The organism is Virgibacillus chiguensis, assembly GCF_900129865.1.
Lineage (GTDB): Bacteria > Bacillota > Bacilli > Bacillales > Amphibacillaceae > Virgibacillus > Virgibacillus chiguensis.
Genome location: NZ_FQXD01000007.1, coordinates 4221 through 61891 on the forward strand (window position 1 = coordinate 4221; position 57671 = coordinate 61891).

59 protein-coding genes and 2 pseudogenes (1 of these 61 only partly in view) are annotated in these 57671 nt (G+C 37.4%); 31 read left to right on the top strand and 30 right to left on the bottom strand.

The window, feature by feature from the left end; genetic code table 11:
* Positions 1–264: 264 nt before the first annotated feature.
* The 8 genes from BUB45_RS09420 to BUB45_RS09455 all read right to left on the bottom strand — a co-directional run bounded on the left by BUB45_RS09420 (position 265) and on the right by BUB45_RS09455 (position 8524).
* Complete coding sequence (locus tag BUB45_RS09420; RefSeq protein ID WP_073007895.1) at positions 265–1122, bottom strand: Cof-type HAD-IIB family hydrolase; 858 nt, start codon at positions 1120–1122, stop codon at positions 265–267.
* A 147-nt stretch (positions 1123–1269) separates the two neighbouring features.
* On the bottom strand, positions 1270–2142 hold the full coding sequence (locus BUB45_RS09425; RefSeq protein WP_073007896.1) for a class II fructose-bisphosphate aldolase: 873 nt from the start codon (positions 2140–2142) through the stop codon (positions 1270–1272).
* 1 nt (position 2143) lies between these two features.
* Complete coding sequence (locus BUB45_RS09430; protein WP_244527705.1) at positions 2144–2608, bottom strand: PTS sugar transporter subunit IIA; 465 nt, start codon at positions 2606–2608, stop codon at positions 2144–2146.
* A gap of 20 nt (positions 2609–2628) precedes the next feature.
* Complete coding sequence (locus tag BUB45_RS09435) at positions 2629–4032, bottom strand: PTS fructose transporter subunit IIC (protein ID WP_073007899.1); 1404 nt, start codon at positions 4030–4032, stop codon at positions 2629–2631.
* Positions 4033–4039: 7 nt separating this feature from the next.
* Positions 4040–4957 carry a 1-phosphofructokinase gene (pfkB, locus tag BUB45_RS09440; protein ID WP_073007901.1) on the bottom strand — a complete coding sequence of 306 codons (918 nt, stop codon included), beginning with the start codon at positions 4955–4957 and terminating at the stop codon, positions 4040–4042.
* Between the two features lie 234 nt (positions 4958–5191).
* Complete coding sequence (locus BUB45_RS09445) at positions 5192–5971, bottom strand: MurR/RpiR family transcriptional regulator (protein ID WP_073007904.1); 780 nt, start codon at positions 5969–5971, stop codon at positions 5192–5194.
* A 373-nt stretch (positions 5972–6344) separates the two neighbouring features.
* Positions 6345–7313 carry a ring-cleaving dioxygenase gene (locus BUB45_RS09450; protein WP_073007907.1) on the bottom strand — a complete coding sequence of 323 codons (969 nt, stop codon included), beginning with the start codon at positions 7311–7313 and terminating at the stop codon, positions 6345–6347.
* A gap of 512 nt (positions 7314–7825) precedes the next feature.
* The gene (locus tag BUB45_RS09455; RefSeq protein WP_073007909.1) at positions 7826–8524 is read right to left on the bottom strand and encodes an HAD family hydrolase; all 699 of its coding nucleotides are present in this window, start codon (positions 8522–8524) and stop codon (positions 7826–7828) included.
* Between the two features lie 249 nt (positions 8525–8773).
* Between BUB45_RS09455 and BUB45_RS09460 the strand changes: the two genes are divergently transcribed.
* Positions 8774–9841, top strand: a complete 1068-nt coding sequence (locus BUB45_RS09460) for an ABC transporter permease (RefSeq protein WP_073007912.1) — start codon at positions 8774–8776, stop codon at positions 9839–9841.
* A 3-nt stretch (positions 9842–9844) separates the two neighbouring features.
* A complete protein-coding gene (locus BUB45_RS09465; RefSeq protein ID WP_073007915.1) occupies positions 9845–10531 on the top strand; it encodes an ABC transporter ATP-binding protein in 687 nt (228 codons plus the stop codon).
* A gap of 302 nt (positions 10532–10833) precedes the next feature.
* Here the strand turns inward: BUB45_RS09465 and BUB45_RS09470 are convergent, their stop codons facing one another.
* Positions 10834–11259 (bottom strand): pyridoxamine 5'-phosphate oxidase family protein, encoded by a 426-nt coding sequence (locus BUB45_RS09470; RefSeq protein WP_073007918.1) that lies wholly within the window; start codon positions 11257–11259, stop codon positions 10834–10836.
* Between the two features lie 73 nt (positions 11260–11332).
* Entirely contained in the window at positions 11333–12709 is a 1377-nt protein-coding gene (locus BUB45_RS09475; RefSeq protein WP_073007920.1) for a DUF2254 domain-containing protein, read from the bottom strand.
* A 341-nt stretch (positions 12710–13050) separates the two neighbouring features.
* Between BUB45_RS09475 and BUB45_RS09480 the strand changes: the two genes are divergently transcribed.
* Positions 13051–13815, top strand: a complete 765-nt coding sequence (locus BUB45_RS09480; RefSeq protein ID WP_073007922.1) for a helix-turn-helix transcriptional regulator — start codon at positions 13051–13053, stop codon at positions 13813–13815.
* An 89-nt stretch (positions 13816–13904) separates the two neighbouring features.
* Positions 13905–14603, top strand: a complete 699-nt coding sequence (locus BUB45_RS09485) for a transglutaminase-like domain-containing protein (protein WP_073007925.1) — start codon at positions 13905–13907, stop codon at positions 14601–14603.
* Positions 14604–14670: 67 nt separating this feature from the next.
* Here the strand turns inward: BUB45_RS09485 and BUB45_RS20710 are convergent, their stop codons facing one another.
* The 6 genes from BUB45_RS20710 to BUB45_RS09510 form a co-directional block, all read right to left on the bottom strand.
* Complete coding sequence (locus BUB45_RS20710) at positions 14671–14994, bottom strand: carbohydrate kinase family protein (RefSeq protein WP_342068352.1); 324 nt, start codon at positions 14992–14994, stop codon at positions 14671–14673.
* Positions 14970–15620, bottom strand: coding sequence for a sugar kinase (locus BUB45_RS09490; protein ID WP_342068351.1), 651 nt, complete (start codon positions 15618–15620; stop codon positions 14970–14972). Before BUB45_RS09490 ends, BUB45_RS20710 begins: the two co-directional genes overlap by 25 nt.
* Positions 15621–15793: 173 nt before the next feature.
* Positions 15794–16471 (bottom strand): ribose-5-phosphate isomerase RpiA, encoded by a 678-nt coding sequence (rpiA, locus tag BUB45_RS09495; RefSeq protein ID WP_073007928.1) that lies wholly within the window; start codon positions 16469–16471, stop codon positions 15794–15796.
* A gap of 61 nt (positions 16472–16532) precedes the next feature.
* Positions 16533–17159, bottom strand: a complete 627-nt coding sequence (locus BUB45_RS09500; protein ID WP_073007931.1) for a bifunctional 4-hydroxy-2-oxoglutarate aldolase/2-dehydro-3-deoxy-phosphogluconate aldolase — start codon at positions 17157–17159, stop codon at positions 16533–16535.
* 18 nt (positions 17160–17177) lie between these two features.
* Entirely contained in the window at positions 17178–17735 is a 558-nt protein-coding gene (gene hxlB / locus BUB45_RS09505) for a 6-phospho-3-hexuloisomerase (protein ID WP_073007933.1), read from the bottom strand.
* A 2-nt stretch (positions 17736–17737) separates the two neighbouring features.
* The gene (locus BUB45_RS09510) at positions 17738–18757 is read right to left on the bottom strand and encodes a LacI family DNA-binding transcriptional regulator (RefSeq protein ID WP_073007936.1); all 1020 of its coding nucleotides are present in this window, start codon (positions 18755–18757) and stop codon (positions 17738–17740) included.
* A gap of 238 nt (positions 18758–18995) precedes the next feature.
* Between BUB45_RS09510 and BUB45_RS09515 the strand changes: the two genes are divergently transcribed.
* From BUB45_RS09515 to BUB45_RS09550, 8 genes are all read left to right on the top strand, one after another.
* Positions 18996–19388, top strand: a complete 393-nt coding sequence (locus BUB45_RS09515) for a hypothetical protein (RefSeq protein WP_073007939.1) — start codon at positions 18996–18998, stop codon at positions 19386–19388.
* Positions 19389–19770: 382 nt separating this feature from the next.
* A complete protein-coding gene (locus BUB45_RS09520; protein ID WP_073007941.1) occupies positions 19771–20424 on the top strand; it encodes a lysoplasmalogenase in 654 nt (217 codons plus the stop codon).
* Positions 20425–21232: 808 nt separating this feature from the next.
* Positions 21233–22147, top strand: coding sequence for an ABC transporter ATP-binding protein (locus BUB45_RS09525; RefSeq protein ID WP_073007943.1), 915 nt, complete (start codon positions 21233–21235; stop codon positions 22145–22147).
* A 1-nt stretch (position 22148) separates the two neighbouring features.
* Entirely contained in the window at positions 22149–23093 is a 945-nt protein-coding gene (locus BUB45_RS09530) for an ABC transporter permease (RefSeq protein ID WP_342068353.1), read from the top strand.
* Positions 23094–23628: 535 nt separating this feature from the next.
* Positions 23629–24543 carry an ABC transporter ATP-binding protein gene (locus tag BUB45_RS09535; protein WP_073007948.1) on the top strand — a complete coding sequence of 305 codons (915 nt, stop codon included), beginning with the start codon at positions 23629–23631 and terminating at the stop codon, positions 24541–24543.
* Positions 24536–25489 (top strand): ABC transporter permease, encoded by a 954-nt coding sequence (locus BUB45_RS09540; protein ID WP_073007951.1) that lies wholly within the window; start codon positions 24536–24538, stop codon positions 25487–25489. Before BUB45_RS09535 ends, BUB45_RS09540 begins: the two co-directional genes overlap by 8 nt.
* 391 nt (positions 25490–25880) lie before the next feature.
* Positions 25881–26369, top strand: coding sequence for a PTS sugar transporter subunit IIA (locus BUB45_RS09545; RefSeq protein WP_073007954.1), 489 nt, complete (start codon positions 25881–25883; stop codon positions 26367–26369).
* A gap of 120 nt (positions 26370–26489) precedes the next feature.
* Positions 26490–27302 carry a PRD domain-containing protein gene (locus BUB45_RS09550; RefSeq protein ID WP_073008450.1) on the top strand — a complete coding sequence of 271 codons (813 nt, stop codon included), beginning with the start codon at positions 26490–26492 and terminating at the stop codon, positions 27300–27302.
* An 83-nt stretch (positions 27303–27385) separates the two neighbouring features.
* Here BUB45_RS09550 and BUB45_RS09555 read toward each other — a convergent pair whose 3' ends face one another.
* A complete protein-coding gene (locus BUB45_RS09555) occupies positions 27386–28666 on the bottom strand; it encodes a glycosyltransferase (RefSeq protein WP_073007958.1) in 1281 nt (426 codons plus the stop codon).
* A 260-nt stretch (positions 28667–28926) separates the two neighbouring features.
* On the opposite strand from BUB45_RS09555, the gene BUB45_RS09560 reads away from it, so the two are divergent.
* The 5 genes from BUB45_RS09560 (at position 28927) to BUB45_RS09580 (ending at position 34944) form a co-directional block, all read left to right on the top strand.
* Entirely contained in the window at positions 28927–29697 is a 771-nt protein-coding gene (locus tag BUB45_RS09560) for a sporulation protein (protein WP_073007960.1), read from the top strand.
* 330 nt (positions 29698–30027) lie between these two features.
* On the top strand, positions 30028–30768 hold the full coding sequence (locus tag BUB45_RS09565) for an SIS domain-containing protein (RefSeq protein ID WP_073007963.1): 741 nt from the start codon (positions 30028–30030) through the stop codon (positions 30766–30768).
* 71 nt (positions 30769–30839) lie between these two features.
* Positions 30840–31550 carry a GntR family transcriptional regulator gene (locus tag BUB45_RS09570; RefSeq protein ID WP_073007966.1) on the top strand — a complete coding sequence of 237 codons (711 nt, stop codon included), beginning with the start codon at positions 30840–30842 and terminating at the stop codon, positions 31548–31550.
* Between the two features lie 324 nt (positions 31551–31874).
* Entirely contained in the window at positions 31875–33227 is a 1353-nt protein-coding gene (locus BUB45_RS09575) for a glycosyltransferase (protein ID WP_073007969.1), read from the top strand.
* A 361-nt stretch (positions 33228–33588) separates the two neighbouring features.
* The gene (locus tag BUB45_RS09580) at positions 33589–34944 is read left to right on the top strand and encodes a sodium/glutamate symporter (protein WP_084723595.1); all 1356 of its coding nucleotides are present in this window, start codon (positions 33589–33591) and stop codon (positions 34942–34944) included.
* A gap of 17 nt (positions 34945–34961) precedes the next feature.
* On the opposite strand, the gene BUB45_RS09585 is transcribed toward BUB45_RS09580, so the two are convergent.
* The 4 genes from BUB45_RS09585 to BUB45_RS09600 all read right to left on the bottom strand — a co-directional run bounded on the left by BUB45_RS09585 (position 34962) and on the right by BUB45_RS09600 (position 37853).
* Positions 34962–35330 (bottom strand): hypothetical protein, encoded by a 369-nt coding sequence (locus tag BUB45_RS09585; protein ID WP_073007971.1) that lies wholly within the window; start codon positions 35328–35330, stop codon positions 34962–34964.
* Between the two features lie 24 nt (positions 35331–35354).
* Entirely contained in the window at positions 35355–35873 is a 519-nt protein-coding gene (locus BUB45_RS09590; protein WP_073007974.1) for an acyl-CoA thioesterase, read from the bottom strand.
* Positions 35874–36189: 316 nt separating this feature from the next.
* A complete protein-coding gene (locus tag BUB45_RS09595; RefSeq protein WP_073007977.1) occupies positions 36190–37071 on the bottom strand; it encodes a LysR family transcriptional regulator in 882 nt (293 codons plus the stop codon).
* Between the two features lie 500 nt (positions 37072–37571).
* Complete coding sequence (locus BUB45_RS09600) at positions 37572–37853, bottom strand: hypothetical protein (protein ID WP_073007980.1); 282 nt, start codon at positions 37851–37853, stop codon at positions 37572–37574.
* A gap of 240 nt (positions 37854–38093) precedes the next feature.
* Here BUB45_RS09600 and BUB45_RS09605 point away from each other — a divergent pair, with 240 nt between their 5' ends.
* The 5 genes from BUB45_RS09605 (at position 38094) to BUB45_RS09625 (ending at position 42030) form a co-directional block, all read left to right on the top strand.
* Complete coding sequence (locus tag BUB45_RS09605) at positions 38094–38741, top strand: hypothetical protein (protein ID WP_073007983.1); 648 nt, start codon at positions 38094–38096, stop codon at positions 38739–38741.
* Complete coding sequence (locus BUB45_RS09610; protein ID WP_073007986.1) at positions 38738–39481, top strand: cytochrome c biogenesis CcdA family protein; 744 nt, start codon at positions 38738–38740, stop codon at positions 39479–39481. Before BUB45_RS09605 ends, BUB45_RS09610 begins: the two co-directional genes overlap by 4 nt.
* A 12-nt stretch (positions 39482–39493) precedes the next feature.
* The gene (locus BUB45_RS09615) at positions 39494–40099 is read left to right on the top strand and encodes a redoxin domain-containing protein (RefSeq protein WP_073007989.1); all 606 of its coding nucleotides are present in this window, start codon (positions 39494–39496) and stop codon (positions 40097–40099) included.
* A gap of 169 nt (positions 40100–40268) precedes the next feature.
* On the top strand, positions 40269–40958 hold the full coding sequence (locus BUB45_RS09620; RefSeq protein WP_073007991.1) for a response regulator transcription factor: 690 nt from the start codon (positions 40269–40271) through the stop codon (positions 40956–40958).
* Positions 40939–42030 (top strand): sensor histidine kinase, encoded by a 1092-nt coding sequence (locus BUB45_RS09625; RefSeq protein ID WP_073007994.1) that lies wholly within the window; start codon positions 40939–40941, stop codon positions 42028–42030. Before BUB45_RS09620 ends, BUB45_RS09625 begins: the two co-directional genes overlap by 20 nt.
* Positions 42031–42263: 233 nt before the next feature.
* On the opposite strand, the gene arsC is transcribed toward BUB45_RS09625, so the two are convergent.
* The 5 genes from arsC to BUB45_RS09650 all read right to left on the bottom strand — a co-directional run bounded on the left by arsC (position 42264) and on the right by BUB45_RS09650 (position 46070).
* Positions 42264–42692 carry an arsenate reductase (thioredoxin) gene (gene arsC, locus BUB45_RS09630; RefSeq protein ID WP_073007996.1) on the bottom strand — a complete coding sequence of 143 codons (429 nt, stop codon included), beginning with the start codon at positions 42690–42692 and terminating at the stop codon, positions 42264–42266.
* 13 nt (positions 42693–42705) lie between these two features.
* Positions 42706–44004, bottom strand: a complete 1299-nt coding sequence (locus tag BUB45_RS09635; RefSeq protein ID WP_073007999.1) for an arsenic transporter — start codon at positions 44002–44004, stop codon at positions 42706–42708.
* Positions 44005–44017: 13 nt separating this feature from the next.
* Entirely contained in the window at positions 44018–44362 is a 345-nt protein-coding gene (locus BUB45_RS09640) for an ArsR/SmtB family transcription factor (protein ID WP_073008456.1), read from the bottom strand.
* A gap of 113 nt (positions 44363–44475) precedes the next feature.
* On the bottom strand, positions 44476–44736 hold the full coding sequence (locus BUB45_RS09645) for a metal-sensitive transcriptional regulator (protein ID WP_073008002.1): 261 nt from the start codon (positions 44734–44736) through the stop codon (positions 44476–44478).
* A gap of 83 nt (positions 44737–44819) precedes the next feature.
* Positions 44820–46070, bottom strand: coding sequence for a hemolysin family protein (locus tag BUB45_RS09650; RefSeq protein WP_073008005.1), 1251 nt, complete (start codon positions 46068–46070; stop codon positions 44820–44822).
* Between the two features lie 889 nt (positions 46071–46959).
* Here BUB45_RS09650 and BUB45_RS09655 point away from each other — a divergent pair.
* Together BUB45_RS09655 and BUB45_RS09660 are read left to right on the top strand one after the other, a co-directional pair.
* Positions 46960–48015 carry a YkvI family membrane protein gene (locus BUB45_RS09655; RefSeq protein ID WP_073008008.1) on the top strand — a complete coding sequence of 352 codons (1056 nt, stop codon included), beginning with the start codon at positions 46960–46962 and terminating at the stop codon, positions 48013–48015.
* Positions 48016–48130: 115 nt separating this feature from the next.
* Positions 48131–48835, top strand: a complete 705-nt coding sequence (locus BUB45_RS09660; RefSeq protein ID WP_073008459.1) for an NAD-dependent protein deacylase — start codon at positions 48131–48133, stop codon at positions 48833–48835.
* A 223-nt stretch (positions 48836–49058) separates the two neighbouring features.
* Here BUB45_RS09660 and BUB45_RS09665 read toward each other — a convergent pair whose 3' ends face one another.
* Both BUB45_RS09665 and BUB45_RS09670 read right to left on the bottom strand, forming a co-directional pair.
* Positions 49059–49634, bottom strand: coding sequence for a YpjP family protein (locus BUB45_RS09665; protein ID WP_073008010.1), 576 nt, complete (start codon positions 49632–49634; stop codon positions 49059–49061).
* 274 nt (positions 49635–49908) lie between these two features.
* Positions 49909–51315: a SpoVR family protein gene (locus tag BUB45_RS09670; protein WP_084723597.1), complete on the bottom strand. Its 1407-nt coding sequence runs from the start codon at positions 51313–51315 to the stop codon at positions 49909–49911.
* A 490-nt stretch (positions 51316–51805) separates the two neighbouring features.
* On the opposite strand from BUB45_RS09670, the gene BUB45_RS09675 reads away from it, so the two are divergent.
* From BUB45_RS09675 to BUB45_RS20785, 5 genes and pseudogenes are all read left to right on the top strand, one after another.
* Positions 51806–52741 carry a metal ABC transporter solute-binding protein, Zn/Mn family gene (locus BUB45_RS09675; RefSeq protein ID WP_073008016.1) on the top strand — a complete coding sequence of 312 codons (936 nt, stop codon included), beginning with the start codon at positions 51806–51808 and terminating at the stop codon, positions 52739–52741.
* A 120-nt stretch (positions 52742–52861) separates the two neighbouring features.
* Positions 52862–53614, top strand: coding sequence for a metal ABC transporter ATP-binding protein (locus tag BUB45_RS09680; RefSeq protein WP_073008019.1), 753 nt, complete (start codon positions 52862–52864; stop codon positions 53612–53614).
* A 3-nt stretch (positions 53615–53617) separates the two neighbouring features.
* Positions 53618–54487 carry a metal ABC transporter permease gene (locus BUB45_RS09685; RefSeq protein WP_073008022.1) on the top strand — a complete coding sequence of 290 codons (870 nt, stop codon included), beginning with the start codon at positions 53618–53620 and terminating at the stop codon, positions 54485–54487.
* Positions 54484–55377, top strand: coding sequence for a metal ABC transporter permease (locus BUB45_RS09690; RefSeq protein WP_073008024.1), 894 nt, complete (start codon positions 54484–54486; stop codon positions 55375–55377). The genes BUB45_RS09685 and BUB45_RS09690 overlap by 4 nt, the downstream gene beginning before the upstream one ends.
* A 208-nt stretch (positions 55378–55585) precedes the next feature.
* Positions 55586–55712: pseudogene (locus BUB45_RS20785) on the top strand (IS256 family transposase); the annotation flags it as partial.
* A gap of 466 nt (positions 55713–56178) precedes the next feature.
* On the opposite strand, the gene BUB45_RS09695 reads toward BUB45_RS20785, so the two are convergent.
* Entirely contained in the window at positions 56179–56472 is a 294-nt protein-coding gene (locus BUB45_RS09695) for a hypothetical protein (protein WP_073008027.1), read from the bottom strand.
* A gap of 248 nt (positions 56473–56720) precedes the next feature.
* Positions 56721–57027, bottom strand: a pseudogene (locus BUB45_RS09700) (transposase); the annotation flags it as partial.
* 62 nt (positions 57028–57089) lie between these two features.
* Here BUB45_RS09700 and BUB45_RS20170 point away from each other — a divergent pair.
* Both BUB45_RS20170 and ymzB read left to right on the top strand, forming a co-directional pair.
* Positions 57090–57341 (top strand): hypothetical protein, encoded by a 252-nt coding sequence (locus tag BUB45_RS20170; protein WP_212590759.1) that lies wholly within the window; start codon positions 57090–57092, stop codon positions 57339–57341.
* 177 nt (positions 57342–57518) lie between these two features.
* Positions 57519–57671, top strand: the beginning of a protein-coding gene (gene ymzB, locus BUB45_RS09705; protein ID WP_073008030.1) for a protein YmzB. The gene runs 198 nt beyond the window's last position; the window shows 153 of its 351 coding nt (coding positions 1–153); it begins with the start codon at positions 57519–57521; its stop codon lies off the right edge, out of view.

Here is a 57671-nt window from a genome sequence, read left to right on the forward strand (position 1 = left end):
GAGTTGCCTAGTTGCTGGGTGCTGGATCCGGACGTGGCTAAATAACTTAGTAATTTTATCCTTAGCTGCTAAATTTTTTAATTTCCATATTTTCCTAAACCATATTAAAAACCGCTTGACGTGATGCGCCAAACGGTTAGTACAACTATCTTTCAAGGGTGCAGCTCGCATAAGGATATAAAAGTAATCACCTACTGCTTTAAGAACTTCGAGCAGTTACTTTTTTCCAACAAAAGAGGGATGATCAGAAAAACGAAATAACTTTTATAGACTAAGTACATAGCGTTGAATAGCTTTGGCTACGCCTTCCTCATTATAATTGGACGTTGTATAGGTTGATACTTGCTTCACTTCTTCTTCTGCGTTTCCCATGCTAATGCTTATCCCTGCTTTTTCAAACATGGATATATCATTAAAATTATCTCCAATAGCCACTGTGTTTTCCATCGGTATACCGAAACGATTTGCCATTCGTTCTAATGCATAACCTTTACTTGCTCGATGATGAGCAATTTCAAGTTTTTCCCTCCCTGACGAGGTTATCGATACATCCCCTTCTAATTCCAACATCTTTTTTAACTGGTCACGCTTCTCTTTAAGAAAAGATAAGACAAAGATTTTGTAAATCCCGACATAGTCTGGTGCTATGGTTTCATATTTATCAATGAATTGTAGCCCATGCTGGCTATGTTGAATAGCTATCGTACGTTGCAATGATTCGGAAGTAGGTGACTCATTGCTAAGACCTGCTTGTTCCATCTCTAACCATAATACTTCTTCCATTCCTGTCTCAACTAAAACTCCTTCATCTACATATACTTCATAGTAGACATGTAAATCTCTTAAAGTCGGTATGATACGTTTAGCTACTTCCTTATCCAAATATAACTTATGCACATGTTCTCCACAATGAAATGATGTCGCACCGTTACCTGCAATAATTGGACAGTCTAATTTAGCAAGACGCAAAATTTCCTTTGTATCTGGAAGTGAACGACCAGAAGCGATACATACAATATGGCCTTTTTGTTGGGCGTCTAAAATAGCGGAACGATTCGCCGTACTAATTGTTCCCTCGTCAGACAGTAACGTCCCGTCCAAATCAATGGCAATTAATTTCATGGAGTTCCCCCCTCTATATAATTAATAGTAGATTCATTTTCGAACCTTACTACTATTATTATTGTACCAAAAGGCCTTTCTCCATGCTTGAGAAAGACCATTTAAATTTTAGTTTCGTTCAAAAAATAGCTATTATTTAGTAAACACTTACTTGATTGTGAGTGGAGAAATCCTTCCTTCACTACCTACTATTTTAATTTTAGAGATGACCATTTCCTTTGCAGCTTCTTTTGCTGTTTGCAAATAAGCACGTGGATCTAAGCTATTAGGCTGGGCAGCAAAATGCTCTCGAATAGCTACAGAATAAGCATTTTTTAACTCTGTAGAAACATTTACCTTAGACATGCCTAAAGCGACACACTTACGAACATCCTCCTCTGGTACAGCTGACCCTCCGTGTAGTACAAGTGGGATATCTACAAGCTTACTTATTTCTTCAATGCGATCAAAGTCAATATTTGGTTCCCCTTTATAAATTCCATGAGCTGTTCCAATAGCTGGGGCAAGCGTTGGTACACCAGTCAAAGCAACAAATTCTTCACATTCCTCAGGAACCGCTTTTTGAGCGTCTTTCTCTGAAACAACGACCTCTTCTTCCACCCCTCCTACTTTTCCTAACTCCGCTTCTACATTGACACCTAAGCTAGCTGCTAAATCCATCACTTGCTTCGTTTGTTGTACATTTTCTGCGAAGGGGTGTTTGGAAGCATCGATCATAACAGATGTGTACCCCGCCCGAATTGCTTTTTTAATCACTTCATAATCCGTACAATGATCTAAATGCAAACCTGTTGGTACTTGATAAAAATCGGCAGCTGCTGTTGCGACTTTCACAATATTTTCTGCTCCTAATGATTTCACCGTTCCTACCGTTGTTTGTAAAATCACGGGGGATTTCATTTCTGCAGCCGCTTCTAGAACCCAATAAATACTATCTAGTGAATGAACATTAAAAGCGACAATTCCATATTTTTCACGTTTTGCTTGTTCTAACATCGGTGTCGTTGATATAAGTGGCATATTAATCGTCCTCTCCTGAAATAGCTTGACTAATAATCGTAGCGAGTTCTGTTGACGTTGTCGCACGCAGCATAGCTTGTCTAATATCTTCATTTATTAATGCTCTAGATAAGGCGGATAATGCTTGTAAATGTGTTGTACCTGCTTCCGATTTAGGAATAAGCAGTGAAAGAAAGAAGAAGGTAGGCTTGCCATCAAAGGATTCCCAATCAACCCCTGTCTCTGTCCGCACAATAATAATTGCAGGTTGACTGACTTCCTCAGCTTGCGTATGCGGAATCGCAAACCCTTCTTGAAAACCAGTTGTACTTTCCTTTTCACGCGCCTTCAAGCCTTCTACAATCGCTTCCTGCGAACTTGCAATACCATTGGCAACTGCTATATCAGCAATCGTTTGAAATACACCTTGCTGTGAAGTCGCTGTTGCTTGTAGCTGAATATATGCTGGTTGAATCATTTTTTTCATCTAGCTTCTTCCTCCTTCTTTTATTTCTGGGCTGCTTTTTTACGTGAAAAACCGTAAATAAATGCACCAACTAAAGAGCCGATAAGAATGGCTAAAACCCACTGAAAGGCTCCTGTTACAACAGGTAAAACGAGAAATCCGCCATGTGGCGCAGGAACTTGCACTTTAAATAAATACGTTAGAATGGCAGCAATACTAGAACCTAGCATAATAATTGGTAGAACAACAATCGGGTTCTTAGCTGCAAACGGGATCGCTCCTTCTGTAATATGGGTAGATCCTAAAATAAAGTTAACCGCCCCAGCATTTCGTTCTTCTTTCGTAAAGTATTTTGGAAAGATAACCGTAGCAAACGCGATAATTAATGGTGGTGCAATACAAGCTGCTGAAACACCAGCCATGAAATATAAGTTACCTTCTGCAAGTAGCATCGTTCCTGTTACATATGCGGCCTTGTTAAATGGCCCGCCCATATCAAATCCACACATAGCCCCTACAATTAAACCTAGTAATAATGGATTTGTTGATTGAACAGATGCTAGAAAGTCCATTAATCCTTCATTTAAACCTGTAACTGGAATAATAATTGGTTTCATAATAATACCGATTAAAAAGATTCCAAGTACTGGATACAAAAAGATTGATTTTAGTCCATCTAAAGAGCGCGGTAGACCTTTTAATAGTTTTTGTAAAAGGATAATAATATAACCTGCAATAAATCCTGCTAAAATTCCTCCTAAAAACCCAGCTCCACCTTGACTTGCTAATAAACCACCGATAAACCCAACTACCATACCAGGACGCTTGGCAATCGATTCTGCAATAAAAGCTGCCAAGATTGGCACCATTAGACTAAAACCTAAGCCACCAACTTCTTTCAGCAATGCTGCAAATTCGTTATATTGTTCATGATCTGGATCGGCAGAATAGATTCCGAATAAAAACGATATTGCAATCAGCACCCCGCCCCCGACAACAAATGGAAGCATGTGAGAAACACCATTCATTAAATGTTTATAAACCGTGTGGACCCATTTACTATTATTTCCTTTCGTTGTGCTTTCTTGATCTGTTTCTTGTTTTGCTCCATCATAATCGGCAGCATAATAAACAGGCGCTTTTCCTTGCAAAATTTGTTCAATTAGATGCTCAGGCTCTTTAATACCTTTGGCAACAGAGACATCGATCAACGGCTTGCCATGAAATCGGTCTGCTTGTACATCCTTATCCGCTGCGATAATGACACCATCAGCTTCTTTAATTTCTTGTGCTGTCAATGCATTTTCAATTCCTACTTGGCCATGTGTTTCCACTTTTATTTCTACACCTAGTTTTTCAGCAGCTTTTTGCAAAGCTTCTGCAGCCATAAACGTATGGGCAATTCCAGTTGGACAACCTGTGGCAGCAACAATTTTCTTTTTCATGCTGTTTTTACCTCCTTAAATTTGTAATATGGACGTGATGCTTTAACTCAAGAATATCTGATAAATCACTTAACCCCTTGGAAAATGCGGTCGATGCTCCTGTTGCTATTGCATATATCAGTGCTTCTGCAATCGATTCTTTTTCAATCGTTTTGGCAATATACGAAGCGAGTAAAGCATCCCCAGCACATGCTGTATTAACAACCTTTCCTTTTGGAGAGCTTGCCTTAAGAGCTTGTTGCCCATCTACATAGACTGCACCTTCTTCTCCCCTTGATATAATGACATGCCTTGCACCTCGTTCAATTAATTCCTTACCATATGCAATGATCTGTTCTTCTGACAAAGATTGTTCGCCAAACAGATAGGCTAACTCTTCTTCATTAGGCTTCAATAAATAGGGCTCATAGGCAAGTGTCTCTAACACAACCGTCGAGCTAGAATCAAGAACTAATTTCACATGATTTCGATCGCATATTTGCGCAATTGTAATTAATACTTGGTCATCAACACCTTTTGGAAGACTACCCGATACAATGAGCGTACTTCCAGTTGGGATGTTCGCTATTTTATCCAATAGCTGGTGCATTGCTTCTTGCGGAATACTTGGACCTTGATTAACAATTTTGTACTCCTCATCCGCATTAATAAAAACGTTAATGCGCGTATTACCTGCGACTTCAATAAAATCTGTTGCAATACCAAGTTTTTCGAGCTCTTCTTTAATAAAATGTCCCGTAAAACCACCAATAAACCCTAATGCGGTATTAGGTATCCCCATTTTATTCAACATCACAGAAACATTAACGCCTTTGCCATTCGGCTGGTAATCTTCATCGTATGTTCGATTAACAGCATTTGGATTTAGCGCTTCCATTGCAACGTATAAATCAATTGCTGTATTCATTGTGCATGTATAGATCACAGCCTCACCTTCTTTCTTTGTTGTTAATTTAAGTATTACACAGTTTTCTATGTAAATGTTTTCAGTTTATGTAAACACCCACATTGCGGCTTCTAGTAGTCTCATCTCTTTTAGAAAAAGCAAACCTTTATGGCATGGAACATCGTCCTTTTACTGATACAATAAACGCCTATCGTGCAAACAAAAAAAGCTTCCTTTTTTGGTAAGGAGCTTTTCTTAATGGCTATTTATCTTTTATTTTCTTGTTCGAATAACATAGGAATCGAGTAATATGCGGGCAATTACATTGAGGGACAGGCGAGAACGAACTTCATATTCAGGAAACAGCGAATGTTCCGTCTTGTACCCTAATAATGTCATATCTGATAGATGACTTAACGAGGAATCGATTTTTGTCGTTAGAGTAATTGTTGTTACTTGTCGAATATTTAAGTTTTGACAAGCTTCAACAAGTTCAACGGTTTCTCCATTTAACGACACAAAAATGGCAATATCATCCTTCGTCACTTTACGTGATTTTACGCGAATAATATTCGGATCTTCATGGGTTTCACAAATTTTGTCTAAAGCCTGTAGTTTAATCATCATTTCTTTAGCAATCATTTCAGAAAATCCACGACTAAAAATATAAATGCGCTTCGCATTGTATATTTTTTGGACGACGTCTTCCATTTGACCAATGCTTTGTAATTGTATGGTTCGCAACACTTCTTCTTCATTTTTCTTAATGACCTGCTTAATATCATCGTCAATATCACCGAGAGAATCATTGGTATCTAACATTTGCTTATCTTGCTTTAAACGATATTTAAATGAAGTATAGCCATTATAGCCCATTTTTTTCATTAATCTTACAATCGTAGCGGTGGAAACATTAGCTTGTTCACTAAGCGTAACAATGGACATGTCAGCTATTTCATCCATATGCTCATGAATAAACTCCAATAAATAGCGTTCACTTTGACTAAGCATGGAATACGTCTGATGGGGAATATTAAATAAAGGTTTATCCATAATAACCTCCACACCTTAACTTAAATAGTAGTTTATCTATTTTTCAGTTAAAAAAACTTGCATTTCCTCCGTATCTGCATAACGAAAAGCTTTATATAGTTTACACCATAAACTAACCCTTCATAACATAAAAGAATCTATAGTGAAAACGTCGAGCTTTGTTTATATGCTATACAAAAATGAAGTAACTAGCTATATCGTATTCCCTTAGGAGGCGATCGTCAAGGTGAGCTAGTTAAGGGGGCATTCTATACATGCAATTCTAATTAGCGGGGGTTCTTTCCCCCACTAATTTTTAGGGAGGGAGCACATCGATAATGTAAACCTGGTCAAATTCTTTGTTATAGGTTTAAAATAGGCTTTCACCATAAGACTAAAATTGAATCGTACTTCTCACCGTATCTATTGGTCGAACCATTTTTTCAATTTGTTCCCGCTTCTCCTCTAGAAATGGTGGTAAAGCTAATTTTTCACCTAACGTTTCATAAGGTTCATCAACCATAAATCCTGGTTCCTCCGTTGCTAGTTCAAATAAGATTTGATTCGTAATTCTAAAATATAACGATTCGAAGTAATACCTATTTACATTACCTGACGTAGCAAACCCAAAGCTTTCCATTCGGTTTGTCCATGCATCTAATACCGATCGGTCCTCTACTCGGAATGCAACATGATGAATCGTTCCGTAGCCTTGACGCGCATTTGGCATCGTTTTGTTATGCTCTACAATAACCTGCGCGCCATTTCCTCCTTGACCTACTTCAAACAAATGAAGCTCATTTTCTTCCTGTATATATGTGAATTGCAATACCTTCTCCAACATTTCTTTAAAATACGTAAAGTCAGCAACTCGAATAATAATCGGGCCCAAACCAGTAATTGCATAATCTAACGGAATTGGACCTTTTTGCCAAGGTGTCCCAGCTTCAACTCCTACATTATTTTCATCAGAAATTAATTGGTATTGCTGATCATCAAAGTCTACGAAAGGTACTATCTTTTTGCCAAATTGCTCTTGAATTCCAGCATGCTTCACGTCCAAACGATCGAATCGATCAACCCAATACGTAAGTGCTTCATCGGAAGGAACGCGAAAAGATGTCTGATAAATTTCGTTTGTACCATGTGAACCTTTTGGAATACCAGGAAAATCAAAAAAGGTCATATCTGTCCCTGGACTTCCCTTATCATCAGCAAAAAACAAATGGTATGTTTGAATATCATCTTGATTTACAGTCTTTTTAACTAACCGCATGCCGAGGACATACGTAAAAAATTCATAGTTTTTCTCAGCACTGCTCGTAATTGCCGTAACATGATGAATCCCCTTTAGACCTTCCATGTAACAACCCCTCCATTTATTTTTAATTAAAGTATTTTTAATTCATAATAAATGTACCATATGTTCTATCCTCTGTCTATTCATGTGCGTACCGCTGCAATAAAAACCATATCCTTCCCTTCCATTATAGATATTCATTTTTCACAATGGAAATCCCTTTTCATCAATAAAGGTTGCTCTATTTAAAAAAAACGTTGCATAGCCCCTCAAACAGGAACAAAGGCTCGGGCGCTCGGTTAGCAACGTAGCGACTGGAACAGGAGTATGCCGGCGCCCTCCGGCAAGCCCGTCTTTAGTCGGCCTTCCTATTTAGACTTATCGTAGGGCAATGGAGTGAAGTCGCCTAGTTGCTGGGCGCTGGAGCCGGACGTGGCTAAATAACTTAGTAAGTTTATTCACATCTGCTAAATTTTATAATTTCCCTAAACAGCAAAAAGGAACAGCCTATGACTGCCCCCCCATAAAATTATATCTTCGCATGATGTCCCTCGTGCTACATAAGTTTCATCTGCTCAAACATGTCGTAACAAATAGTCTTTCAACTCCTCCGTAGAATGCACAGTCTTTTCGGCTAGGTTTGGGTTGCATTGTGGTTTCTGATGATTTGGCTTAAGCCAGATTGCTTTCCAGCCTACTTGGCTAGCGCCGATAATATCAATTAAAAAATTATCGCCAATATACCACGTTTCATTTTTAGTCAAACTGAATCTTTCTTCTGCAATTTGAAAGATTTTTGGGTCCGGTTTTGCGACCGCTTCTTCTTCAGAAACAATAATGTCCTCCGCAGAAAAGTAAGCTTCCAACCCTAATTGGCGTACTTTTTTACGTTGATTCGTCGATGGTCCATTGGTAATAATAATTGTTTGTATTTCCTTGTTTTGCAAATACTGTATAATCTCTTCTATATGAGGTCTTAACTGAATACGGTCTTGATTTTTTGTATACATTGCTTGAAAAGCGAGTGCATCTTGCTCACTAATGCCGATATTTTGTTCTTGAAGCGTCTTGCGTATACGATAAACATAGGACTCTTCCAATGTCCATTGCTGGTTCGTGACCTTTTCAAAAGCGATATCACTATATTTATGATAGATAGGTAAAATTTCGTTGAAGCGCAGCTCCTTTGTAGGCCTAAAGCTGGAAAAGGTCTGCTTTAATGGCTCGGTTCGATCGTATAATGTATCGTCTAAATCAAAAGCAATTGTTCTCAATGTTTTCTCTCCCTAACCATTTATTGTGTTATATTTCACTAATTGAGATTGATCTAAGGCTTCCGAATAACAACCATGGTGTTCTATGAAGTATAGCATGTTATTATTTTACGCTTTATTTCACCAATCATGATAATGAATTGGCTCTCTTAGCAAATTAAGCCTAAGCTAACTGTTTTGTTTTGTCAAAACATTCCTATACAATAATGGAGTATACAATTTTTTAGCATGTGATTGGGAGGGAGAGCCATGTTTTTAGCCTGGAATGAGATGAAGAACAACAAATTACGCTTCACTTTAATTGTTGGTGTATTATTGCTCGTTTCCTACCTTGTTTTCTTATTATCAGGGCTGGCAAACGGGTTGGAAGACATGAACAAAGCAGCGGTTGATAAATGGGAAGCACAAGGCGTCATTTTGACAGAAGAATCCGATGTTAACCTGCCTCAATCTAGCTTATCACTGGAGGATTATGATGGGGAAGGTGCAGATGAATTTGCTAGTTTAGCCCAAATTAGCTCCATCGCTACTTCAGGGGATAATAAATCGAATGTAGCTCTCTTCGGCATTCATGCAGATGAGTTCATTATGCCTGACATAACAGAGGGCGAGACGTTTCAAAATGATAATGAAGTGGTTGCTGATGCGTCTTTAAAAGAAGAAGGATTTGAACTCGGTGATGAGTTGCAATTGGCTTCCACTGAGGAAAAGTTAACCATTGTCGGTTTTACCGATAATGCAAAATTCATTGCTGCACCGGTACTTTACACTGACTTACAAACCGTACACAAAGTGCGCTACGGAGAAGCGGCAGAAATGTACAAAGAACAAATAAATGCCTTTGTCATTCGAACAGATGATTTATCCAATGTAGATGTTAAAGAAGCATTAGAAGTTGTAGATACGACAACATTTATCGAAAATCTCCCTGGTTATTCAGAACAAAAATTAACCTTAAACTTTATGATTTACTTCTTATTTGTTATCTCTGCAGTCGTATTAGCTATTTTCCTCTATGTACTTACCATTCAGAAGATAAGTATATTCGGGGTTATGAAAGCACAAGGAATATCGAGTAAATACTTAGCAAACTCGGTTATTGCCCAAACTTTTTTATTGGCAGCTGCAGGTGTGGTTCTCGGATTTCTGTTAACGATGGTTACAGGGTTCTTTTTACCAGATATCGTTCCTATCGCCTTTAATTATTTGGATTTACTCCTCTATGGTATTGTACTTGTTTTTGTATCTGTATTAGGAGCGCTGTTCTCTATTCAAACGATTGTAAAGATCGATCCACTAAAAGCGATTGGAGGTTAAACCATGGCAGTTCTTGAAATGAAACAAGTGCGTAAAATTTTCGGTTCGGGACATACAGAAGTAGAAGCTCTAAAGCCAACTGATTTCTCCTCTCAACAGGGGGAATTAATTGCTGTCATTGGACCATCTGGATCGGGAAAAAGTACCTTTTTGACAATAGCCGGTGGTCTACAAACTCCTACCAGTGGTCAAGTATTTATGAATGGTACAGATATTACTAAATTAAAAGAGAAACAGCGATCAGCCATTCGCTTGAAAGAAATTGGGTTCGTCCTGCAATCATCTAATTTAGTTCCATTTTTGAATGTGAAGCAACAAATGCGTTTATTAGATAAAGTAAAGAAGCATAACTTGCCTTCTGAAAAATTGCAGGAACTATATCAAACATTAGGTATTCATAAGTTATTAAATAGCTTTCCGTCCGACTTGTCAGGAGGAGAAAAACAACGTGTCGCTATTGCCAAGGCACTCTACACAGACCCTAGTATCATTTTAGCCGATGAGCCAACCGCCTCCCTCGACTCCGATCGAGCGTTTGAAGTGATGGAAATGCTACAAGAAATAACGACGAAGAGCAACAAAACTACCATCGTTGTTACGCATGATACACGATTAATTGATTATTGTGATAAAGTGTATCAAATTACAGATGGAAGGCTTGCTTTACAAACCGAGCAAGCACAATCATAGGACTTCATTATTAGAAAAACTTGGCTTGTCGCCAAGTCTTATGGCGAATGGCATCGTTTTTCTTATACTATAAACCTTTAAACTTTTATAATTTCCTATAGTAGAACAAAGGCGCTGGAGCCGGACGTGGCTAAATAACTTAGTAAGTTTATCAACAGCTGCAAAATTTTATAATATCCTAGACCATAGAAAAGCTACAGCCTATGCCAGAAAAACGTGGCCTAAGCTGTAGCTTTTCCTTGTACCAACTCTAATTGATAAAAAGCCAGCTGCTTATTCCCATACAGCTGGCTTGATTACTCCTATATCTCTAATTCCTGTGGCGTTTCTTGCCCTTTTTTATTCATGAGACGGATATGCAATGGCTTTATTTCCAGCACCGTTAAATTTGGGTCATCTGGTCCATCAAAATATATATTTGCATGGTCACTCCATAATTTCTTCTTTAGTTCAGGAGAATCGTTGACATTTACCTTGCCTTCATACTCCACATAAGCGTCACCAAACCCTTCTCCTTCATAACCAAGAATAATATGGGTATACGGGTTTTGTTCAATATCATCTACTTTGTCCGTTTGCTTGCTAGTTAGTGTATACAATGTTAAGTTATCATGATAAAACGTCATATACCTAGAGTGCGGCATTTTCCCTTTTACTGTAGCCATCGGACCAACAAGATCACTTTCCAAAATTTGTTCAACTTGTACTCGTACATGTTCTTGCTTCACGTAAACATGCTCCTTTCTTATAACATGATTTATACGTATTATTCCTTTATATTGCCTTCTTAAACATCGCAAATCATTGCTTATCGCCTTTTAAGTGACGTTCGATGTAGTTATAGTTAGACGCATGGCCCGTAATACGTGCAAGCTCTTGAAGATTGCGTAGCAATAATTTACGATCTAGATCAAAAATAAACTCTGTATAAATATGATCAATCGTATTCGTAGCAAAATTCCAAATCACCTTATGATATTTTTGATCCACCGCGCCAGCCAATCTCGTTAACGCTTCAATGATGTTTGTAATAATCGGATAGTTCTTTTGTGCATAATGTCTAATTAATCCCAACCCCTGATAGAGGTGGTATTCGAAATCATCCACACCTAATATGAAGCGCACTTGACCTTCTTCATCGACTAAATAAGGGGAAAAGGTAGCTTTATTCTCCAAAGCTAACAGCAAGTCGGCCACTTGATAAATCGTATTCGCAGCTGTTTTAGGATCATCATTTCCCATTGCTTTAATCGCAATTTCTGCTAGCTTATTTAGACCGTATTTTAAGTCTTGAATTTCTGTTTCCTTATGGCCTAAACGAATAAAATCTAAGTATTCTTGCTCGTTCACTTGATGAGCGCCTGGCCCCCAATAAGTAAAAAGCTGATTTCCTTGTAAAGCATAGTTTCCAATACCTACTTCCATTTTCACAATAATATTGTCTTGTTTCGCTTTTTGTAGTAAGTCTTTAAAGAGAATCAGCTGTATATAGCCAGATATAGGCGCTAATACACTACATTTTTCTTTTTGCCACCCTTGCAATAAGTCACCAGGATTTTCCGTTCGCATTTGCTGTAAGTCTTTCGTAAAATCTCCTTCTAACATTTCTACTGTAACTTGCTTCATCGTGTCGGTAATATTATGCACTTGCATCCATGTAGTAGCATGATTTATAAAATATATAAATGTTACTGCTGCAAAAAAAGCAATTGCTACAGTAGCAAACGGTACAGTTACATAATAGTCAACGGGATTACTACTAATTGCTAGAAACATGATTAACACGTAAACAAAACTGCCATTAAAGATTCCTAGAATATGCTGCGTCTGCTTATCTTTGACAAAATTTTGCAACATCCTTGGAGAAAACTGACCACTAAATGTGGTGAGTACAACAAGTAACGAGTTTAGCGTAAACGCACTAAGTGTTAGAACGCCACCAATTAATGCGCTTATTAATGCCCTCGTCGTTTCAAAAGTAGCTTGAAAACCGTCAAAAGTATATTTAGCTATGCCTATCCCTACATCCATATAAACTGTGATAGCAACTAGAAAAAACGTCCATAAAATATACAACAACGGTGTTCGCCATAAAGTTAGGCGAAGTTCATATTTTCTTTCTTGTTTCGACATTTTTAAATACTTACTTAATGATGGTGGTAGCCATTTCACTAACATACAACTTCTCCCCTATGAATTAAATTTCAAAGTGTATATTCGTTTTACTACCCCATTTTTTTATCAATTACACTTATATCTGTTTCCTATTTTTAGAGGGCATTCTCAACTTGAGATCATTCGCAAATATAAATACCTAGCACCTTGTACTTCGAAATTGGATAATGGATAGGTTAACTTGACTAGACAAAAAAATTAAGGTGAAGTAGACTAAACAAAACATAAAATGGTTCCTATTATAAAAATAGTCATTGTATCCACTACCAGTTCTAGCCCTCTTCCTTTTTTGATACATTTTCTATACAATGTTTCCAATATAAAAAATAGCAGGCGGTGAACTAATGAACTATATTCTCTTTGGAAAAGATAGTATCGCAAGCTTTTCCAATACCACTAAAGCAGAATCCCATAAGCATTGGATGTTACAACTATTTTTAAGTTTAGATGGGGAAATGATAATTGAAGTAAGTGGAAAACCTATTTCTTTTGAATGCATAATAATTAATTCTAATCGAGTCCACAAAATAGATTCGGCTCAAACGTCGCATTTTACCATGTTGTTAGATAACACATCAACTATTGGAAAGCAATTGAAGAAAGTTTATTTGCAAAATAAAGACTACCATCTTTTTCATGCATCTGCTAATATGGTTGCGCTTAAAAATTCGTTTAAAAAATTAGACACCATGAAAATTCTCTATTATGAAATATTTATACAGCGTTTATTTCAAACATTAAATATAAATACATGTGTTAAACCAAATTATGACTCACGAATTCATACTGCACTTAAAGCAATTTCCACATCCCAAAAAGGTGAGATTTCTTTACAATCTTTAGCTCATTTAGTAGCTTTATCAAAAAGCAGATTATCCCACCTCTTTAAAGCAGAAACAGGAACTCCATTGAAAAGTTATTTATTGTTACACCGACTTAGAGATGCTTACTCTTATTTGTTAGAGTATAGATATGATATAACTACTTCAGCTATGAAAGCAGGGTTTGACAGCCCTTCCCATTTCGCTGCAACAAGTAAAAAAATAACTGGGATGTCCGCTTCAAATATTAGCAAAGATAGCGTTTTTTTGAAAGTATCTTTCCATTGAGTCTTCTATATTAAAAGGAGCAACATACATCTAGATCACGTTTGTTCATATCGTGTTCTAGATGTATAGAAGAATTGGAGAAGGATAAAATGGAAAAATATTTATCACCTACGTCCCTGCTCGATTTCGAAAAAAAAACAATACAACGCCTCATCCAAGACAAAGAGTGGAAACAGTTAGATGACTACAACAAAATTAAGAGTTGCTATGAATTTGTACAAAATGATATTCTTTTCGGTTATAACAAAAAGGATCAAATCCCTGCAAGCAAAATTTTAAAAAACGGTTACGGACAATGCAACACGAAAAGCATTTTGTTTATGGCGTTATTAAGAGCTGTAAGTATTCCTTGCCGAATACGTGGGTTTTGGATAGACAAGGAAGTACAGAAAGGACTTATTCCAAACTGGATTTATGAGATCTCACCTGCACTTATTCTCCATAGTTGGGTCGAGGTGTTTTATGAAGATGTATGGTATGCGCTAGAAGGGTTGATTATCGACGAAAAATATTTAAGACAAATGCAGCTTATGTATCCTAATAATATTGGCTTTTGCGGTTTTGGAATCAGTACAACTAATCTACAAAACCCGTGCGTTGAATGGAACCAAGCAAATACGTATATTCAACAACAAGCAATTATAGAAGATTTGGGTGTATTCGCTACACCAGACGAGTTATTTTATCAGTTTGAACAATCGATCTCTCCAGTGAAACAAGTAGCGTTTTCCATCTTTATTCGTCATATTATGAATAGAAAGGCCAAGAAAATTCGTAATAAAGTTTAACAAATAAATCGATTAAGAGGGAGCGTTTACTTGCTCCCGACTCTCACAACACAAGTCTCCCTTCCTTTTACCTTTCAATTCGTTCTATTTCACCAAGACATTGCTGCACTTGTTCATAATATGGCAGCCCTTCATTGTCACCTACAACACGAACTACCATGGAGCCGACCGTATTCGCCACTTGCATCATTTTGTTTAAATCCCAATTCTGCGAAAGTCCGTAAAGTACACCGGCATTAAAACCATCACCGGCGCCAACTGTATCTACAACCTTGGAAGCTTTTACAGGTGCTGCTTCGACGGTTTTACCTTGATAATAACCAACAGATCCTTTTTCGCCTAGCTTTACCGCGACAAATGAAATTCCTAACTCTCTTGCTTGATATATAATTTTTGTGGATTTTTTTCTCCCATAATGATTTCCATTTCTTCATCACCAGTTAGTAAAATATCTACTTTTGGCAAGATTTTCTCAAGAACAACGCGTGCCTTTTCCTTTGTCCACATACGAAGCCGAATGTTGGGATCAAACGATACTTTTACATCATGCTTTTTTGCCAGTTCAATTGCTTTTTCCATTACTGGAATATTACTGTCCTCAATAGCTGGGTAAATACCTGTTAAGTGAAGCACTTTCGCATGTTTAAAATAGTTCTCATCTAAATCAGCCACCGTTAATGTTTTCATTGGTGATTGATTACGATAGTAAAATGTACGTACATTGCCGTCTTCCATTCTCTCGTTAAAATTTAAGGACGTAGGGTAACCATCAACAAGCTTCAATTGGGATGTATCTATCCCCTCTCCACGAATAAAGTGATGTATGTAACGCCCGAATTCATCGTTACCTAGCCTGCTTATATACCCAGTCTTCATCCCCAATCGCGAGCAGCCAATAGCAAGGTTCAACTCTGCACCGCCAACTCTCTTTTCAAATGTACGAACAAATTGTAATGGCCCTGTACTTCCCGGGTTAAAAACAATCATTGCTTCTCCTAATGTAATAATATCGAGCACATCTTTTCCCTCCATGTCTAGTTGTCCTATTTTTTCAACATGTTTCCCACATCTTTCGTTCGTTTTAGAAGTTGTACAAAAAGTGCGTTACATGGAAATGACATTAGAAAAACTAGATGGCGGAAGCTGTAGTTTTTCATATACTAGTGTAAAAAAAGTTTGTACAACAACTATCACTTTATCTGTCTTTCAACGACGCCGTTATTAGCCGTTAAAACTATATCGGTCATATCAATAAATAAACCCGTCTCCACCACCCCAACCAACTGTTTTAATTGTCCATGTAATGTCTTAGGGTGCTCTATGGAGCCGAAAGCACAATCTAGAATATAATTTCCATTATCAGATACAAATGGCTGTTGGTTCACTTTTCGTAATACAGGCGTACAACCAAAACGCTCTAAATAAGACGCTGTTTTTTGCCAACCAAATGGCACCACTTCAACAGGTAGAGGGAATCTGCCTAATTTGTCCACACTTTTTGTATTGTCAACAATGATTATTCGTTTATCCGCTGCTTCAGCGACAATTTTTTCTCGAACTAAAGAACCTCCGCCACCTTTCATTAATTGAAAGTCAGGATCGACTTCATCCGCACCATCAATAGCTACATCTATTTTTGTCACCTTTGAAAAATCAGTTAATGGAATTCCATATGCTTCGGCTAGCTTTTCTGTCTGTTTGGATGTCGGAATACCCTGAATATGCAACCCTTCACGCACACATCTTTTTAGTTCTTCTAAAAAGTAATGAACCGTTGAACCCGTTCCAAGGCCTAACGTCATACCAGATTGCACATATGAAAGAGCTGCATGTGCCACTATCTGTTTACCACTATTATGATGAGTCATGTGCAGACACTCCTTTAAAGTATTGTTTTTATTGCATACCTTTATCCCATTAAACAAAACTTTAAACTATGGCTCGAATATACGATCTCGCTTCTTCCTCTAATTTCTCATAATCAGCTTCTGTTTTTAACTTGGTAACATTCACTAAATTACTGCCAATACCTACAGCTTTTGCACCTTGTTGTAAATAATCATTCATATTCTCTAACGTTATCCCTCCTGTAATCATTGCCTCCACATGTGGAAGTGGTCCTAACATATTTTTCATATAGGAAGGGCCAACTGTTGACGCTGGGAAAATTTTCACCATACTTGCTCCATGCTCATAAGCAGTTACGATTTCAGTAGGCGTTAACACTCCTGGGATATATAGCATACCGTAACGGTTGGTGAGCTTAAGCGTTTCTATACTCAACGATGGAGAGACGATAAAATCTGCTCCTGCTAGCATAACTGCTCTAGCTGTATCCGAATCTAGAACCGTACCAGCACCAATACAACTTTCCTCACCCATTGCTTCCTTTGCTACCGCAATAATGTTTGCAACATTTGGTGTTTCCGCTGTAATTTCAACAGCCTTCACACCCCCTGCAGATAGCGCTTTTAATATAGGAACAATATTTTCTCCATCCGCTTTTCTGATTACGGCTACTACTTTTGTCGCTTTAATAATATCTATCGGCTTCATGAAAGAACACTCCTATTCTCATTCTAAATTTGCGTGTTTCTGGGATAACACTTGGTTTGACTTATTCCATTGCTCTTGTTGAAGCACATGAGCAATAACAGCATCTAACACTACATGTGCTGATTGATCAAATTGGCTTCCTAATGGTTGGATTGTAGCAGGCTCATTCTGTAATCGCTTTTTGGTGGCAGCAGGAATTTCTACGACACAATTACTGTATTGGGCAATGACAGATTGCTTATTTGTTGTTACTAATGCTATAGTAGCGCCAATGGCAGTAGCTTTTTCTGCAAAGTATGCTAATGTTCCTGTGTTTCCTGAGCCAGAAATGATTAACAACACATCATCCGCTTCCATGTTTGGTGTAATTGTTTCTCCAACGACATAAACAGAATATCCACTGTGCATCATACGAATGGCAAAGGCTTTGCCAATCAACCCTGATCGACCCGTACCGGCTACAAAAATGGAATTTGCTCGTTTCAATTGTTCTACTAACGCAACTACCTCATCTGAATCAACTGCTTGTATTACTTTACTTACCTCCATGACAATCGTATCTAGTGTTTTTCTCATTGCTATATTTCATTCCCCTTCCTCTCACAAGATTCTCTGATTATGATTTCAGGAGCAAAGCGATACACCTGTTTTTTGCTTGCTCCATTATCAAATTGTTTAAATAGTAACTCCGCAGCCTTCTTACCCATATCAAATGCTGGCTGTGCAACCGTAGTTAATGAGGGCGTGTAGAGCGAAGCAAATGTGACATCATCAATGCCAATAATGGCTAATTGCTGGGGCACTTGAATTTGCTGATCTTTTACATATTGCAACAATTGATAAAGCAGGCGATCGTTTAAAGCAAGTATTGCTTCAGGAGGATCGGACAACAAGAGCAGTTTTTTCATTTGTTCTTCCACTTTTTCCAATGCACTGTTAATTGCATATAAAGGATTTGGACGAATATGGTTCTTTTCAAGGCTCTGTTGATACCCTTCTATTCGCTCTAATCGAGGCGTTATCGGATCAAACAGTGGTGGTGCCAGAACAGCTATTTTTTGATAACCATTAGCAACAAATTGATCCACAGCTAATTGAGCAGCCTGATGATTGTTTAGTAAAACCGCATCTGCTTCAACACCTGGAACGAGACGATCTATAAATACGAACGGGTACTCATCTTTCATTAAATCTTGGTAGAACGTTTTATTTTTACTAGTCGGAAATAAAATAATGCCGTCCACTTGTTTAGCTCGAAGCATGTCAATATACCGCTTTTCTTTTTCTGAGTTATCATCCGCATTACAAACAATGACGTGGTAATCTTCTGTATGACAGTAATCTTCAATCGCTCTAATAACACGCGTAGAAAAATCATGTAATATATTTGCAACAATTACACCAATTGTTTTCGTAGATCTCTGCTTTAAACTCCGAGCAATAATATTAGGTTGATATCCTAATTCTTTAATGGCAGCGTCTACACGCTCTTTCGTTTCTACACTCATATAATCAAAACGTTGATTCAAGAATTGCGACACAGTGCTTTTTGAAACACCTGCATAAGTAGCTACATCGGTAATAGTTACTTTTTTCATAAAGCACCTCTCCTTTTAAACTAAATCGATTTACTAAACCGATTTAGTTGCATTATATATGAATTTTAAATCGTTTACAAGTGGCGTTATGATGAACCTACAAAAATACATATTCGCACGAGCAAGCTCATAGATATAAGTAATAAACTCCTACTGTGAGGGAACAGGCTCAACTTATTCGTTTTAGCATAAACCGTATGTCCATTTTAAATTACTCTTTAATAAGGGAGCTGTTGGTATGCAAGATTCAATGGGAATTACAGAAGAGGAAATCAGACGTTATTATGTGCTTCAACAGGAAAAAAAGGAAATAGAGTATGAGATGAAAGAGTTGAAAAAGTATTTCCATCAAGCTCTTGATGCTTCTGTTGGAGAAAATCAAAAGGGAGAAATGAAGCGAGGGGACTATTTAGCGCAACGGCAAATTCGTACTTCAACCCAATACGAACGAGTTTGTACCGTAAGTAAATTAGAGGATATGCAGTTAGCAGATTTTATTATTATAGAAAAACGACCAGATACCGATAAGCTAGAAGCTGCTATCAAACTAGGATTAGTAGATGGCGAAGCATTTGCAGATTGTAAACATACAAAGGTAAACCAAGCTATCACTGTTAAAAAGCTTCGTTAAAAGAGAGCTTCAATAACATGAACAGTGAAACCAAACGGAAAAATGCCCGTGGTTTCACTGTTTTATCATTAGAAAAGCTTGGTTTATACGTTAACTCTTTAGGTGGTTATTTCCCTCTTTTATTCCTACGCTCAAAAGGAAAGCTTTTTAATAGAATTTTGATCGCATAGCAACCTTACACCAGTCTATACGCAAGATATATGACATATCCTTTCATTTCGTTTGCTCCACTAAATTTCTGTTGTATGATAGAATCATAAGCAAGTTTAGATGCTTCCCATACAACTATGCTGCATAGACAATAAGCTAATCAGCCTGCATATGAAACGAATCATACTCGATCTACATTGAATGCTATCTTAATTTGAAAGAAGGTGATTTTTTGCAAATAAATCGTTTACCTATCCTTATTCTAGTAATGGGTGTTTTATATATTTTTATCATCCCGGAGGAACCTCTTGTTTTCAAACTGTTTTTCAAGTTAATCCCAATGGCACTCATTATTTTTTATGCTTTTTACTCCCTGCCTAAGCAGAAAACCAAATCACATTGGCTCATTCTTATTGGTCTATTTTTTTGCTCTATTGGGGACGGAACCATACACTGGTTCATCGTTGGTCTCACATCCTTTTTGATTGGACACTTATTCTATCTATCTGGCTTTATCTATCAATGGAAATTTTCCATTTGGCGCGCCGCCTCTATTATTCCTATAGGGGTTTATGCTTGGATTATTGGTAGTGACTTCGTTCAGGCCGTGGCTCGCTCAGAAGACACCTACCTCGTAATACCTGTAATCATTTACATGACGGCGATCGCTAGCATGGCATGGTTTGCCATTATGTCAGGAAATGTTTTTGCTAGTATTGGCAGTATTCTATTCGTTATTTCTGACTCTATTTTGGCATGGAACATGTTTGTTTCGCCAATTAACAATGAACATATATTCGTTATGATTACGTATTACACCGCCCAATTTTTCATTGCTCACAGTCTGAGGAACTTTGGTAAAAAGCATTCACGAACTGTCTGGTAAACAAAGGATTGCCTTATACATCACAATCATTTAACCCCCCCTTTGAAGCTGACCCTTAGATATGTACTACCTATTAGTGGGAAATGAAAAAAAATCCACTGATTGACGATTCGCTTTATAAACAAGCGTAATTTGTTCAAGCTTGCAGAAAACACGATTTGTTTTCCTGCAAGCTTTTTCAATAGTAGAAGAAAAACAAAGGCTTTCGCCATAAAACTTGGTTTGTCGCCAAGTTTTTTAATTCCTTATTTTAGACAAACAACAAATTGTTTAGGCATAAATACGCCTGAAGTCGTACTCCATATTATTTCTTTAGCCTGTTACTTCCTATGTGTAACAAGTATACAATCATAACTATAGCTCCTAGTCGTGAATGATGAAGGAACAAAGGCTCGGGGCCCCCGTTCAGCAACGTAGCGACTGGAACGAACCAACGAAAGTTTTAGGATCATGCTCCTGCAACAGGAGTATGCTGGCGCCCTCCGGCAAGCCCGTCTTTAGTCGGCATTCCTATTTAGTACGAACCAATGATGACTTCGCGTAGGTCAATGGAGTGAAGTCGCCTAGTTGCTGGGCGCTGGAGCCGAACGTGGCTAAATAACTTAGTAAATTTATCCACCGCTGTAGACAGTCAAAAAGTCTTACGCGAGAAATATGTAAGCCAAGGAGGTGAAACCATGAAAAAAGCGCTTATTACATCTGGTATCGTTGCAGCATGCTTATCGGCGATAGTGCTCACTATTTCCAAAACAAAAACGGCAACATAAGAATCTTATTTGCACAACCTAACAACTATGGAGGTAACATAATGACAAGCGCAGCATTAGAATTAGTTCATTTGAAAAAAACAATCGGCAAAAAGGAAATTATTAAAGATCTTTCCTTATCGATTGAACCTGGAGAAGTGTTTGGTTTCATTGGACCAAATGGCGCTGGGAAAACGACAACAATACGTATGATTGTCGGTTTAATTAGCATCACAGAAGGTGACGTACTCATTCAAGGGAAAAGCTCCAAAACAAGTTTCAAAGAAGCGATTCAAGAAGTTGGAGCTATTGTGGAAAATCCAGAAATGTACCCATTCATGAGTGGATGGCAAAACGTAAAGCATTATGCCCGTATGATGTCAGGAGTAACAAAAGAACGTATGCAAGAAGTCGTCGAATTAATGGGGCTTGAAAAAGCGATTCACGAAAAAGTAGGGAAGTATTCATTAGGAATGCGCCAACGTTTAGGGATCGCTCAAGCTCTCTTACATAAACCATCTGTTTTAATACTGGATGAACCTACGAACGGTTTAGACCCTGCTGGAATCCGCGAAATGCGTGACCATATTCGCCATTTAGCTAAAGAACAAAACGTCGCAATTATTATTTCCAGTCATTTACTTTCCGAAATTGAACAAATGTGTGATCGCATTGGAATTATTAAAAATGGAGAGCTTATAACGCTTCAACAAGTTGGAGAAACAGAAAATGATAATCTGCTCCATCATTTGCAAGTAACTCCTATGAACCGAGCAAAACAAATATTACATGAACATCTTCAATTAGAGGCGACAGCATTGGATGGGCGACTATCATTTCATTGCCAAAAAGAATTCGTTCCAAACATCATTAGCAAGCTGGTTGAAAACCATTGCGCTATCTATGAACTTACAACAGCACATGATTCATTAGAGGATCAATTCTTTGAACTGATTGGAGAGAATACCATTGAGTAGCATGTTAAAACTTATCCATAATGAACAACTAAAAATATATACAAAAAAATCAACCTGGCTTATGTATCTTATCTTAGCGGGGTTAATTTTCACTTTCGCATTTAGTGTAAATTATTATGGTGTTCCAAACGAAGAATACCAAGTTGACAACTGGCAACAAGTCTTGCAAGAAGAAAATCAAAACTTAGAACAGGAAATGAAAAAAGATAAGTTTAAAACAGCGTATCATTCTTACATCATTGAAAAAAACAATTATTATTTAGAACATGATATTCAGCCAGCTGCTTACGATGCTTGGAACTTTACAGGAGAAACATCAGAGATAATCATAGTTGTCGGATTATTATCCATCATTGTCGCTGGAGGCATCGTTGCCAACGAATTCCGCTGGGGAACGATTAAACTACTACTTATTCGCCCCATTGAAAGAAGTAAGATTTTGTTTTCTAAATATGTAGCAGTCCTGTTATTTGCATTATATACACTTCTATTTCTCTTTATTACGGCCTGGATCACTGGAGCAATCTTTTTTGGAATTAGTGAAGTGGACGCTACTATCGTTAAAGATGCGACGGATGGGTTTAGGTCAGTCCCATTATTCAAGGATATTTTGACGAATTATAGCTTTCCACTAGTTGATTTGCTTATGATGACTACGTTAGCATTTATGATTTCAACTGTATTTCGTAATAGTTCATTAGCTATTGGGGTTTCATTGTTTTTATTGATGGGCGGTTCTTCATTTGTACAGATGTTTGCAGATAAAGATTGGGTAAAATACATTTTATTTGCCAACACAAATCTAAGACAATACACCGCTGGAAACACCCCTTTTGCAGAAGGTATGACACTGGGCTTTTCCCTTACCGTTTTAATCGTCTATTATGTTATTTTCATAGTAACTTCATGGATCGTATTTAAGAAACGCGATGTTGCAGGTCAATAATTTTTTATTGGCTTGTCGCCAGTCTTATAGCAAAGGTTGTAGTTTTTTTATCTTATAAACCTGACAACTTTATGCTTTCCTATAGTACATGTAAAACGAAGGGGATGCCCCATGGGCTTCCCCTTCCTTATTTTTTGAAAGTAGATATTGTGTACACTATCCGTTCTATCCCTCTTTTTTTGGGAACAAATCTACGGGTTACAAACAAATGAACCGTTTACATGACAATAATGAAAGGTAGATGTAAGAAAAAACATGTAAAAATTCCCTGGTACTTATGGTACTATTAGCTTACTCACTAGTTGATACGACATTCTTCTGAAAGGATGATAAGCAGATGAAGAAATTGATGATGACCCCTTTTGTATTTTTCGCAGGTTTAGCAATTATGATGATTGTTTTTATCGCTAAAAAATGGACAAACGTAACAAATAACAAGCAATAACTTTTTATAAAAAAACGATTCCTTTTGCCATAAAGACTAGGTAACAGGTGAAGTTTTTCTATTATACATGAATTAATGGAGGTTAAAGAAATGACTGTAGCAGCAATGGAGTTAGTCAATCTGAAAAAATCGATTGGCAACAAAGACATCATTAAGGGCCTATCCTTTTCAATTAATCGGGGTGAAGTGTTTGGGTTTATTGGACCGAACGGAGCAGGTAAAACAACGACCATTCGTATGATGGTCGGATTAATTAATATATCTGAAGGCGATGTACTCATTCAAGGACATAGTATAAAAAAAGATTTTAAACAAGCTGTACGTGAAGTTGGTGCTATCGTTGAAAACCCAGAAATGTATCCATTTATGACAGGGTGGCAAAATTTAAAACACTATGCACGTATGATGCCAGGTGTAACGGAAGAACGTATGCTTAAAGTAGTTAAGTTAATGGGCATGGAAAAAGCAATCAAAGAAAAGGTTGGTAAGTATTCTTTGGGAATGCGCCAACGTCTTGGAATTGCGCAAGCTCTCTTACACAAGCCGTCTATTTTAATTTTAGATGAACCGACAAATGGCTTAGACCCTGCTGGAATTAGAGAAATGCGTGCGCATATTCGCCATCTTGCCCGAGAAGAAAATGTAGCTGTTATTGTATCTAGTCACTTACTTTCCGAAATTGAACAAATGTGTGACCGCATTGGCGTAATTAAAAATGGCGAAATGGTTACTTTACAACAAGTAGGCGCTCAAGATAATGATAATCTCGTTCACCAATTAACGGTTACACCAATTACGAAAGCAAAACAATTCATCCAAGAAGAATTCGCTTTGCAAGTAGTAGAACAAGATGGAATACTATCTTTTCATTGTAAAAAAGAGCAAATGCCAGCAGTTATTAAAAGCTTAGTAGAAAACAACTGCTCCATTTATGAGGCGAATGTTGTAAATGGAACCTTAGAGGACCAATTCTTTGAACTGATTGGAGAGAACACCATTGAGTAGACTATTTAAATTAATCCAAAATGAACAAGCAAAAATATATATTCGAAAATCGACTTGGATTATGTATATTATATTATTTGCAATTATCATTGCTGGTGCTTTTTTAACCGATAAATTCTCTGATTTAAATGAGGATTACCAAGGTGACGACTGGCGTGAAGTGCTTCAAGAAGAAAACAAAGATCTGCAAAAAGAAATGGAAAAAGATGAATATGCAGCATCTATAAACCCAGAAACAATTGCCAAAAACAATTATTATTTAGAAAACGATATACAGCCCGCTCCTTATGGTACATGGAATTTTGTGACGGAAAATGCAGTATTAATGATGTTAGTTAGTTTATTAACTATTATTGTAGCAGGTGGCATTATCGCCAATGAATTCCGCTGGGGTTCAATTAAATTACTACTCATTCGCCCTATTAGTAGAAGCGGAATATTATTATCCAAGTATTTAGCAACACTCTTATTTGGCTTATATACAACCATCTTTTTATTTATTACATCTTGGATTGTTGGGGCTATCTTCTTTGGTGTTGGAGATATGAACCCTGAAATTGTTAAACAAACAGCAAATGGATTTACTTCTGTGTCACTATTACAAGAGACTTTCACGCAATATGGGTATCAATTAGTGCCACTTATTATGATGACAACTCTAGCGTTTATGATTTCAGCTGTATTTCGTAACAGCTCTCTAGCAATCGGTATTTCCATTTTCTTAATGATGGGTGGAAACACATTTATTGGTTTCCTAGCAGAGAAAGAATGGGCCAAATACATTCTGTTTGCTAATCTCGATTTAAGTCAATTTGCGGACGGTAGGACACCTATGGTTAACGGACTGACCTTAGAATTTTCCATTACGATGTTAGCTATTTATTACGTCGTCTTCTTAGCAATGTCCTGGATTATATTTACAAAACGCGATGTAGCTGGACAATAATAGCTCACAATAACCTAACCTTACATTCGTAGGAAGATTTGTTCTTTCGAATGTAAGGTTTTATAAGAAGTTGAAAGTATATCTAAAGAAAGTTGATATTTATCGCATTTAGTGATATGATTGCGTTATCAAATAAACATTCGGATCACATGTTACTAACACGATTAGGCATGGTGGTATGATAGAGTAACCTACCATTCAGGGCTCTTTATACTGCCATGTCTTTTTTACGAATAATATAACGTATCGTGCATTCGAAAATGACTTGCTTTTTGTGATTCAGTTAACATAATACGTGAACCCTGTTTCCAATTTTTTGCGAAACGTTTTATACTTTTTACTATAGATGCAACCTTCCACCATAACAACTTATAGAAGAGGAGTTAAGCTTATGTTAAAAAAACTGTTTAAAAAATCTAAAGAACAAATTATTTATGCCCCATTAAATGGTGATATTCTTCCACTCGAAGAAGTTCCCGACCCTGTCTTTAGTCAAAAAATGATGGGGGAAGGTATCGCTATCATGCCAAGCGATGGCAAACTTGTCTCTCCAATAAATGGAAAAGTGGTACAAATTCCAGATACAAAGCACGCCATTGGCCTTGTTGCCGACGATGGTACTGAAATTTTAATCCATGTCGGTTTAGAAACTGTAGCACTGAAAGGAAAAGGATTTGATGTTAAAGTTCAAGCAGATGATACAGTAAAACTAGGCGATCTGCTAATGGATATTGATTTAGCTTATATTAAAGAACATGCATCCAGCACAGTGACACCTATTATCATTACAAATAATACGGATGGAAGTAAACAGCTTAGCTATACAGATGAAACGAAAAGTATAGCACAAGAAACCACTCTAATAACAATTACTTCTTAACATACAAAACATAGCGCTTAGATTCTACAGTTTATTTTCGCTCTCTATGTTCCTGTATGGGGAAAATTAGTGTAAGAAAAATGACTTGTTTTTTAAAGGAGATGTCTTCCGGTGAAAATCATGAAAATACTTAATAATAATGCTGTAATAGTAACAGATGGCAATCAAGAGAAAATAGCAATTGGCGCTGGGGTCGCTTTTAATAAACAAAAGAAAGATATTGTTAATCCAGCCAAGATTGAAAAACTGTTTGTTGTTAAAGAAAATGAAAAATTACAAGAATTAATTATGCGTATACCGGAAGAACATCTACTTATCTCTGAAGAAATTATCGCTTATGCTGAACAGCAATTAGGAACAAGTCTAAATGAGCATATTTTGTTAGCTTTAACAGATCATCTTTCTTTTGCCATTGAACGTACAAGAGAGGGAATATACTTACAAAATAAACTATTGCAAGAAATCAAGATGATGTATCGGGAAGAATTTAATATTGGAATTTGGGCCATTAACCATGTAAAAGAGAAGTTGCAAATTGAGCTACCAATGGATGAAGCCGCATTTATAGCACTCCATGTCCACACAATGAAGATTCAAGGAGGTGATTTACATGAAACAGTAAAACAAACGGCAATTGTCAAAGATATGGTTGATAGCATTCAACACAACTTAAATATCACCTTTAACGAAAACAGCCTCGCATTTGAACGGTTAATGACGCATTTACGTTTTGCTTTAAATCGAGTCCATCATTATGAAGCCCACTCATTAGATGAAGAGATGCTCGCGATGATTAAAAAGAAATTCAAACGCTCTTATCGTAGTGCGATGAACGTAGCGAAAAAAGTAGCCGCAAACTATGGAATTGAATTACCCGAGGAAGAACTTGGCTACATTACATTACACATCGAGCGGTTGAAAAAATTCCAATAAGAAAACTTTGCTTTTAGGGAACCTTCTATGATTTTGCGTTCTGACCTATGTGAATTTTCCATCAAACTTTTATACTTTATTTATTAATTGATCAGTTCTTGCTTCGTAGTAAATCTTTGTTCAATTAATTGGAATGAACTTAGCAGTGATTCCACAAAATTTTCATTTGAAAATATCTTTTTCAGATAATCAGCTTGTAAATGACGGACATATCGTTTTTCCTTATAGATTCTTCTTAAAATACTTTCTAATTGGCTTGGCGTGTAATTAAATTTATCCTCATCAGAAAAATACATCGAGGCTTCTACTAAGCTAGAATTAGGAGTAATTGTATAAACACCCATCATAGCAGCTTCTAATGGCGTTATTCCTAGAGTTTCATATCTAGAAGTACACAAAAAAGTTGCTTTATTACGGACTAATTTAAACAAACTGTACAATTCATTTTGTGGCAAAGTTTGAATGATAAGAAAATGTTGTTTTAAGTGTTCAGGTAGTGAATTTATTAATGCTACTCTTCTCTCTCCCTTATCTTTTGGATCACCAGCTATCAAAACCTTAAGAGGTATACCACTATCTAGAGATTTTACCAAAGACGTAATTAAAAACTCCAAATTCTTAAAGTAATCAATTCTTGCAACAGTCGATATGATTAGCATCTCATTTTTCTTGACGGAAATAAATTTAAAAATTTTATCCATTAAAGTTATCTCTTTAACGTTTGGTAAAACAATAGGGGGAACTATCTTAAAGATGTTTTTCTCGTCAATCCCTTTTTTCATAATAAAGTTTTTTTGAAGTTCTGAATGCTGCAAAACAAATACATTTTCTTTTCTGTTAAGAGCTAACAAGCCTTCTTTTTGTTGCCTACCTAGATGACAAGCCTTTTCTTTGGACTCAAACGCTATATATGATTCTGAGGCTGAATAATGATTGATAAAATCTTCTACAAAAGGCCCGTGATGTGTGACGCAGCATGGTACATGTTGAGGATGATATTTTAATAGTGTATCCGTTTGGTAGTATACGATAGGAAGGGAAAATGGTGATGAAATCAACATTATTCTAGAAATTGCCGCTTCTAAAACATTTTTTATTAAAAACGTTTCTATATTAAAATTAAACTTCATTGTAATTACAATGTGGTTTTTAATGTATTTTTCCTCAAGTACAGGGTAGGTTAAAGACTCATCTCTTTTATATAAAATCAATCCAGCATACTTATTATTTTTGTATAAGCAATCTATCACATTCATTGTAAACGAGGTAGCCCCTACTTTTGCAGTAAAATTCCAAGTAGATGGAAAGTATTTTTCGTTTAAAACAATGATACCTTGAAAAGCACTTTTTTTATACTTATTCATACTTGCACTCCCTTATATTGAGCAAACTTCATATAACCAAATATTACCAACCATAAATTAATTTGTCAATATTCTACCAAATCAAACAAAATTTAAAACGCAAATTTGTAAACTTTCCTATAAATATACCGTTTTTTCATTTATACTGTAGGAAAGGATAAAAAATCCAGTGTTTTTAATATAATATTGACTTATCGCCAAGTCTTGATGGCGACAAGCCATATGTCTTATTCTACAAAAGAACAGAGAGGAGCATACATATGTTTAAAAAATTGTTTCATTCTATTGGCATCGGCTCTGCACAAGTTGACGCTAAAGTAGACACAGAAGACTTCAAACCCGGGGGGACAGTGGAAGGTGTTTTAGACATAGAAGGAGGCAATTCGGAACAGCGAATTGACCAAGTTTATGTAACCGTTGCAACAAATTATACGTCAGAAATAGGGGATAATGAAGATGATAATGTGCGGCATGTATTAGGACGCTTTAAGCTTACAGACGAATTTGTTATTCAAGAAGGCGAAAAGAAGTCGATCCCTTTTAGCTTCCAACTACCTGTACGTACACCAGCAACTTTAGGAAAAACAAGGGTTTGGTTGGAAACAGGCATGGATATTAAAAAAGCGCTTGATCCAAGAGATAAAGACCACATCCACGTTGATCCGCATCCATTAGTTGACGCTTTTCTTGATGCCGCAGACAGCTTAGGATTGGAATTAAAAGAAGTAGAATGTGAGTTCACCCCCCTTTTCTTTGGATTAAGAAAGGAGTTTCCGATAGTTCAAGAATTTGAATTTAAGCCAGAGGAAGGGAAATATAAACGGAAACTTGATGAATTAGAAGCTTTATTTTTTGTCTACGAATCAGAGGTTGTAGCCGTTATCGAAGTTGATCGGAAAATGAGAAACGATGATCATCCGCTCGCAGAAAATTTTGATTTAGATGAAAGCAACGTTGTACTACGCTATGGATTTGATGATGTGGATGATTTGCCAGAGAAACTAGAGACTCTCATTGAGGAAAACCTCTAGTAATGCTAGTTCTACAGTAACTTATATCGAAATAAACAATGGACACCTTAAATAAAGGTATTAGAGAGCTTTAAATCCTCTTAGACAAAGGATTTGAAGCTCTTTTTATATTTGTTTCTTCGCTGCTATAACCGGTTGTAGCTTCTTTGAATAAGCCTCATGTCAAATCATACAAACAATGGCAATTCTTACAGTACAGCATGTGCGGAATAAACACAATACTGCTTTCTTAAAGCTAGACACGGTGATATTAAGAAAATAACATATTAACTTGACATGTATTAACAACATGTTATAACATGTACACATAATATTAAAGGAGGAATAGGCATGCAGACAAAAGAAGAAATCGTTCGCTATCTAAATTATTTAACAGACACTTGGAAAACTGTAGTGGAAAATGAGGTTGAGCCTATCGAGAAAGCAGCCGACCTGATCTTTCAAAGCTGTCAACAAGGTGGTCGATTTTATGTATTTGGTTCAGGTCATTCCCATATGGTAGCTGAAGAAATATATATTCGAGCTGGTGGATTAGCATATGTAAAGGGTATGTTACCCCCAGAACTTATGTTACATGAGATGCCAAATAAAAGTACGTATTTAGAAAGACTAGATGGATATGCAAAAAGTATGTTGAACTTATACAAGGTGGATGACAAAGATACGTTAATGGTCGTCTCAAATTCTGGCAGAAATAATGTTCCTGTAGAAATGTGTTTGGAAGCAAAAAAACTAGGTGCCAGTGTAGTTGCGCTAACATCCATGGATCATTCCACCAATGTATCCTCCAGACATGCTTCCAATAAAAAAATGTACGACATTGCAGATGTAACCATCGATAATCACGCTCCTAAAGGGGATGCAGCGTACATGATGGAAGGTGTTCATACGGGATTAGGACCAACATCTGATTTTACAAGTATCGGGATAGCCCAAGCAATCATTATAGGCGTTATTCACAAGTTAAAAGAAGCTGGTTTAGAAGTACCTGTCTTTAAAAGCTCCAACGTAGATGGCGCTGATAAATACAATGACAAAATCTTTGATACCTACTATGGATATTGGAAATAGTACATTTTATAATCCATTTCTTACGCATGATACAATGAAGCTATTAGATTATAGAAAAGGAATGCAATGATATGAAATCGAATGTAGCGAAATACCAAATCGTGAAACAGTATATTTTAGATCAAATTGAAAAAAGAATTTATCAGCCACATCAATTAATTGAATCGGAATTAGAATTAACAGAAAAGCTAGGCGTTTCTAGAATAACGGTAAGAAAAGCATTGGAAGAATTGGTGAGTGAAAAAGTGTTGTCGAAGAAAAAAGGAGTTGGAACATTTGTAAACCCTCTTCCTAAATATTTAGGTTTTAAGCCAGGAATAGGCTTTACTTCTGAAGCAAAAAACAGAGGGCTAACTCCTTCAACTAACTTGTTGCGGCTTGCTAAAGTAGCGGCAGAGGAAAATCAAGCTACAGATATGCAAATCCATGTAGGTGATCCATTGTGGCTTGTCGAACGGATTCGCTATGCGAATAACGTAGCAGTGTCTTACGAGTTAGAGTATTTTGATTACCACTTAGTCGGAGAATTGACCGAAGACATTTGTAAACAATCCATTTATGAACATTTAAAAGAAAAAGGGATCGAATACGAATATGTCGACCAAAGGATTTCAGCTCTATTAGCTGATGAAGCCTCTGCGCACCATTTAAACGTTCCGATTGGCTCACCGCTTATTAACATAAAAAACATTGCGTATTTAAAAAATGGAAAGCCTTTTAATCTTGGCTTCGCATTGTACCAAACAAATTCATTCCATCTCATGCATACCGTGTATCGCTAGTAAAAGCAAAAGCTTAGAGCGCGCGCTTAGTAACATAGCGAGTGGAAGTATCAACGAAAGATTTAGGAATTATGCCACTAAGGCAGGGGTACGCGTACGTCAGGCGGCAAGCCCGTTTTTAGTCAGCCTTCCTCTTAGTCATGAGCCTTATGTTAACTTCGCTTAGAGTTATTCATGAAATCGCCTAGTTGCTGAGCGCTAGAAGCCGGACGTGGCTATTCCGTTATGTTGTTATACATAAGCATCTTATTTTATATTTTCCTAGTGAGTGAAAGCGAATCACACATTTTGAGTATCAAGCCTAATTCCAAAGGAGAGTTCTATATGAAAGTGATACTGTTATGTAGCGATTATGAGGAAAAACTATTCCCTTACGATAAAGAATGGCAACCCGCTTGTTTAGAGGTTTTAAATGTTTCTAATATTATTCATCAGGTTGATTTTTTTATAAAAAATGGCATAAACCCTAAGGATATACATGTTTTTTTAGGGCATCAACCAAAGCAAGTCACCCATCTATTGTGGAAATATTCGGGTATTCAACTGCATGGTAATTTTAACGATTTCCGAAGCTTTTTAGCTGGAATTTATCCAAGCTTAGATGAAAAAACGGTCATCGTAAAATCAGACTATGTCTTTGTTAACGAAGATCTCAAGAAAATATTACATCATCATGCCGAAGATTCCGTATTATTAACAGAGAAGAAAGAAAGCACAGAAGCCATCTGCGCCAACGTAGAAAATGATGCCATTCAATATTTTTTAGGACATCCTAGGGATCATTATGTTACCCATCAAGTAGCAGGAGTGTATGGTTTAAGTAAAGCGGCATTACAATATATCATTCATAGTTCAGATGGCTTCGAAAAAAGAATTTCAGGTTCCATGATTCCAGATTCGTTTTTCATTGAAAACGGATTGAATCAGTATTTGGATGATGGATCACAAATAAAATGTAAGCTTGCCGATAATAAAATTTTTCAACTGAGGTTTCCTTGGGACATTTTAAATGCTAATGTGTATCATTTGGATTTACTGGTTAAGCAATTGACAGAAAATGATATTAGCCCAAGTGCAAAAATAGATAAAACAGCTTCTATTCATGGCGTTATAAAAATTGGCGATCACTCGTATGTAGGAAAAAATGTGGTCGTAAATGGAAACCTCATCGTAGGCGATCATGTGGTCATTGATAATGGAGCCATTTTAAATGGAAACATACTCATTGGCGACCATTCCTATGTGAAGGACTACGCAAAAGTGGAAGGGTCAACTGTCATCGGCAAAGAGAATAAATTTGGACATAATGCAGAGTTTAAAGGGGTTTCTATGAAAGGCGTTTCTGCTGTTCATTATAGCGAGATGTTTGGTATCATGGGACGGTATGTCGACGTTGCAGCAGCGTGCGTAGCTGGGATTTTAAGATTTAATGATACAAAACAGCCGCACAACATGACAGGTCGGACTTACACGCCGGAGCATTCAAATGCCATTTTTATAGGAGATTATACGCGGACAGGCATTAATAACGTTTTCTTTCCAGGTGTTAAAATTGGCAGTAATTCCGCTTTATATCCTGGGCTTAATATAGAAAAAGATGTCGCCCATGAAACCTTAGTCATAAAGAAACAAGAAACTATTGAAAATAGATGGGGTGCAAAGAGATACGGCTGGTAGAATCAACCATTAACAAGTGCATTTTCAAGAAGCCGTTAAGGGTACTTTCCCCTAAACGGCTTGTAAAATTCTCGATTATATTTATGGAAGTCCGCACCTTATCTCCAGGATTCATGTACCAACAGGAAAGTGCTCCTTATACAGCATTTTACAAAAACCGATGCTTTTATCAAATTTCCCCTATTATTAACAACATTACATCATTTATCGAAAAGGCCCATAACATGTCATTTTGTGATATAATGAGTTGCCTGCACGCTTGAAAACCTCGCATTATAAGTAAGTCATCATTAATTTTGTACACATTTCGCAACAAACTCTAATTGTTATTTTACAAAAATTTTGATAAGGGGGAATTTTATTGGAAAATTTCACAATTTGGTCTTTAATGATTGATCTTAGCATTATTTCTGGATTACTTTTGGTCGGAACGATTTTACGAGCAAAAGTAAAATGGATTCAAGCTTTATTTCTACCTGCTAGTATGATTGCAGGATTTCTCGGACTTGCATTTGGCCCGAGTGGCTTTGGTATATTACCTTTCTCCAATCAATTTAGCGCTTATCCTGGGTTACTTATTGCTGTCATTTTTGCGGCTATTCCTATTGGCGCAGCAAAAGTACACTTATCTGAAGTGTTTCACCGCGTTCGCAATATGTTCTCTTATTCTATGATTCTTACCCTATCCATGTGGGGGATTGGTGTTCTTTTTGCATTGCTTATTTTAAATCCCATCTTTTCAGACTTACCTAGCGGGTTCGGTCTCGTCTTAGGTGCAGGGTTTTTAGGTGGACACGGTACAGCAGCAGCAATTGGCGAAGGGTTAGCTCATGCTGGTTGGAAAGAAGCAATGGATTTAGCGATGACCTCTGCAACCGTAGGCATTCTCATTGCAGTATTAGGTGGACTATTTCTTATTAAGCATAGTACTGAAAAAGGAAAAACGAAATTTATTACGAATTTTAAGGACCTTCCTACTGAGTTAAAATCTGGGCTTATACCTAAATCCAAACGTTTCTACATGGGACAAGAGACTGTATCATCCAGTTCTATTGATCCCCTTGTACTACACTTGGCGATTATCGCCTTTGTCATTGGTGTATCCTATTGGATTACAAATAGTCTGTCCGACTTAATACCATCTGTTTCCGTGCCACTATTCAGTGTTGCTTTTGTTCTTGGTTTATTGTTTCAAGCGATTAGCCGCAGAATAAAATCAGATGAGTATATTGATCAACGTGTAATGGAACGAATTGGCGGAACAGCTACAGATTTTCTCGTCGCTTTCGGTATTGCATCGATTAACATCACTGTCGTTATCGATTACGCTTTACCGCTACTTTTCTTATTCGCCTTCGGAACAATTTGGGCATATGTATTATTCCATTTTGTTGGACCCAATATATTTAAAGATTTTTGGTTAGAAAAATCTATTTTTGGTTGGGGCTGGAGTACTGGCACTGTTGCTATGGGATTAGCGCTATTACGTATTGTCGACCCTGAACTGAAGAGTCGTACTCCAGAAGACTATGCTCTTGCTTATATTGGTGTCGCCCCTGTCGATATTATCATCGTAACCTTTGCTCCAATCTTATTTGGACTCGGATTTACTTGGGTTATCCCTCTTGTACTCCTACTTGGAGCTGCAGTAATTATCGCCATTTACAAATCTGCAGGTTGGTGGGGACAAGGTAAACATGAAAACACGCCTAGCTAAGCTGGCGTGTCTTTCATCTATACAACGGCTGGACCGACTAAAGATATAGGTTGTTTACCCAGAATCAATTCACATATCTTTCCATAACCGATTTGTTTATAAGCGCCTAAGAGGGCCTTAATATCTTGTGATTTCGGGTCTTCTTTTAATTTGTTAATCTCCCGTTTATACACATTTAAGATATAATCATCGTTAACTTGTGGTCGATACTTAGTTGGATCTTCGTCCATGATGAGACAACCCATATATTGAAAATTAAACTGTAGCTGTCTCGTCAATTGAATGATTCGCTTGAATTGCTTATACTCTTCTGGTTTAGTTGCTCTAAATGACGCGATTGCACGTTTCGCATCTAATAATTCCTCATAGCTAGAAGTAATAATCATTGAAAACCTCTCCTTTTCGTCCCTTTATTCATCCCAAGGTTTTTTAATAGAAAGTTTAGCAACTAAATCCTTATTTTGTTGTCGTTTTAATCGACGAATTTTGGCTCTTTCTTCACCAGTCTCATAAAGAAACCTCTCCTCTTCTGTTTCCGGGATTACTTTTGGAACTTCGATCGGCTTTTTATTTTCATCTAAAGCAACAAACGTTAAAAACGCTGTAGCCGCTATTCGACGTTCAGCAGTAATCATATCTTCAGCAATGACTTTACAGAAGATTTCCATGGAGCTTTTTCCTGTATAGGCTACAAAGGATTCTATACAGACAGAATCGCTTTGGCGAATAGGCGAGTTAAAATTAACGGAGTCCGTAGATGCTGTCACACATTCTTTGACTCTTGCATGTCTCCTTGCTGACAAGGTGGCACATGCATCTAATTTCTTCATTAACACTCCGCCAAACAACGTGTGGTAATTGTTTAAGTCATTAATTAACACTTGGTCATTTTGAATGATCCGTGTATCCTTGCTTCTTTTCGCATGCATTGTATCACCTTATCTATTCAATTTCAGCTTCTCATCTATTATAATTCCCGTTGACCGCAAGCGTAAAATGCCAATATCCCATACATCACATAACAAACTGTTATGTAAACGCTTTAAAAACAGAAGATATACGCTTCTCTGTAATTAATTCCACATTTTTAAGCAACAAGTAAGAATGTTCTTTTAGGTTCAATTATCCTTTTCTATAATTGAACTGTATTTGAAACAAAAAACTAGACCACATGTAAAAAGACCTGGCTTATCACCAAGTCTATGTGGCGCTGAAACGCCTTCGTTTTGCTTATAAACCTAATACTTAATAGTGCAATTTTTCTTCAGCAAAATGGATAAATTCCTTTATAACATAAGACAAATTAGAATCTCGCCTCCAAATTAAAGCTAGCTTCCATTCCATTGCAGGGTTCGTTACTGGTATAGAAGTGACTTCTCTCGTCAGCTCCTGACATGTGCTATCAGGTAGTATAGCAACGCCGATATTCGAAGCTACCATTTCCTCGATAAAATCCAGCTGCGATGTTTCTAAAATAATTTTCGGCTTAAATCCTGCCTCTTGACACGCCTTAACGATACTGTCACGTAGGGCAAAATCTTTATTAAACATAATAAACGCTTCTTCTTCTAGTTCATGTAACGTCATACTTTTTCGTCGAGCGAACCTATGACTCGTTGGAACAACTAACTTTAGCCCTTCATGTATAAAAGTATGGCACGCAAAATCACCGTATGTTGCCGGCAAAACAACAACTCCCAAGTCCAATTCACCTTGATGCACTTTTTCTTCAATTCGTTTTGAACCATCTTCCTCTAGCTGAAACGTTATATCTGGGTATTGGCGATGAAATGGTGCAATTAATTGCGAAAAGAAAAATCCATTTGTAATCGAAGGAAGGCCAATTCGCATATGTCCTTTTTTCAGTTGCTGAAATTGACCTAAATTCGATAATAACGTTTGATATTCTGCTTCTATACTTTTGGCATGCTGATACACGACCTGCCCTTCTTCCGTTAGTACAAGCTTCTTTCTAGAACGAATGAACAACGTCGTTCCAAGCTCTTCTTCGAGCGATTTAATAATTCGACTGATCGCAGGTTGCGTTATATATAGTTGGTTTGCAGCCTGGGTGAAGCTTCCGGTCTTCGTTACCTCCATAAAATACTGTAGATGTTTGATCTCCACTTTTCTGCCCCGCTCCCTTAAAGAATAATTGCTAGTTAAAGGAAGTTCTTAAACCTACTCACCTCGGCATCTTAAACTGCTGTCAGCCTACACATGAAAAAGCCAAATCTAAGAGTATATAGGCTAGATAACAGCACTTCATGCCTGGTTCGTTTAAATCCTTTTGTGCTACGAACAATCCATCGATAATATAATTAAAAAACTTGGCTTGTCACCAATTCCTATGGCTAAAACTGTAGTATTTTTTTCCTTTTATGTTTTCCTAGAGTCTATCAACAGACGGTATACGGATCGTTCGCCCACTTATATGTTATCTCCCATTTTTATAACAGCCTAGCATATAACCAAATTAATATGGAGAAAGCTGTGATTTCTTTATACGAAACGCCCCTGTTCTATTGTAGAAAAGCAATGCTTCGAGCTACTCGACCTTCTCGCTGTATTTGCATCACGTAAACATGTAAAGTAAACCTTCCCCCTACCTAAGGCATTACCCTATCTTATTTAAAATAATCCTGAAAGATTTGGATAAATTCTTCTGGAGATGAATCCACTGTATATGTGTATACGCCTTGTAATGAGTGTAAATATAAAATTCCCCCTTGATTAGACACAGGGCGATAGGAAAAATCTAACACATTATCGATAGGAAACTCGCGTCTCTGTGTAACGACCTTATTCGTATACAAATATAACATCCGTTCCTGCTTGATATCCTCTTGCTGTAAACTCGATACTACTCTTTCCATTTTAAAGTAAGCTTGCTTTGCAATAAGGGTCATCAAATCAGGCTCCTTTTAATAAGCTGTGTAAAGCATTATGTTATATCATAACTAATATAATAGTAACATAATTCATTCTTTTTCAGCTTTCTAACGATTTATTTCTTCTTCTGTTTCGAATTCCAATAACATATAAAGCGATATCTTTTGAACGAAACATCCATTTTTTCTCTTTCATCAAACTTTCACATTTCTTATTTATACTATCATCAGATTCGTGTAAAATTTGGAGGAAAACATATGCCATCAACTACGGTGTTAATGAGCCTTGCAGCCAATATCATCAGCTTTTCTGTTGGATTACTAGCGTACTACCTAAGTAGCAACCTGTCGAGTAAGGATAAACGAAAAAATGTAGAACAAATCATTTCTTATTTAATAAATCTCATTTTATTTATTTGGGTAGCTAAAATTATTTTACAATTGCCATTATTTCTCTCTGACCCAATTGCCGTTTTAGCATATCCAAGTGATGCCCAAGCTTTTTATCTTGCATTACTTTTATTAACCATACAAATGACGTACCAAGGTAAAAAAAGTGGCTTGCAGTTGCAAAACTTACTAATAAACGCCATTCCTGTCATATTGGTAGCTTCTTTTACTTACCAATTTATCGATATCGTTTGGCAAAATAATTCCTTAGCGTGGGGTAATTTTATCCTTATGTTGCTTCTTTTACTCATCTATCTATTGGTTAAAGATAGAATGCAAAGCGCTATGCTTTTCCTATGCTTAACCGTCATTTGGACGATTGGGAAACTAATTCTTAGCTATGTACTACCATTTACTACCATTTTCAGTTATATGATCCACCCACTTTTCTTTGTCATGATTGGGTTGATTCATATCTGTATATTTTTATTTAAACGAAAGAAGGTGTCTTCATGACAGCAGCAGCAGATTTAACCATATGGTTAGCGTTAGGAGCAGGAATGCTTTCTTTTCTTTCTCCTTGCACATTACCTATCTTTCCAGCCTATCTATCCTACATAACTGGAATGAGTGTGAAAGAATTAGAAACGAATAACAATGTAAAGATTAGAAGTAAGCTACTTATTCATGCGATTTTCTTTTTATTTGGCGTATCTCTCATATTTATTAGTCTCGGTATTGGTGTTTCTTTCTTGGGGCAATGGATTCAAGGGCTTTTAGCTGGAGAGTCTGGAGATTTCATTCAGCGAATTGCCGGCATTTTCATTATTGTCATGGGCTTATTTGTTGGTGGCTGGTTAAAAATCACTTCCTTTATGAAAGAGAAACGATTTCGCTTTGCAAGTAAACCGGTAGGATATTTAGGTACAGTGTTTGTAGGGATGGGGTTTGCAGCGGGTTGGACGCCATGTATTGGTCCTATTTTTGCGTCCATTTTAGTTGTCGCAGCAGCTAATCCGACACAGGGAGCTTGGTACACGATATTTTATGTCATCGGATTTGCACTTCCTTTTCTTATCCTTACTTTCTTTCTCGGTTCTACAAGATGGATCGTTAAATATAGTGGAATTATTATGAAAATCGGTGGAGTTATCATGATTCTCATGGGTATTCTACTATTTACAGGCTTCATGCCACGAATTTCTGCGTTTTTATTAAACCTTGTTCAAGATACTTGGTTAACCAACCTAGGATAGGAGGAAAGTTTTATGAAAAAAGCAATTTTAATCATCATTATAGTGGGCATGTTCTCTTGGGCGCTATACGATTTTGTATTTTCATCCAATGATACAGCAGAACAAGCAGATGCGCCGCCTGCTGGAAGTGGCAACCAAATTACTACACAAGAAAATCAAACAAGCGAGACAGAAAAAACAGGAGATTCCAGTGAAGTTGGCTTAGAAGTTGGCAATCTGGCTCCGGATTTCAATTTATCTACAATGGACGGAGATACGATTCAATTATCGGAATTACGCGGTGAACGTGTAATGGTGAATTTTTGGGCTACGTGGTGCCCGCCTTGCCGTGCTGAGATGCCAGATATGCAAAAATTCTATGATGATAAGGATATAAATATTTTGGCAATTAACTTAACAGAAACAGAAAGTGATTTAATGACGATCCAGAACTTTGTCTCTGATTTTGAGCTTACATTTCCCATTTTAAAAGACGAAAATACAGAAGTTGCAAATGCGTACCAAATACAGCCTATCCCGACCACTTTTATGGTCGACAGTAATGGCATTATTCAATACAAAGCATTTGGTGCAATGAATTATGATTTAATGGTACAAGAGTTTGAAAAAATGGAGTAAAGAAAGCTGTACGAAACAAATAGAACAAAGGCTCAGGGCACCCGGTTAGCAACGTAGCGACTGGAACGAATCAAATCAAGATCACTTCAAAGTAATTTCTTTCTCTAACGGCAGCTTTCTAGTATCACTTTTCCCATCAACTGCGTTACACTAAGGTTGAGGTGAGATCATGAAGCAAACCATTATGATCGTTGAAGATGATAAAATGATACGGAATCTAGTACGCATATATTTAGAGAAAAATGGATACGTTGTTGTAGAAGCAGCAGATGGAGAGGAAGCGAAAGCTATATTTATAAAACACCTCCCGTGCCTCATCATCCTCGATTTAATGCTTCCGAAAGTAAGTGGTGAGGAGTTTTGTGAATGGGTAAAACAACAAGAAAACGGCGAAGTTTCTATTATTATGCTTTCTGCTAAGACAAGTATTGAAGATAGAATAGCAGGACTAAAAATTGGGGCAGACGACTATATGACAAAGCCATTTGATGCGAATGAACTGATAGCACACGTGGAAGCAGTATTGCGACGTACAGGGAGTTACTGCCAAAAAATAGTCTATGATGGACTTTGCATTAAGCCGCGAAAAGGAGAGGTATGGCTTCATAATAAGTCCATACAGCTAACTAATTTTGAGTTTAATCTTCTCTATCTGTTTATGCAACATCCAAATAACGTTTTATCGCGAGAGCAACTTGTTACAGAACTCTACCCTAACGCAGAGAGTACGGTATTAGACCGAACCATTGATGCACATATTAAGAAACTGCGGGAAAAAATTGAAGAAGAACCAGCGAAGCCAAAACGGATTCAAACCGTTCGTGGAATGGGGTATAAATTTGTCCAAAATTCATCGTAAACTCATAAACTTGGCGCCCGTCAGCTTTCTATGGCGATTAACTTTTTTACATTTCTTTGTCATTGGTGTCGCTTTATGGATTAGCGGTTGGGCTTTATATAATACGGCTTGTTTTTTAGCTGCTGGGGTAGGAAACCTCGATGAACTACGACAACAGCAATTTAACCAAACGTTGTTAAATTATGTTTGGATATTTGTTATCATCGCCATCGTTGTCGCTTCTATTTTATATTATTATCTATCTAAAAAATTATTACAGCCTATTCATGCATTGATGGAAGCAACCCAATTACTACAAACTGGAAAATACCCAGACCCTATTCCCGTTTCCCGAAATGATGAAATTGGGCAACTTGTACAGCAATACAATCAACTCATGGATCAACTGAACCGTAATGAAACAGATCGAAAGAAGCTTGTTTCCGACATCTCCCATGAATTTCGTACACCGTTATCTAATCTTAATGGGTATCTGTCTGCATTGAAGTCAGGTGACATAGAGGGGAATCAAGCGTTATTTGTAGCGCTTTATCAAGAATCACAGCGTCTTACTTCCATGCTAGACCAATTTGATCTGTTAAAGCAATGGGACTATACGAACGCAAGCACTTACAACCGCAAAGAAATGCAGGCAGTAAAACCACTTCTGGAGCAATGCGTTTCTATGTTCCATTGGACACTAAAACAAACGGGGATCAAATTGGAACTACAAGCGGAAGTAGCAGATGTATATGTCCACGCAGAAGGAATGCAGCAAGTCATAAGTAATCTCTTAGACAATGCGATTCAATACTATAAAGGGAAAGGGTCTATTCGTATTACCGGACAAAAACAAAATAACGGCTATTATATTGCTGTTTCCGGACCTAGTGAACCAATCCCAAGCCAAGAAAGAGAATTGATTTTCCAACGATTTTATCGTCTTGAATCCTCCCGCAGTAGAGACACAGGCGGAGCTGGACTAGGACTTGCCATTACGAAAGAAATTATCGACCAGCACGATGGAAGTATTCAAATAGATACGGTGCAGGATCGAAATATTTTTACGGTTAAGCTTCCAATCCATGCTTAAATAGAGGAGTTTTTCTTATACTATAAACTTTAAACTTTTATACTCACCTATAGTGCAAAACGAAGGCTTTTACTACTTCTTCATACCTAAGCCTTCGTTTTGTTAGGTAATGCGCTAAAACAAATAAACTGTACAACACCTTACTCCTTACGCCCTCACCATTGCCGTTTCTCATTCCATCCCGCATTCCTTATTTCTAATGTTTCGTTCTAGAATTTATCAATGAATGTAACTTAATCGTTTGCTTCTATTTTCGCAAATTGTTTGATACGAGCGCCTATTTCATCTCGCACTCGTTGGAAAACGAAGCCTTTCTCTGTTTCGCTTCCTTCTGCCTTTGCTGGGTCAACAAATCCCCAATGCGCATGTGTCACATGTGGCGGTATTGTTGGGCAATTATCTTTGGCATCGCCACAAAGAGTGACAACCAAATAGGCGCGATGAATGAGATCTAAATCGATGATATCTGAAGTTTGGGAAGAAATATCAACCCCCACTTCTTGCATTGCTTTTACAGCTTTCGGATTTAGCCCATGTGCCTCCAATCCAGCACTTTTTACTTCCCATTCTTTCTCATCAAGATAATATTTCGCCCATCCTTCCGCCATTTGGCTTCTGCAACTGTTTCCTGTACATAAAAAATATACCAATTTTTTCTTCATTATATCGAACTCCTTACCATAGTAATAGACTTATATAAAGCCCTGTTAATGTTATGAGTAGGATAGGAATGGTTAATACGATTCCCGTCTTTAAATACGTACCCCATGAAATTTTTATCCCTTTTTGTGCCAACACATGAAGCCATAACAATGTTGCTAAAGAACCAATTGGGGTAATCTTTGGACCCAGATCAGAACCAATAACATTAGCGTAGACTAAAGCTTCACGAATCACACCAGATGTATTCGTCTCCGCTATGGCAAGCGCATCAATCATGACTGTCGGCATATTATTCATGATGGACGATAAGATAGCCGCTATTCCCCCCATCGTCATTGTTGCTACAAATAACCCTTGATCTGCACTTACTTGTATCGCTGTTGCTAGTAGATCGGTGAGCCCTGCATTTCGCAAGCCATATACAACAACGTACATCCCAATAGAAAAAAATACGATATTCCACGGTGCACTCTTTACGATGGCTGCTGTATGAATCGCTTTACTTTTTCGAGCCAATATAAGAAAAACGATAGCAATCGCTCCAGCTACAATAGAAACAGGAATGCCAATAAACTCGCTTGCGAAATAACCAATTAATAGTACTGTCAGCACATACCAAGATAGGCGAAACAATCTCTTGTCTTGAATTGCCTCTTTTGGTTGCTTCAGTTGATCAAGCGAATAAGTACGAGGAATACTTTTTCGAAAATAAACAAATAGTATGCTGATGGTTGCAATAAGTGAAACGAGATTGGGTAACCACATCCTAAATGCATACGCTGCAAAACCAATATCAAAAAAGTCAGCAGATACAATGTTGACTAGATTACTTACGACAAATGGCAAGGATGTCGTATCTGCAATAAATCCACTCGCTATAACAAATGGAAAAATCATTTTTTCTTGAAAATGCAAGTGACGTACCATCGCTAATACAATCGGAGTTAGTATTAAAGCAGCACCGTCATTAGCAAATAATGCCGCAACGATAGACCCTAAAATGCTAACGTAGACAAACATTTTTACGCCATTCCCTTTAGCCATTTTAGCCATATGTAAGGAGGCCCATTCAAATAGCCCAATTTCATCTAGAACAAGAGAAATTAGAATAATTGCAATAAAGGCAAACGTTGCATTCCAGACAATGTTCGTTACTTCAAGTACATCTTGTAGATCTACTACTCCTAAGATGAAGGCTAATACCGCTCCGCCACATGCAGACCAACCTATAGACAGCCCTTTAGGCTGCCAAATGACAAATACTAAAGTAACGATAAATAGACTCAATGCTAGTAAAATCGATGATGACAAAATAAATTACCTCCTAAGACGAACAGTGCAAACCCCCTTTTTGTTGCACTGCTTTCAGTTTCGTTCCTTGATCAGGGAGCTGTTGCAAAATTGTCTGTACCATAGGAAAATCGTTACTTTCTTCATTCAAAGCATAATACGTCCACTGCCCTCTTTTTTCTTCTTGTACTAAACCAGCATCTCTTAACTTGCGTAAATGTTGACTAATAGAAGGCTGACTTACTTGAAATATTTCCACCAGTTCACACACACAACACTCTCGGTACTCTAAAATTTTCATTATCGTCAACCTTGTGCGATCTGCTAACAATTTAAACACCACCGTGGCACGCTCTAGATCCCAAATTGATTTATCCAACTTCATTTCACCACCTTTAATAAGTATATAATAATATACTTATATGGAGAATGCAATTAAAGGAGGAAGTGTTTACATCCCCCTTTGAAATTAGCTCTTACTGCCTATTTGTGTTATCTACTTTTCACAAGCAACTGCACTGCTTCCTGAATTAATTCGTCGGTGTTGCCACCTTTTTCTTGTTCTTCACGGATACAACGCTCTAAATTTTGACTAACAATTAATGCCGCTGTGCGATCGATAGCATTTCTAGCTGCTGACATTTGTGCAACAACCTCACGACAATCTTTGTTTTGCTCCATCATTCGTTGCAATCCTCTGATTTGTCCCTCTATTCGTTTCATTCGATTAATAACTTTTGTATCGTATTCCACTTTTGCTCCTCCTCCACGATAGTTTGCAGTGTAATTACTAGCAAGCAAGATTTTCTACTAAAGAACGAATAAAAGCTTTCTAGTTATACTTTACTTCCTTCATCTGTTTTCACGTTTTTCAATATTTGTACCCGTTTAATCATACGTTCGTCGACTTCTAAGATGCGATACGTTAATTGGTCATCTTGAAATTCTTCTCCTTCATGAGGAAAACGATGCATTTTTTTTAACAGGTAACCAGCCAAAATATCCTCATCATCTATAATGTTTATGTGAAAAATAGTATTTAGTCGATGCAAGGAAATTTTGCCATTACAAATAATTTCCTTATCTGTCACTTTTTCCACAAGCGGTTCATTACCTCGGTCGGTTTCATCCTCGATTTCTAATCCAATTAAAAGTTCAATAATATCTTCCTGTGTAATAATACCTTCTGTTCCACCATATTCATCTAACACAATTGCCATATGCTTTTTTTCTTGGATCATTTTGCGAAAAACCCAATCTACAGCGTGGAATTCAAACACGATCAATGGATTCATATCACTAAAAGATTCGAGTGATTTATCTGGTTCCATCGACCATGACAACAAATATTTTGAATGAAAGACACCTATTATCATATCGATATCCGCTTCATAAATAGGGTATCGTGTGAAGGGGTTTTGAATGGCTATGTTACGTACTTCCTCAAAATCCGAATCACTAGGTAGTGCTACAATATCAACTCTTGGCGTTTTTAAGGCGTCCTTTACATTTAAATTACTAAACTCAAGCACACCTTTAATCCGATGTGATTCATCCTGCTTGAATATCCCTTCTGTACGCGCAAGATCAACCATTGCTCTGATTTCATCTCGAGACACCGATGCATCCGATTCTTGACCTTTTGATAAATATTTAATAATAAACCCTGTGATGGCATTTAGTAACATCGTTAACGGTCGAAAAATGAAAACAACAGCTCGAATTACGGGGTAAACAATGTAGGCGATCCGATCAGGAAACGCAGCTGCCACAGATTTTGGTATTACCTCTGCAAAAATGATAATCGTAATGGTCAATATAGCAGATGCAATCCCGACATTCACTCCGTATTCCATTGCGACTATGGTTACCAATGTAGGCAAAAGAATATTTGCAATATTATTCCCAATTAATATTGACGTAATAAATTGCTCGGGTTTTGAAACTAATTGAAGCAATTTATCCGCCCGTTTATCATCATGACTTGCTTTTGTTTGTAATTTCATTTTATTTGCGGCAGTTAAAGCTGTCTCACTACCAGAGAAGAAAAATGATACGAATAATAAAGCAATGATCGCAATGATCACCTTTATATGCCCCCTTATGTATGCAAAATAACTAATTTTTACTAGCGTTTGTATATCTTCTTTCTATCATACATGGATTTTAACGGAATATAAAGTCATACTATACATGATGGAGTAATTGTTTTTCCTTTTTATGGAATCACCGATAACAAACCTATTATTCTTAATAAACAATGGGCTAATACAATTTCTATTTGCAGTAAAAAATATGATATGATAATTAGGCGCCATTTTTTGACTTTGGAAAAAATAAGGGTAATTCAGTTCTCCACTGCTAAAAAAAGCAAGCATCATTCAGTAAAAGAGCAGGCTTCCTCACAAGGATGGCTTATTACTTCAAATTTATACAGTGAAATTTCAATGCGTGGACTTTTTCTTTTATTCCACAAGGATTGTTTAATAGCCCAAGGGTATAACCCGGAGGCCTCTTAGAACAAAGGCTCGGGGCGCCCGTTTAGCAACGTAGCGAGTGGAGCGAATCAACGAAAGTTTTAAGAATCATGCTCCTGCAACAGGAGTATGCCGACACCCTCCGGCAAGCCCGTCTTTAGTCGGCCTTCCTATTTAGAACGAACCGATGATGACTTAGCTTAGGGCGATTCGTGAAGTCGCCTAGTTGCTGGGCGCTGGAGCCAGACGTGGCTAAATAACTTAGTAAGTTTATCCACAGCTGCTAAATTTTATAATTTCCTAGACCACGAAAAAAGTGATTGAGATGCTGTTATCTCCCACTTTGGCTTGTTCAACGCACATCTTCATTTTGGAAGTACGGGATTCTTACAGCAACTTATATCCGCAATAAATCAGCACATACTTTACAGTCCCTAACGAAATGTAAAACATCATTATAAAAAGTAGCATATAGGGGTGCTTATACGGAGGCGTTTCCATGAAGAAAATATTACAAATAGCGAGTGCATTTATTGGTATCATTGTGGGGGCTGGATTTGCCTCCGGGCAAGAGATATTACAATATTTTACTAGCTTCGGTTACATTGGAACAATTGGTGTTATTATTTCAACGGCTTTATTTACTTATTTAGGTATGATTTTAACTCGATTAGGGAGCCAAACACAAACCACCTCTCATCGGGATGTTATCTATTTTATTAGCGGTCGACATTTAGGTATAATCGTCGATTATATTATTGTATTTACGTTATTCGGCGTCGGTGTTGTTATGATTGCTGGTGCTGGCTCTATTTTCAACCAACAATTTGGACTACCTGCTTTTGTTGGAATTACAACGATGACTATAATCGTTATACTTACTGTCATGCTTGATATTCATCGCGTTGTGCAAATTATTGCTAGTATTGCTCCATTTCTCATCTTCATGGTAATGCTTATCTCGATTTATAGCTTATTAACCATGGACCATTCCTTCGCAAAAATGGAGCCTATTGCTTTAGAACAAACTTCAGCTGTATCAAATTGGTTGCTTTCTGCTGTCAATTACGTTTCCTATAATATCGCTTTAGGTGCATCTATGGCGCTAGTGATGGGAGGAGCTGAACCTAATAGACGCAAAGCCACTATTGGCGGTTTGTTAGGTGGTTTAGGTATTGGGATATTAATACTGTTTAACCACTTAGCTATCTTTTCCAATATGGAGCTTGTAGCTAATTATGAAATGCCCATTTTAAAGATTGCGGACGATATGTCTCCTATTTTAGGAATGGTGTACTCTGTCATTCTGTTTGGGATGATTTTTAACACGGCAGTTAGTATGTTCTTTTCTTTTAGTGCGCGATTTAAACCAAGTGGAACATCAGCCTTTCGTCGCTTTAGTATCATTACTATTTTGCTTGCATTTGCACTTAGCTTTGTAGGCTTCACCAAATTAGTATCGTTTTTCTATCCTTTTATTGGATATATGGGGTTGTTTTTAATTGTTGTACTGATTATTGCACCTTTTCGATTACGATCGCATGCTAAGAAGTAGACATGCGTAACCATAGCATGTGAATTTGCATCGTTATTTGTCAAGAATGTTGGGTATTAAGCCGTTATTCTAGTATAATAGTTCGTGTAGAAGAATAAACCTGGAGGGAAGCATGTTGCTTAAAGAATGGTTACAAGAAGCGAAATACACGGTTGTATTCACAGGAGCTGGCATGTCAACAGAAAGTGGGTTACCTGATTTCCGCTCTGCTAACAAAGGTCTATGGAGACAAAAAGATCCTAGTAAGATTGCCTCCACAGATGCACTAAACTCTAATGTCGAAGCATTTATTGCGTTTTACCGGGAACGAGTAGTAGGTGTTAAAACATATCAGCCGCATGAAGGGCACTATATTTTAGCCGATTGGGAAAAACAAGGACGTATTCAATCGATCATTACCCAAAACGTAGATGGCTTTCATCAACAAGCTGGGAATATGCGGGTCGCTGAACTACATGGAACGCTGCAAAAGCTACACTGTCAATCTTGTGGAAAAGAATATAGTAGTGAGGAATATGTAAATAAAGATTACTACTGTTCTTGCCAAGGGGTTCTTCGCCCTTCCATTGTTCTGTTCGGGGAAACCTTACCGATGGACGCCTTTCAATTTGCGTTAGAAGAAACAGAAAAAGCGGATTTATTTATTGTACTTGGTTCTTCTTTAAGCGTAACCCCCGCCAATCAATTTCCGCTGATTGCGAAAGAAAATGGTTCTAAGTTAGTTATTGTCAATCAGGAGCCGACAGAATTAGACCGCTATGCCGATCAACTCATTCATAATCGTTCCATTGGTGAAGTATTAAAAGAAATAAACCAATAAGCCTCACGATAAAGTGTTTATCCCTATAAGGGTAATCAGCGCCTTTCTAAAAACGTAACTTATTGTATTAAAAACACCTTATATACGAGATAAACCTTAAAAGCATTTTTCTATAGTGTAAATTATACCTCATCAACATAAACGCTGTTAGGTTCCTATAGTGAAAATGGAAGAGTCGATGCAATCGCTTGTTTAACAAGTGACGGCATCGACTCTATATGTGTTACGTCATCCATTTTGGTGGCGTATTTTTATCCCAAAAAATCTCTCCAATTTCATAATGTGTCTCAAATTGATCTGTATTTAAATGATAATGAAAGTTAAACCAATGCCCTTCTAATGGCCGATGAACTCTCCTCACATGAAACTTCACTACATTTTCCTGTTTATGATAATCATAAACATGGAAAATTCGCTCGCCATATCCGCTAGAAGGGTCTTCCGTAATCCCATAATGAGATATGGGCTCTCCATTTTCATCTAGCATTACCGTTTCCATAACTTGCTCTATTTTAGGGAGAATAACAGTAGTAAACTCATCCGCGACACGTTCTGATATTCTCGGCCCCATTTTACGCAACACTTGTTCCTTCGCTTTTTCTGATAATGCTACCCTTGGATCGACGAAAGGAGGAGTTTCTTCTAAGACAACAGTGCTTGACTGTTCACTAACATCGGAATCCGAATTCATTCGAGGTTTTGCCTCCACCGATTCTTGTGTTAGCGAAGTAGGTACATACATGCCTAGTGTTACAAAGGCAATTGCCATAACCGCTATTTTCTTCATCCACCGCTTCATCTTAGGAGCCCTCCTCTCTCTACCTGTTACTTAAATTTTACCATTTTCTGATCATTTGTCTATATTATTTTTGTAACCGCAACCGTTTGTAAAGAATAATTAATCTTTTTGCAATAATGATATGGGATCATACACATTTCTGCCTATCTATCTGAGACGCCCCCTCCTATTTGTAGGCCTCTCTTCTGAATTGCATAGCGTATTTTTTAGAACGTTCGCCTAAGGATAAACGTCCAATTATAACATGCGTGCAACAACACAGTTATTGGCTTATCTACAATGATCGATGGACGGTTTTCCTTCCATCATAGGAGTAGACAATTCCCTTTTCATCAATCATCGTTTCTAGGCATACCGTACGTCCCCATAGCTGATAAATATATGGCAATACATGTTCTAAATAGGCAACATCTAACTCTGTCCCTTCATAATGATGCTTCAAATATAACTCACCATTGCGTAAATAATCACCGTCTTCTACAGTAATATACGGAAACCCACCATTCACCCGCATTGCTACAAGCTGATCACGAATGTTTTCATAATCTTTATTCGTAATTTGATAATTCCTTCCCTTTCTTTCAAACAAATATAAGTCCTCTCGCTGTACGAGATCCTTCGTTAAATAATTACGTAAAAAAGAAATATCTGATTCTAGCTCTCTAACTTCAAATATTTTTTCTCTTCCAGAATGGGGTTTTACTCCTCGTAGCTTCATTTCCTCTGTAGGTTGATTGTAGCGTTCTTCTATATCTTCTAATACTTTTAATCCTAAATAATAAGGATTTAATTGACGAGTAGAAGGCTGTACCACCCCTGCATGCAACGAAGCAAACTCAATCGTCTCCTCGCTACTTAAATCCATTTCTCTTAAAATTCGTTGGTGCCAATACGAAGCCCAGCCTTCATTCATGATTTTCGTTTCCATCTGCGGCCAAAAATAAAGCATTTCTTCCCGCATCATGGTTAGAATATCGCGCTGCCAATCCGCTAACTCTTTACTATAGGATTCTAAAAATAATAACAGATCTTTTTCTGGCTGTGGCGGGAATTTCTTTTTGTATTTTTCAATCGCTGGTTTCTTCATTACTTCAGCATCTAAATCCCACAAATCATCATAAGGCGTTTTCTGTTTGGGAGAATCTTTTTCCAAGGCTTCCATCTCTTCATAGCTTAGCCTTGACCGGAAGAGTGTTGGATCAACATGCTCTTGGATAGCTAAAACCGCATCTAAAAACTGCTCCACTTCCTTCTTTCCATACACCATTTCATAATGAGCAATTCGCTCAGCTGTTGCTGTCATGCTCTCTACCATATCACGCCGTGTATTTGAAAACCGAATATTATTTTTAAAAAAATCACTATGCGCCAAAACGTGAGCAATAATTAATTTATTTTGAATGAGGCTATTCGTATCTAATAAAAAGGCATAGCATGGATCCGAGTTAATTACTAATTCATAAATTTGGCTTAATCCTAAGTCATATTGCAACTTCATTCGATGAAACTGTTTTCCAAAACTCCAATGACTGTATCGTGTCGGCATTCCATATGCTCCAAACGTATAAATAATATCAGCAGGACAGATTTCATAACGCATCGGATAAAAATCGAGACCGAACCCAGAGGCTATCTCGGTAATTTCTGCAATTGCATGATTCAGTTCTTTCGTATCTGTCACGCAAATCCCTCCAATTCACTTTTTAGCCCGGTAGAAAATACTGTAGACTTCCACAAACGTAATGGAGAAATAACAGTAACTTCATCCCGCTTTTCTTATGTGACTTTAGGCTACATCCTTGCGAGTACGTACAATCATGCCAAGAAAAATAAACCTCTATAGATTACACGTTTACTTTATAGTTTATGAATGAAAAAGAAATTGATGACTTCGCTCGTTTAATCTAGAAAGCACCATATTGGTTCACCTCATTTTCATCCCAGTTGGTGATCCAATCGTTTTCTATAGTAAGAAGTAAGCTTATTCGACCGTTGATTCCATTTTAAAAATAAAACTATTGCATTTTTTCAACCTTTACCATATAATTTGCACTAAGGAAACAATTTAACTGGATGTAAATAATTTTTAAAGGAGCTAACATCTACTTGTTAGTCATTTTTTTAAAGTTATTTTGCGTTAGGTAAACATAATTAGAGAGGGGAACAAATGAATGAAGAAAATAGGCTTTATCAGTTTTACGATCCTACTTATCGCATTTCTTACAGGTTGCGGATCAAGTGCCAAGGACGCCGCCGGTGGCTCAAGTGAAAAACCTGTTAAAGTAGTTGCTACTATCGCACAAATTGGAGATGTTGTTGAGAATATTGGCGGTGATCATGTAGATGTTTATAGCATTATGGGACCCGGAACGGATCCGCATCTTTATAATGCGGTACAGGGAGATATTCAACAAATGACCGAAGCAGAAATTATTTTTTACAATGGGCTTCATTTAGAAGGGCAAATGGGTGAAATATTTGAAGAAATGCGCCAAGATAAACCAACCATTCCTGTGGCAGAAAGTATACCAGAGGACAAGCTGCTTGCAGATCCCGAAAGCCCTGAAGTAAGTGATCCCCATGTTTGGTTTGATATTGAATTGTGGAAATATGCAGCTGAGTCCATTCGCGATGGACTCAGCGAATTAGATCCAGACAACAAAGAGACTTACGAAAAAAACACAGAAGCATATATGAAAGAATTAGATGAACTACATGCTTATGCAAAGGAACGCTTCAATGAAATTCCAGAAGAAAGCCGTGTACTTGTAACTGCCCATGATGCGTTTAATTACTTCGGCAAAGCGTTCGAGTTTGAAGTAATGGGATTACAAGGACTAAGTACGGAATCCGATTATGGTGTGAACGATATTCAACGAATCATTGATGTGTTAGTAGAACGAAACATTAAAGGTGTATTTGTGGAAAGCAGTGTGTCCGAGCGGTCGATTAACGCCGTTGTAGAAGGGGCAAAAGAAAAAGGACATGACGTTTCTATTGGTGGTGAACTTTATTCTGATGCAATGGGTGAAGCAGGCACAGAAGAAGGAACTTATATTGGCATGTTTAGGCACAATATTGACACCATTGTAGAAGCCTTAAAATAAAACGCACTTCCGTATAGGATAAAAAGCATGTTGGGGCTGTTATTTCACAGTGAACCGCTAGCTTTCTGTGCAACAAAATTACAAGCCCCTTCGATGCAAAATAAAAGGAGGAACGACAAGATGAATGCCTTGACGGTGAGCAATATGTCTGTATCCTATGATAAACAACTCGCATTAGAAAATGTTTCTTTTTCTGTCCCTGAAGGGTCGATGACTGGCATCATTGGCCCTAATGGAGCTGGTAAATCAACATTAATCAAGTCTATTTTACAACTATTACCTACTGTATCAGGGACGGTAGAAGTGTTTAAAAAGCCCTTACGTAGCCAAAGAAAAATAATTGGTTATGTACCTCAACGTAGTGAAGTAGATTGGGATTTTCCAACCAATGCCCTAGATGTAGTGTTAATGGGAAGGTACAATCATATTGGTATGTTCAAGCGAGCGAGCAAAAAGGAAGTAACATGGGCAAAACATTGTCTGCAACGGGTAGGCATGCAAGATTATGCCTCTCGCCAAATCAGCCAACTTTCTGGTGGTCAGCAACAACGTGTATTTTTAGCCCGCGCAATGGCGCAAGATGCAAAAATCTATTTCATGGATGAACCTTTTGCAGGTGTCGATGCGTCCACCGAAAAAGCAATTATTCAATTAATGAAAGAGTGGAAAAATGAAGGGAAAACCGTTCTCGTTGTGCACCATGACTTACAAACAGTAAATGATTATTTTGACCATGTCCTGTTATTAAATAAAACACCAATCGCATACGGAGAAACAAATCGAGTGTTCACACTTGCTAACTTAGAAGAGGCATATGGGGGTAAAATTGCTTTTTTACAACAAGGCCCTAAGGCAGCAAAGGGGAGTACATAAACAATGGAACAATTTAGTGCTCTTTTATCAAGTGCCAACTTACAATGGGTATTAATTGGAAGTTTATTGCTCGGTTTTGCAAGTGGGGTTATCGGCAGTTTCGTTTTATTAAAAAAACAAAGTTTAATTAGTGATGCGATGGCTCATGCTGCATTGCCTGGTGTTTGTATCGTTTATATTCTGTTTCAGACAAAAACCGTCCCTTATTTACTAACAGGTGCTGCTGTTACGAGCTTAATAGCAACACAGTCTATTCAAACCATTGTGAAATGGTCACGGATTAAAACAGATGCGGCTATCGGTATCACATTATCTGTATTCTTCGGGCTTGGCATTGTTCTATTAACCTATATACAACAAAATGCAACGGGTAATCAAGCTGGACTTGATTCCTTTATTTTCGGGCAAGCCGCTTCTCTCGTTAAAGGAGATGTGCAATTAATTGCAGCTGGCGCATTATGCTTAATCATTCTGACAGCACTATTTTTCAAAGAATTTAAGATTAGTATCTTTGACCCACAATTTGCTAAGGGATTAGGTTTACCAGTTACCTTTTTCAATGCCGTCCTGTTATTTCTCGTTGTCGCAGTCGTTGTAATTGGGATTCAAATGGTCGGCGTTGTCCTTATAGCAGCATTATTAATTACGCCACCTATTTCTGCACGTTACTGGACAGACCAGCTCGGTTGGATGACCATGTTAGCGGGCATATTCGGGGCTATCTCTGGTGTAAGTGGGGCTGTCTTAAGTACAGCAATACAAAATTTACCTACCGGGCCAATTATCGTATTAAGTGCTTCCGTTATTTTCCTCTTTTCCTTATTGTTTGGGACAAAGAAGGGTTTATTGCTGAAAGGAGGAAGAAATGCATGAGCTATACTTTTTGGATTCTCTTAACCGGCTGTCTTGTCGGGCTTACTTGTGGTATTACAGGAGCGCTTCTTGTTTTACGGAAAATGGCAATGATCGCTGATGCCATTAGTCATACCGTTTTACTAGGTATTGTTGGGGCTTTCTTTGTTACCCAATCTTTAAGCGGGATTCCCATGCTTATCGGTGCAGGCATTGTTGGTATTCTAACGGCTGTTTTTGTGGAAATGCTTCATTCATCTGGGGTTCAATCGGATGCAGCAATAGGAATTGTTTTCACTTCCTTGTTTGCATTAGGGGTTGTCCTTATTTCTTTTATTGGCGACCAAGTCCATTTAGATGTACAGCATGCTTTAATGGGTGAAATTGCTTTTGTTCCATGGAACACGTTAACCATCAACGGGGTGAGTTATGGGCCTACTGCCGTGTGGATGCTCGGTGCTGTATTAGCGGTTAATCTCATTTTAATTACACTATTTTATAAAGAGATTAAAATGTCTACCTTCGACCCGCAATTTGCAACTTTAATTGGGGTGCCAGTAATGATCATTCATTATCTACTAATGACCATGGTATCCTTATCCACCGTCGCTTCATTTGATAGTGTAGGTGCGATATTAGTTGTCGCCATGCTCATTGTCCCTGGAGCAACGGCTTATCTTTTAACGGATCGATTTTTTGTATTATTAATTTTAAGTGGTGTTATTGGCATTTTATCTGCTGCCCTAGGCTATGGCTTTGCCATCCAATGGAATGTTTCCATCGCTGGTTCAATGGCAGTAGCAACAGGGGTATTCTTTATCGCCGCTTTCCTCTTCGGTCCAAAACAAGGCGTTGTAATTAAAAAGATCCGAGGTACAACTGGTAAAAAAACGGTCCAATCATCCACATAAAAGCATTTTTATTCTGTGTGAGGGGGGCTTATCTCCCTCACACAGATTACTACGATTTCAAAGGGGATGACGTAAACGCCTTTGGATAGAAAAAAGTTTGCTACATCTTTTTGGCGAAAAACGTTGTCGCTTTGTATGAATACCCTCGCAAAGCGTGCTTTAGGGTAGCTACTGACTAATGCAATGCGAACCATGAGGTTTCTCATAGGCTTTAGAACGTTTTCTTGTCACGCGATTTCTAGAGTATAATTATAAATTCAGCATGCACTGCCATCGGGGCTTTGATCAGGGCATAACCTCAATTAGTTGCCATGTTTGAAACTCTGGAGAATTGACTTAGAACCCGCCATCCTTCACCTTGTTTACGATCGTGGTGTATATCTGCGGCGGCTACAGAAAATCTAGCCACATAAGGGTTCCTTCCGCTTTTTTATGGTACCACGACCGTACTCTTCTATGCTCTCGCTGGCAGGACCCCTATACCCAACACAGCGAATCACAAAGAAGAAGCTCAAGGTCAAGGACAAGCAGCTAACGCTGTGACTATAGAGATTTCCTGATTATGTATTCAGAGCTAACATCTACAAAAGGGGATTTACACAAAATTATTGACACACCCGACGAAGGATAAAGTAAAAAAATTATAAGTAATAGTAAAAAATATGGTATACCGTTGAAGAGTAAAAATACAAAGCGCAATAACTGATAGTGTAGAAAAAAGAAATGGCATTGTTCTCAGTCTAAGGAAGAACTAATGCCATTAACTACATAAATAACACTTTAATTATTTATTTTTTAACTTTATTTACTTGTTTTTTTGTTTATAAAAAATAAACTTAATAAGAATACTACCCCTGAAATGATTGAAAGGATAAAATTCATTGAACCCGGAGACTTATTAAACTCATCAACTATAATTCCCTCTTGAAATAATAGCACCGTGGCTATTACTAAAAAAAATATTGAGTTTAGCACCACATGATAGTTACTTTTAATTTTATTTTGAAAGAAACGTAAATATAGAAAATTAACTAAGGTGAAAAATAATATAAGATAAAATATAGGTGCTAGCAAAGTAAATTCTTCTCCTAACATTTAACATCCTCCTTCATTGTTTGTCACAATATTATAACATAAAAAATTGGCATTTTTACAAGTATTTGTAATCATTGCAATAAATAGAATATATAGATAAAAGACCTGTGGTAGTATGTCAAGTAAAAATTAAATAGTTTTTTAGTTATCAAGGTACAATTTGCTTAAAAAAGGCAACACTAAACCGACTCCAGTAAATATGTGTAAAATACTGCAAATTACTCAAAGGATTAGAAGCTAATTATGCTTCATGTATTGACGCTCCTTTGTGGCGTGTAAATTTGGTTTTTGCGCAGTAGCGCAACCACCAAACGCACTAATTTTCTTGCAGTTAAGACGAGGGCTCTTTTGTATTGATGCTTTGGTACTTCATCGAACTTCTCGCGTAATACTCTTTGTATTCAGGAACATGCCTTCTTACCAAGTTGGCGGCTTCAACGAGTAATAACGGAGATACTGATTTCCATTACGCGATAACGATGTGTCGCCAGCTGTAAAGCGACTAGATTGGTGTTTACGCCAACAGAGTCCTGCATATTTGGCGATCTTCGCTTCGTGAATTGTCCCAAATGATCCTAAGACCATTATCTAGGAACATCACGGAACGTCCAAGACATTTGACATATTATCTTAGGTCTTTACTAATTCATGAGTTTGTCCAAACCAAGTTACTTGGAACGGAAGGCGGCGACTCCAGCGGGAAAAGCATAAGACTTGAGACCCCGCAACGAGCGTTTTTTGCGAGTGAGGAGGCTCAAGCCATGCCCGCGGAAAGCGTCCGCCTACAGTGGAAAGTAACGGTAGCACTAGCTGCAATCCCAAATAAAAAAGGAAGCGATCTAATTTCGATATCAAATCCATATTTTTAAAAGCTGTGGTCAATTGATTCTCATTGGCGCTACAGCTTTTTCCTTTTTTAGGAAAGAAAAGCGTCCTCCATATACTTGCGACAAGCCTAGTTTTTCTAATGACCTTCAGCGAAAATACAGATGTTAACGTATGATTTTCCATGGAAGGGGGAAATATCATAATAGGAGGAATGGAATATGAAAAAGCAATTTTTAGATATAGAAGCGTTTAATAAACTTTTACAAAAATGGAATGGAAAACAGATAAAAGTTTCCAAACAAGAGTTAAATGATTATGATGAGGCAATTATTGACTTATCTGCAATTACGTATGAGACACATACACGTCGA

Coding starts and splice junctions, on each gene's coding strand:
- BUB45_RS09525 (WP_073007943.1), top strand. CDS start 21,233: ATGACAAGCGCAGCATTAGAATTAGTTCATTTGAAAAAAACAATCGGC.
- BUB45_RS09685 (WP_073008022.1), top strand. CDS start 53,618: ATGGAACAATTTAGTGCTCTTTTATCAAGTGCCAACTTACAATGGGTA.
- BUB45_RS09665 (WP_073008010.1), bottom strand. CDS start 49,634: ATGAAGCGGTGGATGAAGAAAATAGCGGTTATGGCAATTGCCTTTGTA.
- BUB45_RS09545 (WP_073007954.1), top strand. CDS start 25,881: ATGTTAAAAAAACTGTTTAAAAAATCTAAAGAACAAATTATTTATGCC.
- BUB45_RS09610 (WP_073007986.1), top strand. CDS start 38,738: ATGACAGCAGCAGCAGATTTAACCATATGGTTAGCGTTAGGAGCAGGA.
- BUB45_RS09655 (WP_073008008.1), top strand. CDS start 46,960: ATGAAGAAAATATTACAAATAGCGAGTGCATTTATTGGTATCATTGTG.
- BUB45_RS09590 (WP_073007974.1), bottom strand. CDS start 35,873: ATGCATGCGAAAAGAAGCAAGGATACACGGATCATTCAAAATGACCAA.
- BUB45_RS09510 (WP_073007936.1), bottom strand. CDS start 18,757: ATGAAAAAAGTAACTATTACCGATGTAGCTACTTATGCAGGTGTTTCA.
- BUB45_RS09550 (WP_073008450.1), top strand. CDS start 26,490: ATGAAAATACTTAATAATAATGCTGTAATAGTAACAGATGGCAATCAA.
- BUB45_RS09420 (WP_073007895.1), bottom strand. CDS start 1,122: ATGAAATTAATTGCCATTGATTTGGACGGGACGTTACTGTCTGACGAG.
- BUB45_RS09570 (WP_073007966.1), top strand. CDS start 30,840: ATGAAATCGAATGTAGCGAAATACCAAATCGTGAAACAGTATATTTTA.
- BUB45_RS09690 (WP_073008024.1), top strand. CDS start 54,484: ATGAGCTATACTTTTTGGATTCTCTTAACCGGCTGTCTTGTCGGGCTT.
- BUB45_RS09530 (WP_342068353.1), top strand. CDS start 22,149: ATGTTAAAACTTATCCATAATGAACAACTAAAAATATATACAAAAAAA.
- BUB45_RS09475 (WP_073007920.1), bottom strand. CDS start 12,709: ATGTTAGTGAAATGGCTACCACCATCATTAAGTAAGTATTTAAAAATG.
- BUB45_RS09575 (WP_073007969.1), top strand. CDS start 31,875: ATGAAAGTGATACTGTTATGTAGCGATTATGAGGAAAAACTATTCCCT.
- BUB45_RS09435 (WP_073007899.1), bottom strand. CDS start 4,032: ATGAAAAAGAAAATTGTTGCTGCCACAGGTTGTCCAACTGGAATTGCC.
- BUB45_RS09600 (WP_073007980.1), bottom strand. CDS start 37,853: ATGACCCTTATTGCAAAGCAAGCTTACTTTAAAATGGAAAGAGTAGTA.
- BUB45_RS09480 (WP_073007922.1), top strand. CDS start 13,051: ATGAACTATATTCTCTTTGGAAAAGATAGTATCGCAAGCTTTTCCAAT.
- BUB45_RS09500 (WP_073007931.1), bottom strand. CDS start 17,159: ATGAAGCCGATAGATATTATTAAAGCGACAAAAGTAGTAGCCGTAATC.
- BUB45_RS09445 (WP_073007904.1), bottom strand. CDS start 5,971: ATGGATAAACCTTTATTTAATATTCCCCATCAGACGTATTCCATGCTT.
- hxlB (WP_073007933.1), bottom strand. CDS start 17,735: ATGAGAAAAACACTAGATACGATTGTCATGGAGGTAAGTAAAGTAATA.
- BUB45_RS09430 (WP_244527705.1), bottom strand. CDS start 2,608: ATGAAAAAAATGATTCAACCAGCATATATTCAGCTACAAGCAACAGCG.
- BUB45_RS09565 (WP_073007963.1), top strand. CDS start 30,028: ATGCAGACAAAAGAAGAAATCGTTCGCTATCTAAATTATTTAACAGAC.
- BUB45_RS09485 (WP_073007925.1), top strand. CDS start 13,905: ATGGAAAAATATTTATCACCTACGTCCCTGCTCGATTTCGAAAAAAAA.
- BUB45_RS09615 (WP_073007989.1), top strand. CDS start 39,494: ATGAAAAAAGCAATTTTAATCATCATTATAGTGGGCATGTTCTCTTGG.
- BUB45_RS09450 (WP_073007907.1), bottom strand. CDS start 7,313: ATGGAAGGTCTAAAGGGGATTCATCATGTTACGGCAATTACGAGCAGT.
- BUB45_RS09425 (WP_073007896.1), bottom strand. CDS start 2,142: ATGCCACTTATATCAACGACACCGATGTTAGAACAAGCAAAACGTGAA.
- arsC (WP_073007996.1), bottom strand. CDS start 42,692: ATGAAGAAAAAATTGGTATATTTTTTATGTACAGGAAACAGTTGCAGA.
- BUB45_RS09620 (WP_073007991.1), top strand. CDS start 40,269: ATGAAGCAAACCATTATGATCGTTGAAGATGATAAAATGATACGGAAT.
- BUB45_RS09535 (WP_073007948.1), top strand. CDS start 23,629: ATGACTGTAGCAGCAATGGAGTTAGTCAATCTGAAAAAATCGATTGGC.
- BUB45_RS09585 (WP_073007971.1), bottom strand. CDS start 35,330: ATGATTATTACTTCTAGCTATGAGGAATTATTAGATGCGAAACGTGCA.
- rpiA (WP_073007928.1), bottom strand. CDS start 16,471: ATGACTCATCATAATAGTGGTAAACAGATAGTGGCACATGCAGCTCTT.
- BUB45_RS09555 (WP_073007958.1), bottom strand. CDS start 28,666: ATGAATAAGTATAAAAAAAGTGCTTTTCAAGGTATCATTGTTTTAAAC.
- BUB45_RS09695 (WP_073008027.1), bottom strand. CDS start 56,472: ATGTTAGGAGAAGAATTTACTTTGCTAGCACCTATATTTTATCTTATA.
- BUB45_RS09560 (WP_073007960.1), top strand. CDS start 28,927: ATGTTTAAAAAATTGTTTCATTCTATTGGCATCGGCTCTGCACAAGTT.
- BUB45_RS09675 (WP_073008016.1), top strand. CDS start 51,806: ATGAAGAAAATAGGCTTTATCAGTTTTACGATCCTACTTATCGCATTT.
- BUB45_RS09515 (WP_073007939.1), top strand. CDS start 18,996: ATGCAAGATTCAATGGGAATTACAGAAGAGGAAATCAGACGTTATTAT.
- BUB45_RS09680 (WP_073008019.1), top strand. CDS start 52,862: ATGAATGCCTTGACGGTGAGCAATATGTCTGTATCCTATGATAAACAA.
- BUB45_RS09605 (WP_073007983.1), top strand. CDS start 38,094: ATGCCATCAACTACGGTGTTAATGAGCCTTGCAGCCAATATCATCAGC.
- BUB45_RS09465 (WP_073007915.1), top strand. CDS start 9,845: ATGGCAGTTCTTGAAATGAAACAAGTGCGTAAAATTTTCGGTTCGGGA.
- BUB45_RS09460 (WP_073007912.1), top strand. CDS start 8,774: ATGTTTTTAGCCTGGAATGAGATGAAGAACAACAAATTACGCTTCACT.